Below are 57,671 nucleotides of genomic sequence, written 5' to 3'. Positions count from 1 at the left end.
AAAGTTGTAGATTTCATAATGTGATTCCTTGTAAGTTTAAATTAAATTTTAGTGTTAGTTAGTGCTTTATCTACCTGGGAGATTTTCCACGTAGTGCACCTGAAACTAATGAAATCACTAAAAGTACTATAAAGATAAAAAATATAATTTTTGCTATACCAGCTGCGGCACCTGCGATGCCACCAAAACCTAACACTGCAGCGATTAAAGCAATAACTAGAAATGTAATTGTCCAGCGTAACATTGTTTTCTCCTTGGTTTATAAATTTTGCTCACAATAACTAATGCCAGTTACATGCCAATATTTATTTTTGTTTAATATCATGCGGTTATGGTTTTTGTGTGTGTTTGATTTTTAATTGGTTAGTAACTTTTACGCTTTGTTATGTAACTTATTCACACTACTGAAAACTACTGATAAATATTTACTGGATATATTTTATTTGGTAAGACCAATTTGCAATTGTGAGGTTTCTTTATGATTTTTATAATTTTTAATGTCTATTTTTACTAGGTTAAATAGTTAATTAACAACTTATATATAATTTTTAGCTATAGTTGTTATTCACTCTATGTATTGTAGGTCCTGTTTTTGTTGGCCTACAGCATGTAAATTAATTGGGTGGCATGTTGTTTTAAGATTAATTGGTTTTACCAATTTACAAGGTGTAGACAAAGTTATTGGTTTTGTTATCATCCAGTGAATAAATATTTAATTAAATTGATTTTTTATTTCAATGTAGGTTTCAAGGGGAAATAAATGGATATAGGTGCTCTACTCACAACAGCTGGTAGTTTAATGCTCACCGGTATGGTTGGGGTGTTTGTATTTCTGTCGATATTAATTGGTGCAGTAACGCTTATGTCAAGTTTGGTAACGCGCTTTAGCGAACCAGAGGTAGCAATACCAGCTAAATCGCCGTCTTTTAAATCTCAAGGTGTGCCTAATGAGCACATCGCTGCTATTAGTGCTGCCATTGCTCAGTACAAATCAAATAATAAATAAGGGGCATATTCATGGCTAAATTAAAATTAACAGAATTGGTATTACGCGACGCGCACCAATCATTACTCGCAACCCGAATGCGCCTTGACGATATGCTGCCAATTGCTAGTAAATTAGATAACGCAGGTTATTGGTCTATTGAATCGTGGGGTGGTGCTACATTTGATTCGTGTATTCGTTATTTAGGCGAAGACCCATGGGAACGTATTCGTGCACTTAAAAAAGCAATGCCTAATACTAAGCAGCAAATGTTATTACGTGGTCAAAACTTATTAGGTTACCGCCATTACGCAGATGACGTGGTTGAAAAATTTGTAGAGCGCGCACATAAAAATGGTGTTGATGTTTTTCGTATTTTCGATGCAATGAACGATGTACGTAACCTTGAAACAGCGATTAAAGCGGCTATAAAAGTAGGCGCACATGCTCAAGGTACTATTTCTTATACTGTAAGTCCTGTACACACGCTTGATATGTGGCTAACGCTAGCTAAGCAATTAGAAGATTTAGGTTGTCACTCAATTTGTATTAAAGATATGGCGGGTTTATTAAAACCATACGACGCTGAAAAACTAATTAAAGCACTTAAAGAAACCGTATCGGTTCCTATTGCTATGCAGTGCCACGCTACAACTGGTTTAAGTACAGCAACTTATCAAAAGGCGATCGATGCGGGCATTGATATGCTTGATACCGCTATTTCATCTATGAGCATGACTTACGGACATTCAGCAACCGAAACCATTGTGGCAATTGTTGAAGGAACCGAACGTGACACTGAACTTGACTTAAATCATCTAGAAGAAATAGCGGCTTACTTTAGAGACGTACGTAAAAAATATGCGGCATTTGAAGGTAGTTTAAAAGGGGTTGACGGACGTATTTTGCTCGCTCAAGTACCTGGTGGCATGCTTACAAATATGGAAAACCAGCTTAAAGAGCAAGGCGCAGCAGATAAGCTTAATGAGGTTTTACTTGAGATACCGCGCGTACGAGAAGATCTAGGCTTTTTACCATTAGTAACACCCACGTCGCAAATTGTAGGCACTCAAGCGGTACTCAACGTGCTAACAGGTGAGCGCTACAAAACAATTACTAAAGAAACTGCGGGCGTATTAAAAGGTGAGTATGGCTTAACACCCGCGCCAATGAATAAAGATCTACAAGAGCGTGTACTTAATGGTGCAGAGGTTATTACTTGTCGTCCTGCTGATAATATTGCGCCTGAGCTTGCAACGATTGAAGCTGAGTTGTTAAAAGAAGCGCAAGAGCAAGGTTTAACACTGGCTGATGAGCAAATTGATGACGTACTAACTTATGCATTATTCCCACAAGTTGGTTTAAAATTTATTAAAAATCGTAACAACCCAGATGCATTTGAACCAGTGCCTTGTGTTGAAGATAAAAGCAATAAAGCACCCTCTAAATCTGCTTCAAATAATCACAGCGTAAAGGCCGAGCAATACAGCGTAAAAGTAGACGGTAAAGTTTACGACGTAGTAGTAGCGCAAGGCGGTGAACTTAAAGAAGTAACCTTAAAAGATTCCGAGCATATGCCCCAGTCTGCGTCGGTTGCCTCGGGCGAGACACTTAACGCACCTTTAGCGGGTAATATTTTTAAGGTTAAAGTAAAAGCGGGGCAAGTGGTAAATGAAGGTGATGTAGTTATCATTATGGAAGCCATGAAAATGGAAACGGAAGTGCGTGCCATGCACACGGGTACTGTTGCTGAAGTACTTGTTTCTGAGGGTGACTCAGTTACAACGGGCGACGCTATGATTGCATTAGCATAAGGAGTAAATAGAGGATGGACGGTATTTTAAACCTCTGGCATGCAACGGGCATCGCTAACTTTACAATCCCATCGCTAATAATGATTGCGGTAGGTTGTTTACTCTTATTTTTAGCGATAGTTAAAGGCTTTGAACCATTGCTGTTATTACCTATTGGCTTTGGCGCTATATTAACAAACATACCCGTGGCTGGTTTATCAGACCCTGGTGGACTTTTGTACTACGTATATTATGTAGGTATTGATACGGGGATTTTTCCGCTGTTGATATTTATGGGGGTTGGAGCGCTAACTGATTTTAGTGCACTTATTGCAAACCCTCGTATGCTGTTATTAGGTGCGGCTGCACAGTTTGGTATTTTTGCGACTTTGTTTGGCGCGATATTACTAAACTATGTGCCAGGCTTTGAGTTTACCCTACAGGATGCGTCCGCTATTGCTATTATTGGTGGTGCCGATGGCCCTACTGCAATATTTTTAGCATCAAAACTAGCTCCTGATTTACTCGGCGCAATTGCGGTCGCAGCATACTCATACATGGCATTGGTGCCAATTATTCAGCCGCCAATTATGCGTGCATTAACAACACCAGAAGAGCGCAAAATTAAAATGCCAGAGCTGCGTAAAGTATCTAAAAAAGAAAAGATTATTTTTCCGCTTATGGTGCTTAGTTTAACTGCCATGTTTTTACCAGCAGCAATACCGCTAGTGGGGATGTTTTGCTTAGGTAACTTAATGCGTGAGTCAGGGGTTGTTGATAGATTGAGCAACAGTGCGCAAAACGAAATCATCAATGTAACCACTATATTTTTAGGGTTGGCGGTCGGTTCAAAACTAGCTGCGGATAAGTTTTTAACGGTTGAGACGATTGGTATTTTAGTGCTTGGCGCACTGGCTTTTGCAATTGGTACGGCATCAGGCGTATTTATGGCAAAAGGACTTAACCGCATATCTAAAACACCTATCAACCCATTAATTGGTGCCGCAGGTGTATCTGCAGTGCCAATGGCCGCGCGCGTGGTTAATAAAGTTGGCCTTGAAAGTAATCCACATAACTTTTTGCTTATGCATGCAATGGGGCCCAACGTAGCGGGTGTACTTGGTAGTGCAGTTGCTGCGGGTATTTTATTAGCACTTGTTGGTTGATAATTAACCTGGTAGCTTATAAATGATTTAGCGCAGTTTACTGCGCTTTTTTTTGTTATTAATTTCTCATCGCTTAATGGTTTCTTGTTTAGCGCTTTTTGTTTACAGTGGATACTCTTCGCAATTTTAAGGATAGTCAAAATGCTCCACACTCCTCTAGCAAAATATTTACCGAACGTTAGTAAGCTTGTATTTGGATGTATGGGCTTGGGCGGCGGTTGGAATAAAGACGCAATTACTGACACGCACGTTAAACAAACTCATGAATGTATAGATAGCGCTATTGAAGGCGGTATTAACTTTTTTGATCATGCAGATATTTATACTTTTGGTAAAGCTGAACAAGTATTTGGTAAGGTGTTAAGTGAACGATCAAACCTTAGAGAACACATATATCTGCAATCTAAGTGTGGCATTCGTTTTGAAGATAACTTAGGGCCAAAACGCTACGACTTTTCGGCTAACTGGATTGAGCAATCGGTTGAAGCGTCCTTAAAGCGACTAAACACAGAGTATTTAGATGTACTTATGCTGCATCGCCCAGATCCACTCATGGAAGTTGATGAAATTGCCCGTGTATTTAGTTGTTTAAAAGAAAGTGGCAAGGTGCGACACTTTGCAGTATCGAATATGCAGCAGCACCAAATGAATTTTTTGCAGCATGCGCTTGATATGCCCATAGTGGCTAATCAAATTGAAGCGAGCCTACAAAAGCATCAGTTTGTTGATGAGGGCGTTTACACCGGTAACATCGATGGTAAAAATCTCAATTTTACACCTGGGTGTATTGAATATTGCCGCAGCTTTGATATTCAAATACAAAGCTGGGGAAGTCTGTGCCAAGGTCTATACACAGGAAGCAATTTATCAAACGCATCTCAGGCTGATATAAATACGAGTCTTTTAGTTAATAAGCTGGCTGCACTTTATGGTACTTCTGCTGAGGCAATTGTACTTGCGTGGGTACTTCGTCATCCAGCATCTATTCAGCCCATTATTGGGACAACTAATGCTAAGCGAATTCAAGCTTCTTGTGATGCTGTAAACGTAGAATTAACCCGAGAGCATTGGTACGCGCTTTATGTCAGTGCTAAAGGCCATGAATTACCGTAAATAAGGTTTAACTATGAACATATTTGTTATTTTAATTTGTTTATTTGTCGCCTTAGCGGTGCTGATCCCATTACTTGAAAAATACCAAAGTAAAATGGGACTCGAAGGCGCAACTAAGTACAGTAAATATATATGGCCGTTAGTGATGGTATCTTTGGTTATTCAGCTCATTTATGTATTAATGTATTAATGGTTTATAGCGTATACAAAAAAGCCTTTGCCGGTTAATCCTGCAAAGGCTTTTTTAATACTTATAAATAAACTTTATCTAAGTGCTAATTGTAGCTCGCGATTGCGCTCAAGTTGGGCAATAAAGCTATCTGCAATAGGTTTAAATTTAGCAAGTTCTGAGCGCGGTAATGGCTCAGATTTAGGTAGCTTTACCGTTTTAGGGTTACGATGAACACCGTTGACTAAAAACTCATAATGCAAATGCGCGCCAGTAACACGACCAGTAGATCCTACAGTACCAATTTTTTGGCCCTGTTTAACTTTTTGCCCTGTTTTAACTAGTTTTTTATTTAGGTGTAAGTACTTAGTTACGTATTGTGTACCGTGGCTAATAAATACGTAGTTGCCATTGTATTTACTGTAACCCGCTTTAATTACTTTACCGTTACCAGATGCAACGACTGGTGTACCGGTGCGTGCTGCAAAGTCGATACCTCGGTGAGCTCTAACTTTTCCTGTCACTGGGTGTAAGCGGCGAGGGTTAAAGCTCGAACTAATATATTTAAAGCTGACAGGTGCACGTAAAAATGCTTTTTTCATACTACGCCCTTCAGGCGTATAAAAACTTCCATCGGTGTGACGAATAGCAGAAAAACGTTGCCCTTGATTAATAAATTCAGCTGCAATAATTTTACCAGTGCCAATAAATTCACCATCTACGTAATGAGACTCGTAAATTAAACCAAACTGATCGTTTTTGCGAATGTCGTTTGCAAAATCAACATCCCAGCCAAATATATCAGCAAAGTTCATTATTTGGCGTTCACTTAAACCTGCTGCAATGGCGGAGGTCCAAAAGTTGTTAGCTATTTCGCCACCAGCCGTTTTTGTTAGAGTTTCAATTTCTTTACTATCGATGGCTGTATCGTAGTTACCTTCATCATTTAGAGTAATAAATAATGTGTCGGTTTTAGAAATAACATAGCGTAATTGAGCGAGCTCGCCATCTGCTGACGTTGCAAAACTTAATACTTCTCCTGGGTGGATTTTAGTAAGCTTTTGCGTTTCGGCATTAGTATTAACAAGCTTGTAGAGCGTTTGAGCTGAAAAGCCTGCGCGTTTAAATATGATTGCTAAGTTGTCGCCATTTTTAACTTGGTGATCGACTAGATTATACTCAGGTAGTTTTTCTGCGGCGTGCTCTGAATTTAACTCTGTTAGTTTTTCTTTGCTATCAACTTTAACGAGTAATTCATAACGCTTACCAATTTCTAGTGCGTTTGCACTGTTGTCTTTGGAAGCGGTTGCTTTTTCGGATGGAAGAAAGGTCAAGCCGATGATCGCAGAAACTAGGCCTAAGATAAGCAATTTGTGTTTTTTGGGGAGCGTGTTAACCACGTGAACCATAAAGTGCCTTTTCCTGCTGTCAAGATAATAAATACGTAATATTGCAGGATATACCTAATAATCTACGAATACCAGTATTTTGTAGATTTAAACTGGCGCCAAATTGCGCTAAAATCGGGCTTTTAAAACCTTTTTTAACTGCGTAACAAATTAAGACGGCTTTGTTTTTATTTAGTTGCATGAATCGATCAAAAAGTTGTTTAAATTGATTAAAAATTTGTTATGTTAGCTACATATATAGATTCGGTTTAAAGCTTATTAAACCGAGATTGCGCAAGTAACTAGTCGCCCCCTTCGTCGGCAGAATTTTGGAGTAATACAAAGTGGATTTACAAACCGCTCTAGCAGAGATAAAACGCGGTGCAGAAGAAATATTAATTGAAGACGAATTAGTTGAAAAACTTAAGTCGGGCAAAAAGTTAAAAATTAAGGCTGGTTTTGATCCAACGGCACCTGATTTACACCTAGGCCACACTGTACTAATTAATAAAATGAAGACTTTTCAAGACTTAGGCCATGAGGTTATTTTCTTAATTGGTGATTTTACCGGCATGATTGGTGATCCAACAGGTAAAAACGTAACGCGTAAACCACTTACTCGTGAAGACGTACTTGCTAATGCTGAGACGTATAAAGAACAAGTGTTTAAAATTCTTGATCCTGCAAAAACAACGGTTGCATTTAATTCTACTTGGATGGAAAAGCTAGGTGCTGCAGGTATGATTAAATTAGCTGCAAACCAAACCGTTGCGCGTATGCTAGAGCGTGATGATTTTAAAAAGCGTTATGGTAGTGGTCAGCCGATTGCAATACATGAATTTTTATACCCTTTAGTGCAAGGTTGGGATTCTGTTGCGCTTGAATCAGACGTAGAACTGGGTGGTACCGATCAGCGTTTTAACTTATTAATGGGCCGCGAGCTTCAAAAAGTTGAAGGTCAAAAACCACAAACAGTACTTATGATGCCATTGCTGGAAGGCACTGATGGCGTTCAAAAAATGTCTAAATCGCTTGGCAATTACATTGGCATTACTGATGCGCCAAATGATATGTTTGGTAAAATAATGTCAATTAGTGACGTGCTAATGTGGCGTTACTACGATTTGTTAAGTGCGCTTTCTATAGACGAAATTGCAGCTCAAAAAGAACGTGTTGAGCAGGGAACTAACCCACGCGATATCAAAATTGAACTGGCAAAAGAGTTAATAACTCGCTTTCATAGTGCGGCTGATGCGCAAGCAGCCCATGACGATTTTATTCAGCGTTTTCAGAAAAAAGCGCTACCAGATGAAATTCTTGATATGACTGTAACAACTGAAGATGACACTATTTTGATTGCTAATTTACTTAAAGAAGCAAACTTAGTAGCAAGCACTTCAGAAGCAATGCGGATGATTAAGCAAGGTGCGGTTAAACTCAATGGTGAAGAGAAAATCACTGATACTAAACTTGAAATAGCAAAGGGTACAACGGCTATTTATCAAGTAGGTAAGCGTAAGTTTGCAAACATTACGGTTGCTTAAGCACAGTTTAAAAACAAAAGAACCAGCTTAGGCTGGTTTTTTTGTATTTTTATTTTTAGTCTATACAAGCAATTATACTAAACTGCGTAAATCTTTGATCAATTTAACGAATTAAATTGCACTATAACGTAGTTAAAAAATTTTCATTTAGAACAACTAGATACAAAAATTTTTGCCTAGTTCTAGCGTGATTTTCTTAACGTTAAATAGACCCCATATATAAGCAGATTGGTATTAAATTACTTTTAATACTTCCACAGCCACAATTACTAACAACCAAAATGCACGAATTTGGTTTAACCTATTAATTATAGTCGGCACATCATCTGCAACAGGAAGTCTGTCAGTACCAATACGCATTTTATTAAATCGTTTGCCAAAATATATCGCAGGTCCCCCTAATTGTATTCCCAGCGAGGCAGAAAAAGCACTTAGCAGCCAACCGGTATTTGTTTGATAAAAGTGCCTGCCGTAATGCTTTATATAATGTACCGCGAGTTTACTTTCATTAATGATAATCACCGTGAATGCAAGTAAACGTATAGGAATAAACTCTATAGCAAAGAGAATCAATTTAAGTGGTGCTAAAAAAGGACTGTTGGGAGTTATTTCAGAACGCCATGCATATTGAATCAAAGTTAATAATCGATAGGCGAGCACAGCTATTGGGCCAAGTACTAAAAATATAAATATAACAACAAAGTAATAACGAGCGCTGCGTAATATTAAGCCCTCTATGAGTGCTTTAATAATTCCAGGGGCAGAGAGTTGGCTCACATCACGGGCCAGTAGCGGCTTTAAAAGTTCGCGAGCAGCAGATTTTTGGTTTTGTTTAGTTAACTTTGCAATGCGAATCGCTTTTTTGTCTACGCTTTTGCTTTCTAGGCAGAGGTATAAAATAAGCCCTGCGAGTAGTTCAGGGTAAAAAGCAAACTCTAATATTAGTACAACAATAATGAGTACAATACTTAAAATAAGCGTGCTAGCTAGCATTGCGGCCAAGTATTGATAGTTATCAGGTTCTTTAGGTTTATAAGTACGCTTTCCAATTGCGCGAAAAATAGCGACTAAGGCTGTACTCGGATGATACCAACTAACTAAAGGAATAAAGCGCTCAGCAAGGAGCGCTATAATAAAGGCAATAAAGTCCAAATGGTTTTGAACAATATTGCTAAGCATTTAAAGCTTAACAGCAGTTAGTTCTTCTAGAAGTGCAACAACCATTTTAGATGAATTGATTGATGCGGTTTCTAGGTATTCTTCAAACGACTGCGGAGATTCTTTGCCAGCAATATCTGACATCGAACGGATAACCACAAACGGGGTGCTCAGTGCAAAACACGTCTGCGCTATTGAAGCGCCTTCCATTTCAACAGCAAGCATTGTAGGAAAGTCATTACGTGCTTTATCAATACGTACAGGATCACACATAAATGTATCACCAGTACAAATTAGACCTACTAAGGTTTTAACATCACTAATTTGTGTAATTGTTTGCTGCGCAGCTTCAACCAATTTAGGGTGAGCTGTAAAACCTGCTGGCATTTGTGGTACTTGGCCAATCTCATAACCAAAAGCAGTTACGTCTACATCGTGATGACGCACTTCTGATGAAATTACTACATCGCCAACGCTAAGTGATGGATCAAAACCACCTGCAGAACCCGTATTGATAACACAATCAGGTTTAAAGTTATCGATAAGTAAGGTAGTTGCAATAGTTGAGGCTACCTTTCCAATACCAGATTGAACGAGTGTGACTGTATTACCAGCCAATTCGCCAGTATAAAAAGTGAAACCTGCTTTAGTCAAAATTTGTGGATTTTGCATGGCTTCACGCAAAATTTTAACTTCTGGCTCCATTGCGCCAATAATACCAACGTTCATAGTTTTAAATTCCTGAGTTTGAATAAATTTATTATACGTGAAGTTAGTTATAAAAAACAAAAAAGCGAGCAGTTTTAAACAGCTCGCTTTTTTATGTATTAATGCCCGATTTAAATTTCAGCTAATGCAGTAGAATGAGCTTTAGCTTGCGATGGTGATAGCACCGCTGGTTTGCTGACGCGGTTACGAACAGGACGCTGCGTTTGTGAAGAGCCAAGCTTACCAAGCTTAAACATAATGGCATCGCGCACTTCTGAAGGGCGATACCCTGATTTTACTTTCATACGAATATGTGGGATGCCGGCTGCTTCTAATGCCCCATTAACAAACCAATCTCGCTGTGCTTTATGACCGTCTTTATTCGCGTTGTTTACGAGATCAACGGCAGCCACTATGGTCATTTTTTCTTTATCTATTAATACAAAATCAAGCTGTTTGTTTTTTGCCTTAGCAATTGCTGCTCGTTTAGATTTAACAGATAAACCTTCTTTGCAGTCAATTACATCGATTAGCTTAACGCGGCTAACTATTTTGTATTGGTCGCCAACAGCACGTTCAAGTAAATTTAAAAACGCACTTTCTACTTGCGTAAATACACTTTGCTTACGCGTAAAAGGATAAGGGTTTCCGCCATCATCATTAAACTTTGACACAAAGATTGATGCGCCTACCACTAATACTAAAATTGATAATAAAGCGAACTCCATACGGTAACTCCACAACAACAAATTGACACTAATTTTATATAGCAATTTATGTGCCTAAATAGTGCCAGTTAAGAATTTACCGCCGTATCTTATTTATATGTAATTGAATTTACGCTTTGTATCCGTTTTCAATTCCTTTCACTGCTATCGCGACGGCATCGTGAGCATGTAATGATTCGTAATGATTGATTTGCAACCAATAATCGGCATAGTTGCTTGCTTCAAGACTCGCTTTTATTTTGCGAGCTGCGTCTTCACAAAACATCAGGTTTTGGCCATTTAGACGAGCAAATTCCTGTTCGTCTTCTCGCTTTACAGCAGCCTGAACAGGTGTTTTTAGCTCATTTTCAAGAGTATTAATTAAGTTTATAACATCAAACTCGTTAATATCACGGTTGAGTTTAACCTTTACATTAGCAATTGAACGCTGAGAATGAGGTGTTGCAACAATACCTTGCGTAGTGCCAAGCCATTCGTGAACATCTTTTTGACTTAATGTATCTTGATTGAATTTTTCGTTAAATGCATTTTGTATAAGCTGACGCGCGAGAGCTGCCGAGCATGGGCAAGTTGATGAGTAGGTAACATCGACGGTTAACTCATAGCTAATTATATTGTGCTCAATAGTACTGGTTAATGTTAATGGATAGCTCTTCCAGCCGACTTTACCACTCAATAGTGATTTTCGGCGCAGTGGTAATTCAAATTTAAATTCTATTTGCGCTTTGTCACTGAGATTTTCATGGCTACTAATAAAGGTATTGAGTGTGTTAGCTAACGTCTGCGGATTAACTTGTTGCTCGGTTGAAAGTACATCGAGTGCTAAATATAAGCGCGACATATGAATGCCTTTAGCATCTTCTTTATGCAAGTTTACAAATGCGCGGGCTTTCGCATTAACGGTAACAGGAGCAAGGTCGCGCGATTCAAAAATAAATGGCAGCTCAATTTCAGCCATGCCAACCCAGTCTAACTTACCGGTTTGTAAGGCGGGAGCCGTGTCGGCTATGTCGGGCATGTTAGTTTGCATGGTATGTTACTCGTTATTAGCAATGATAAAGCGACGTATTTTACATGAAATAACCACTGGCTGAAACGAAGACTTTTAACTGTCGCTATCTTCAAAGGTGAATTTTTTCTATTTTTGTCGCACAACATGAAAATAGCGAATAGAAAAATGCTAAAATCGGCGAAAATAATATGTTTAGTATTTTGTTCTGCTCTATTTATATTTAAGCACACAGCTAAGAGATAAACTTAACTATGACCGATTACTCTTTGAGCCCTTGGGTTCGAATTCTTTCTAGCCTGATAACTCGATTTGGTGAGTTTAAAGCGGCCGTTGCTTGCTATACGCTATTTCTGACAGCGTCGCTTATTTTATCAAGCATGTTTTATTATGTGGCTATAGGGGAAATTCACCTTGTTGATATTTTAGCCGTCATCTTTTTTACCGCAGTGGTTTCTCCGTTAGTCATCAGTGTATTATTAAATTCAATTCGTCAATTAGATGCTTCGTATGCTTATCTTGATAGTGCTACTAAGCAGGAAAAACTATTAAACCAAACACTCAAAGATAACATTAGTCGATTAAATGTTGAGATCGACGAACGTAAAATGGCGTTTCATGCTAAACACCGTGCAATTGAAGAGCTTCGTAAAGAGATAGCAGAGCGTAAAAAAACGCAGCAAGAGCTTGCGCAGCAAGGTATGTTATTACGCTCAATTGTTGATTCGTCCCCTGATTTATTTTATTACCGTGATAATAATGGCGTATTTGCGGGTTGTAATAAAATGTTTGAAGAGGTGATGGGTAAAACGAGTGCTGAGCTTATTGGTAAAACGGCAGAGCAAACGTTTCCAAGTGAGTTTTTGTCTGAAGTACTAGAAACAGATAAGCAGGTAGAGCAAACCCATCAAGCGATAACAATTGATGTTGGCTACGATGTTGAAGGTGAAAAACGTTGGTTTGAGTTGCGTAAACTTCCTTTCATTAATGACGAAGGTGATTATATTGGCTTACTTGGCTTTGGCCGTGATATTACGAGCCGTAAAGAGGCCGCTCAAGCACTCGAAACCGCCTATAAAGATAAAGGGAAATTTATTGCCACCCTCAGCCACGAATTGCGGACACCGCTAAATGGTATTGTAGGGTTAACGCGTATGCTGCTTGATACAGATCTAGATAAACAACAGCGTAGCTGGAGTAATACTATTTTTTCGAGCGCTGAAACGCTAGGTAATATTTTTAACGATATTATAGATCTAGACAAAATAGACAGAGAGCAGCTTGATATAGCAACTAATCCTATTAATGTCTCTGACTTTATAAACGATGTTGTTAATTTTGCGGGACTTATTGCTGAGCAAAAAGATCTTGAATTTAATATTGAGCGCAGCGGTATGCTTGATATCTATGCATTGCTCGATCCTACTCGTTTGCGTCAAGTCGTTTGGAATCTAATAAATAATGCAGTTAAGTTTACTCAAAGCGGTGAAGTTAAACTTGAATGTGTGCGTGAGAATCGTATTGAAGGCCCTTGGCTAATAATGAAAATATCAGATACAGGCCAAGGTATTCCACCAGAGCAGCTACCGCGTATATTTGATATGTATTATAAAGCACCTGATTTAAAAGGGACTAATGCCATTGGCTCTGGAATAGGCTTGTCGGTTACCAAAGCGCTGGTTAGTGCAATGAGAGGTGTGATCACCGTTGAAAGTAGCGAAGGTGAGGGCAGCTGCTTTACAGTCCAAATTCCACTCAATCTATGTATAGCACCAACAGAGCAAAGTTATGTTGGCCGTGGACTCTATATTTTATTGGTAGAAGATGTGCCGCTTAATGCTGAAATTGCAACTAACTTATTAGAGCAGCGAGGTCATGAAGTACTGTGGGCCGAAACGGGCGAAGACGCTTTGTCTTTTGTCGAAACTGAAGATGATTTAGATTTAGTCTTACTCGACATGCAATTGCCTGATATAAATGGCGATGAAGTAGCGAGGCAGATAAGAGCAGATAGCCATTTTGATAAATTACCAATAGTGGCACTGACGGCTAATGTAAGAAGTGCAGAAGAAGAGCTTAAAGGTATATCTATACAAGGTGCGCTCGCAAAACCTATTAATACTGTAAAGCTTGATAAAATGCTGGCTGATTTATTTGATATAAAGCAAATTGAGAGTAGTACACCACAATTAAAAGTAAGTGATGAGGCTCTTATTGGTATTAATGCGCATTTACTCGATGCTGAAACAATTGAAGACTTTGTTAACTCTATGGGCTTAGTTGTATTTAGGCGCAGTAGTCAGTTATTTGAAAAACTTAATCCACAGTATCAGCAAGAGCTACTGACTTCATTAAATGCAGGTGATAGAGAAGAATACAAATCTGTAGCGCACAAGCTCAAAGGAGCGGCAGGTTCGGTTGGCTTAAATGATGTGCAATTACATGCAAAAGTCATGGAGCATGGTGCTACAGAGGAAACTGATGATGTATTAAAAGAGTGGTTGAATGTATTAGCAGATAAAATAAATGAAGGGCAACAAGCCCTTCATTTATTTTTACAACAATTAGAATAACAGTGAATTATTTTAATTAGCTGTCGATTTTACCTATAAAGCGATAACCTTCACCGTGGATGGTGCTAATTAGCTCCGACGTTGAGTTGTCGCTTTCAAAATGCTTACGAATACGACGGATAGTAACGTCAACAGTTCGGTCATTTGCGCGAAGTTCACGACCAGTCATATGTTTGATTAATTGCTCACGGCTAAAAATACGACCTGGAGAATCAAGCATCAAGCGCAATGCTCTATATTCACCTTTAGGTAAACGTTTAGCATCACCACTTGGAGAAGTAAGGCAACGGCTATTCTCATCAAGTTCCCAGCCATTAAACGTAATAACACCATTTGTTTCTAGTGTTGATTCTTCACCGCCTAGAGCTGTTCGAGTAATTAAATTACGAGCTCGAATAGTCAATTCACGTGGGTTGAATGGTTTGGTGATGTAATCATCTGCACCAATTTCAAGACCTAAAATGCGGTCAACGTCGTTATCACGGCCAGTTAAGAAAATAAGGCCTACTTTACGCTTTTGGCGTAATTCACGGGCTAATATAAGGCCGTTTTTACCTGGAAGATTGATGTCCATAACTACAAGATTGACGTCATCATTATTTGTAAGCTTGTCATGCATATCATCGCCATCAATGGCTTCAATAACTTTGTAACCTTCAGCTTCAAATAAACTAACGAGGTTTAGTCGAGTTACGTCTTCATCCTCTACGATTAGAATGACTGGCGTTTGCATTATTTATTAACCTTTTTGGATTGTTTTACGTACAAAAAAACCGATCTTATTTTATAAAAATCAATTGCTAGAGATTATAGAATCTTATCTAATTGTTAACAAGTAAAAACAATTTGGATAAAAATAAAACAGTAGAGGGATCCAAAGTCTACCTAAAAAGGGCTATGCAAAAACTACTGTTTAATCGATATATTAGCGGATGCAGCTGTTTGAATTATAAGCGTCGAAGCGATTTTCTCTAAAAGTTGATACATCCATCAACGATATAAAGATATTTAAAATTATCAGACTAATTCAAAGCGAAATTATATCATTTTCTAACCTTTCATCAATGTATGTGATATCACAAATACGATAAAGTTCATAAAGTATTTTGTATTAATTATTTAATGAAATTAAATAGTTTTTCACTATACACCACATGCCTCTTAAATGAGGCCATAAAGTCGTAATTCAAGTACAAACCTTAAGTTTATGCACTTTTAGTAATATTTATTTTAGGGTATTGTAATTATAAATCGGGTTCCCTGTTTTTCTTCTAAATCAAATAGAATTCTACCGCCTAACGCTTGAGTTACTAAATTGTAAACTAAGTGCATGCCAAGCCCACTCGCGCCTTGCCCTCTTTTTGATGTTACAAAGGGATCAAAAATTCGATGTTGAATTGTTTTATCAACACCTTGGCCATTATCGCTGTAGGTTATAATTATATGCTCTTGTGCTTGTTCAATATCAATAACTATTTTATTATTTTCAATGCCTACAAACCCATGAATAATTGAATTGAGTAGTAGCTGCTGAAATATTTGCTGTAAGGGCTCTGGTTTGCTTTGGACGATTAAGTCAGTGGGGCAGTTAATTGTAATTGTAGGTTTTTTTACAATCAGCTCGGAATGTATTGATATTAATATATCGCTAATAAGTTTATGAATATTAATATGTATTTTAGCACCGTCATCTTGAATAACCGCTACTTTTTTGAAGTTGGAAATTAAATCGGCGACGCGATTTAAACTACGATAAATTAAATCTAAATTTTCGATGCCTTCATCTATAAAGCGCTTCAATTGATTGGAGGTTAGTTTTTTCTCATCAAAACTAATTCGAACATCAGCGAGTTTATCACGTAATAAAGTTGAACTTGTGATCCCAAGCCCTATAGGCGTGTTAACTTCGTGAGCTACCCCTGCAACCATTTGTCCGAGGGAAGCCATTTTTTCATTTTCAACAATTTGCGTCTGATACTGATGCATTCGCTCTAATGTTGCGAGCAATTCTTGATTGGCTTCTCTGAGTGCAATTGTTCGTTGATTTACTTTTCCCTCAAGGCTCTGATTAAGTTGTTTTATTTCTTCTTTATCTTTTTCATGTCGCTTTAGCTGTCGTTGAGTTCTGGTTAGCATAATATTTAAGCTATTAGAAAGTGCAGTAATTTCTTTCACGTTTGTTGCAGGTGCACGGGCATCGTAGTTATGATTTTTAGATACATCCTGCAAAAGCATACTCAGCTGCTCAATAGGTTTAGCAATTCGTTTTTGTACCTTAATAGCGATGAAATAAACAACAACGAGTATTAATAAGGTCAATAATATATCAATAAAGATTTTTTGTTTTATATAGTCATCTAAACTTTCAAGGCTGCCGCGCATATAAACATAGCCAACGAGTTCTTTATTATTATAAATAGGGCGTATAAGTTCAATGTGATCATTTACTATATTGGGCGTTTTTAATTCATTTATACTGTCTATTTTAAGCGGTACAGGTGGTGTTTTTTTTGCATTAAAGCTGATAAAAAATGCAGGTTGCTGTGATTTTTTTTCAATAGAATAAATATGAATGTTTTTTATTAGTGGAATTTTATCAAACGACTTCAATCGTTTTTCTTCTGTTTGTCGATCATCATTGATGACTGAGTTACTAGCATCAAAAGCCACAATTTCAGAGAGGATAACAAGTTTACTAATAATTAATTGTTTCTGTTCTTTTACGCTTAAATAAGTGGAAATAGAGATAGATAACGATAAACAAATAGCGGTTATCAGCATGATTAAATTTATTAATGCTTTGCGGATACTGCTTTGATGTACTTTTTTAGGCATTATGTCATCGTCGACTGAGTTAATTGTACTGATTGAAATTTAAGTTTAGCAAAGGCGAAGGGAAATGGAGGAAAAAATTAAACATTATATCTATTCGTAAGTAGGGTTGAGCACAAAATCACCCAACCCATATAAATATCTAGCTACTGTATACTGCAAATTTGTTGCTTTTGAACACGGTTTGATAATTATCAAATTGCGTTTCAAGAATCGGAGTATATTTTAAAAAGCTGTTTGCCACTATATTCAATTTACCCGTCTTAGTTAGATGTTGCTTGGCGTTTGATAAAAAAGCTTCAGCGACTGTGTAATCAGTAGATATGCCTGTATGAAATGGCGGGTTGCTAATGATTAGGTCAAATTTACCCGTAATGCTGTTAAGGCCATCGCTTAATAAAGCTTCGCCTTTAATGCTATTAAGCTTTAGAGTTTGCTCAGTTGCATAGGTAGCCAACGCACTTACATCACTACATATAAAATCTAGAGCTGGATTTTTTAAGCCTAAAAATGTAGCTATTAAGCCCGCACCACAACCAAAGTCGAGCACTTTACCTTGCTTAATGGTTGGCGCGTTTTCAAGTAGTACCTTTGTACCAATATCTAAACCGCCGTGATTAAATACACCCGGTACGCTAATTGCTGTAAATTCTGTATCCGCGACAGTGACTAAAAACTGTTTATGGTATTGAGTTATATCAAAACGAAGGTGTTGTTTAATTTCAGAAAAAGAATAAAGAACACAATGTTTTGCAGAATCAATTTTATTACTATAAACAGTTTTACCTGCCAATTGTTTTTCAATTGACTTAACGCCGCTTTTGTTTTCGCCTACAACTAACAGTTTGGCGTCAGTTGTAATAACTGCGCGAATGTTATCGAGCGTCATTAATAGTTCAGGTTTTGATTTGGGGTAGTAAAGAATTACTAAGTCGTAGCTGTGGCCTGAAATTGTATGATCAATGAAAATATCAACATCTTTCGTATTTTTAGCAAATTCGCCATTGGCATGATTATAGCTAAATGCAGTTATTTTACTTTGCGGATTAAGTTTTTTAAGTTCAGTTAAAAAGCCATCCTGAGCAAAGTTGACCACCAAGATAGATTTACCCGTTAGTTCCTCGCTATTTCGAAGTAACAGTAAACTAGGGTTGGTTAATACGCTCATAAATGGCTTTGCCTTACATATGTTTAGTTTTATTAGAGTTAAAAAGAGTCTTTAAAGTTATTAATTACTTAGTGCGCTCAAACATTAAATCCCATACGCCATGTCCTAAGCGATGACCACGTTGTTCAAACTTAGTTAACGGGCGCAAATCTGGGCGTGGAACGTAATCGTTCGTCTCTGACTGATTTTTAAAGCCAGGAGCCACTTTCATAACCTCAAGCATATGTTCAGCGTAGTTTTCCCAATCTGTGGCCATATGAAAAACGCCGCCCACTTTTAGTTGAGTTCTTAATTTTTCAACAAACTCAGCTTGCACAATACGACGTTTATGATGGCGCTTTTTATGCCAAGGATCTGGGAAAAACAATTGCAGTGTTGTCAGGCTTTCATCGGCAATACAATCTGCAAGTACTTCAATTGCATCATGTTCAAAAATACGTAAATTTGTAATACCCGCTTCATCAGCGTCCATTAAGCATGCGCCAACGCCAGGGCGATGTACTTCAATACCTATAAAATTTAGATGCGGCGCATTTTTTGCCATCTCTACAAGCGATTTGCCCATACCAAAACCAATTTCAAGCACTACATCATTATTATTACCAAAAACTTCGCTTAAATTAAGCATGCCGTTTTTATGCTCTAAGCCCATAGTTGGCCAGCATTTTTCAATTGCTGCGGCTTGACCTTTGGTTAATCGACCTTCGCGTTTTACAAAACTGCGAATAGTGCGGATGTATTTACCTTCTTGCTTAGCTTGCTCAAGATTACTGTTGCTTGATTCACTCATATTATTGGCCTGACAAAAACAATGTGTATAAAAATGGTTGCGTATTATCCCTGACCAAGCCGCCAATCACAAGTATTAGCTTATTTTACACCCCCTATAGCTTGATCTTTTTAATAACTGCAATAGACTGAGCCGCCATTGAGCACGAGTGAAAGTTATAATATGTTAGATCTAAATAAAGAACAGTCTCATTGGTTTTCAAACCAAGTGGTTGATTGGTATCACCTTCATGGTCGTAAAACGCTTCCGTGGCAGTTAGGCAAGACACCCTATAAAGTATGGGTGTCTGAGGTAATGCTTCAGCAGACCCAAGTTGTTACTGTTATTCCTTACTTTGAAAGATTTATGGAGAGCTTTCCAAATATTATTGCTTTGGCAAATGCTGATGAAGATCACGTATTGCATCATTGGACGGGCTTAGGTTATTACGCCCGCGCTCGTAACCTTCATAAAACAGCTAAAATAGTACGCGATAAGTACAACGGAGAGTTTCCTCAAACACTTGAAGAGGTTATTGCATTACCAGGGATAGGGCGCTCCACAGCGGGAGCTGTACTGTCGTTGTCGCTTGGCCAGCATCATCCAATTTTAGATGGCAATGTTAAACGAGTATTGGCGCGTTATTTTATGATTGAAGGCTGGTATGGTGTAAAAAAAGTAGAGAATCAGCTTTGGCATTTATCAGAGCAATTAACACCTAAAAACAATGTGACAGAGTTTAATCAAGCGATGATGGATTTAGGGTCAAGCTTATGCTCTCGAAGTCGTTTTGATTGCCAAGCGTGTCCATTGAATAGCCACTGCGGCGCTTTTAATGCTGGCAAAGTAAAAGAGTTTCCTCATTCAAAACCTAAAAAAGTAAGCCCTAAAAAAAGCTGTCACCAGTTAATTATAAAATGTGATGATAAAGTTTTAATGGAGAAAAGGCCTAGTTCGGGTATTTGGGGTGGTCTTTTTGGCTTTTTTGAATTTAACGAGCGTCAAGATTTGGAGGCATTTTTAGTTCAACAGGGATTTAAAGTGGAGTTAGAGTCGCTTGATCCATTTGTGCATGTGTTCTCACATTTTGAATTGACGATAAACCCACATGTGCTCAATATTGATAGTATTTTAGATGTCGTAAACGACAGGCAATTAGTCTGGTATCCATTAGATCAATCTGTTGAGGTAGGTTTGGCTGCCCCAACTAAAAAGTTGGTTAAACAAATCGCACCAATAGGTTAAACTGTTAGCATTTAGCGCTAAAGAGAATTAATTATGGCACGTACAGTATTTTGTCAAAAGTTACAAAAAGAAGCTGAAGGCCTTGGGTTTCAGTTATATCCAGGTGAAATTGGCGAAAAGATTTTTAATAACATTTCTAAAGAAGCTTTTGCACAATGGCAGCATAAACAAACAATGTTGATCAATGAAAAGCATCTTAATATGATGGATCCAGAGCATCGCACTTTTTTAGAAGAGCAAATGGTTGGCTTTTTATTTGAAGGCAAAGATGTAGAAATTGAAGGCTATCGACCGCCAGAAAAATAATGTATTTAAATTTTTTTAAAAAAGGGCTATTTAGCCCTTTTTTATAGCTTATAAAAATTAATCGATTAATTCATCTTCTTGCTCGGCAGTTTTAATTTGTTCTTTTAAAAACTGAGCTGCTTTGGAGTATTCAATCTCTAGCTGATCCCTTAAACCAATGAGCTCATCAACGGTTAGCTCATCCGCTTTACATTTATCTTCAAACGTAGTTGTTAGATCCGCGACCATTTCTGCCCCAATGGTTTTTGAGATTGATTTTAGCTGATGGCAACTTCCAATTATTTCATTTAAATCATTCATCATAACGCCTGAGTTGATTGACTTGATCAAACTTTGACTTTGATCTAAATACATTTTGAAAAAGCGTATTTGCTTAGCTTTATCACCATTTATGTATTTTTCGACGGCTTCCATGTCTATTGGCAATGCTATATTTTGATGAATAATCTCATTTTTACTTTGGTTTTGCTTGTCGCTCCAACGGCTTAGTGTGTCTTCCAGCGCATTTAGTTCTATTGGTTTAGTGATGAAATCGTTGATGCCAACGGCTAAACAGCGTTCTTTTTCGCCTTTTAAAGCATTCGCTGTAACGGCAATAATATAAGGTTGTGCGTCTATTGCTTCTAATAATTCAGCCTCGCCTCTAATTTTTTCGACCATATCGTAACCAGACATTTTAGGCATATGTAAATCTGTTAAAATAAGTGAGTAGTTACTTTTACGCCACATATTAAGGCCTTCTTCACCATCATTAGCAACCTCAACGCCGTATCCCAATATGTGCAATTGATCAGTTAAAACTTGCTGGTTAAGTAAGTTATCTTCAACAAGCAGTATTAACTTATTCGCTTGACGTGCTTGTTCAACGTTTAGCTGGCTCTTAAGTGTTTTAGTTTTTTTGATTTTTTTCGGTTTATGTAGACCCGCTGCCACAAGCACAGAGAGCATAAAGTTTGACTTACATAATGGTGATGCATTGATGTAAAAAATATTGTTGTGGTTAATCGCTGCTTCGTCTAGTTTACTTAGCACGACGACTTGCTGGTTATTGTCCTCTAGAGAGTAAAGTAGGCGTCTTAATAAAGCATTAATACTATCCATATTATCAATACCATCAACGACCCAAATTACATCTCTAACATCGAGCTGGGTTTCAATGTCTTGCTCGTTATGTGCATAGGTTATTTTAGCGCCCATAAATGACAAATAGCGATACATAATCTTTTCACGTTCTAAATGGTTACTTACTACAACAATGTGTTTTCCATCTAAAGCATTTTTATGAGCATATTGAATTTTACCTTTAATACTAAATGGCAATTCAACCGTAAATTCGCTTCCAATACCAATATGGCTAGTTACATGTATTGTGCCAAGCATTAACTCAGTTAAGCTTTTGCAAATTGAAAGGCCTAGGCCTGTGCCACCATACTCTCTGGTAATTGAGTTTTCAGCTTGGATGAAAGGATTAAATATTTCCCGTAACTGAGACTGGGTCATGCCTTTACCGTTATCGGTTACACAAAAACGTAGAGTAAAGTGATCGGCAGTATTATGGGCAACTTCAACAGATATTTTTACATGGCCCTGTGTTTTGTCGTCAGTACTGGTAAATTTAATCGCGTTGCTACATAAATTATAAAGTACTTGGCGCACTCTAACTGTATCGCCCATCAAATTAATTGGAATATCAGGTGCTATAGATAACTCTAAATCAAGCTCACGCTTTTTAGCGACTGAAGACAGTACACGAGAGACTTCTTCAATAGTATCGGTTACTGAAAAGGGAATGGGATCGATGTTTAATCGGCCCGCTTCAATTTTTGAAAAGTCTAAAATATCGTCTAAAATACTCAATAATGAAAAAGCGGATTCGCGAATAATGGTGCTCAAACGATGTTGCGCACCATCAAGTTCTGTTTGTCTTAATAAGTCAATTGTTCCAATAACACCATTCATAGGCGTTCTTATTTCGTGACTCATGGTTGCTAAGAAGGTTGTTTTAGTCTCACTGGCACGTTCAGCTTTTAATGAAGCTTGTTCTAGTGCAATTGTACGGTTATGAACTTCTGTATCTAAACCATTTTGAAGTTTTTTTAGTTCTACCTGTGCATCATCGTTACTAGTAATAGCAGTTTGCGTTTTTTGCAAAAGCAAATTAATATTTTTTGCGATCTCACCAAGCCCAATATCTAATTGCTCATTTACACTACGATTGTAATTACCAGTGTCGGTTATAGTGTGTAATTCATTGCTCAGCAAAGTAATACTTTTACTTACACGGTTGTTAACATGTCGATTAAAGAGCAGTGCTAATAGAAAAAGCGCTATAACACTGGCAAAAGCTATAACATAAGTAATTATTTGAGAATCTAATGTGCTTAATGCAGAGCCCGATACGTCTTGCTTAATGATCAATTCACCAATTGGTTGCCCGTTAAGCATTAATACATGGTGTAAAATATTGTCTTCAATTAAATGTTTATTGAGCTGAATAGGAAGCGGTGCTGGTTTTTCGCTACTGTAAACCAGTTCCGTTTGCGACGAAGCACTAAAGCGATACAGAGTATATTGAAAGTTATTATCAAGTAACGACGTTAAATCTAATAGTTGCTTTACTTTTCCCTGGCCAGACATGGTTAGTGCATCTACCATAGGTAAATCTAGCCTTGTTGCAAGTTTATTAATATCAATAGAAGATACGACTTCTTCAGTATGGTTTTTATTAGACGGATAAAAAGAATAAGCAACAATAGCGAGTGTTGTGACCACAATATTGATGATTAAAAAAAGAGGCAATAAGCCTTTGACCGGAGAGGAAAATTTGTTCTGCATTACTTGTTCCCATTGGTATGTTTAATACGATAAGCCCTTATCGTGTTTATCTTGGTAATCGTAACAGTTACAAAAAATAATTCACTACGTGTTTAGTCTGGTTTAAATGTATTTATAGTTTGTTTTAATGCTTAGCAGTAGTAAAAATAAGCGTTATTGATAAAAAACAGACTGAGTTGGCTGAAAACCGTTCAAACAGTTATTAAAGTAGAAAAAAAAGTTGACTTGTAAGGGCAAAACTCGTTTAATACGCCGCACGCCCAGATAGCCCTGTCAGTAGAGCTAAGTGGGAATTGAATTAAAAGTCCTTTAAGATTTTTAATTAGCACTGTTTAAGTGCCTCGATAGCTCAGTTGGTAGAGCAGAGGATTGAAAATCCTCGTGTCCCTGGTTCGATTCCGGGTCGAGGCACCATTTATTTAAGTAGTGGTGTTTAATCAACAGTTTAAACATTATTACGCGTGCCTTAGCACACAGTTTTTTGTGCCGACTTAGCTCAGCTGGTAGAGCAACTGACTTGTAATCAGTAGGTCAACCGTTCGACTCGGTTAGTCGGCACCATTTATAAAATTAATTGTAAAATTACAATTAATTAGCACAGTTTATGTGCCTCGATAGCTCAGTTGGTAGAGCAGAGGATTGAAAATCCTCGTGTCCCTGGTTCGATTCCGGGTCGAGGCACCATTATTAAAGTTATCAATCTTTAAAATTGATAAAGTGCCTTAGCACACAGTTTTGTGTGCCGACTTAGCTCAGCTGGTAGAGCAACTGACTTGTAATCAGTAGGTCAACCGTTCGACTCGGTTAGTCGGCACCATTTTTAAAAGTTAGTTGTAAGACATCACAATTAATTAGCACAGTTTATGTGCCTCGATAGCTCAGTTGGTAGAGCAGAGGATTGAAAATCCTCGTGTCCCTGGTTCGATTCCGGGTCGAGGCACCATTTATTAAAAAAACTGCTTATGCAGGATTTTTTATTTTAGTGCTTCATAAGTTATCAATCTTTAAAATTGAAAGTGCCTTAGCACACAGTTTTGTGTGCCGACTTAGCTCAGCTGGTAGAGCAACTGACTTGTAATCAGTAGGTCAACCGTTCGACTCGGTTAGTCGGCACCATTTATTTAAAAGCCTCGCGTAATGCGGGGCTTTTTTGTTTTTGATTTCAACGTTAGAAGTCCTCGCGTTTTCAGGACGGGACATATATCTAGCTCTCTTTTAAACCCTTCATCGATTGATGTTTTATTTCTAGTTAAAAACTGCTGATCATTTACTCATTTTTACCGTACAACTTACCTACGTGTTCATTCATCGCTAGCTATGTAATGTTATGTAAAGTAGGTTGAGCAAAATTTGCCAAAGTGCTTGAATTACGTTCATAAATAGCAGTAATTCAGGTTTAATTATGATTTGGCAATGCAAGCCAACCCTATTGGCAATGAGTGTGATGCTGCTCTGTGGCTGTGCGAGTAATTTAAACTCAGCGCAGCGCGTGCAAGCGCCAACTAATGTGCCACAGCAATGGCAACAAAAAGCATCAAGCTCGGTATTAAAAGTACAAGAGCAATGGCTTACACAATTACAAAACCCTACGCTTGATAAATTTGTACAAAAAGCACTTCAAAATAATCAGCAGCTTTTGCAAACGAGTTACGATGTAGAAATTAAAAAGCAGCAACTTATCGTATCGGGTGCTGCACTTTGGCCCAGCCTTGATTTATCAACTCGTACGAATCGCAGTAAAAATAATCGTCCTGTAAGTTACAATAATGCAAGCTCAGTAGGTTTAAATTTAACCTACGAGGTGGATTTATGGGGGAAGCTTTCTGATTCAAAACGCCAAGCTAACCTAACTTATTTAGCCCAACAAGCGCGTTTCGAGCAAGCTAAACAACAACTAGTTGCGGATGTAGTAACAAGTTGGTTTGATGTAGTTACAGCTCAGCAATTACTTGATTTATTTAAGCGCCGAGAAGCCAATGCACAACAAAATCTCGATATTATTGAATCCGGTTATCGCCAAGGTATAAATGAAGCACTTGATGTGTATTTAGCTCGCAATGAGCTTAATAACGAACGCTCTCGAATCGCGACTCAGACGGCTAGTTTATCGGCTTCAGCAAGGGTACTTGAACGCTTATTAGGTGAATATCCAAAAGGGGTGATTACAACTAGCAGTGACTTGCCGGTTATTAATACCGATATTTCACTGGGCTTACCCTCTGAACTTATAACGCGAAAACCTACACTGAGAGCAAGTTGGTATGAACTTTTAGCAACTGACGCCTCCTTGGCGTATGCACACAAGCAGCGCTTTCCTAGCTTAAACTTAACAGCTAGCTTAAGTGATAGTACCAATAGGGTAAGTGACTTGTTTTCTCCATCTAGCCTTGCATGGTCGCTACTTGGTAGTATTTCAGCACCAATTTTTGAAGGTGGACGCTTAAAAGCCAACGAAGAAATAGCGCGTTTTAATACTCAAAAGCAAGAGCAACTTTATTTGCAAACACTTTACGATGCGTTTGGCGATGTAGAGAACGCAATTTCACAGCAGCAATCTCTTAGTGCACAGTATACAAGCACACTAAAAGCACAAGAAAATGCACTTGCGGCAGAGCAATTATCATTTGAGCAGTATCAAAGTGGCTTAGTAACTTACACCACAGTGCTGGATGCACAGGGACGCTCTTTTGATGCGCAAAGCTCTTTAATCGACATTAAAAACCAATTAATAACTAATAGAATTAACTTACACATTGCCCTTGGTGGTGATTTTGCAAAGCCCTCAAGTGAACTAAAGAGCAATAACGATGAAAACTAAAACAGCAAAAATTATTATTCCTGCCGCAGTTATTATTGCTGCCGTTTCTATTGTATTTTTTATTAAGGGTAATCCGCCAGAGGCAAGGCGTTTTGGTTCACCTCCTAAGGCATCAATAAGTGTCGCGGCACTTGAGCTTAAACCGCAAAGTTATCAAATTATGATAGACAGTTACGGTACGGTAAAGCCACGAACACAAAGTTTATTGGTTGCTCAGGCATCAGGGCAAATAATCGATGTAAGTGATGACTTTAGAGAAGGCGGATTTTTTGAAAAAGGAGACGTACTTTTAAAGTTAGACGATAGAGATCATCAAGCTGAAGTTAAATCGGCACAAGCTAATTTATTAACCGCAGAGCAGGGTTTGTTAGAAGAAAAAGCACGCGGTCAACAAGCGATTACCGATTGGAAGCGTCTAGGTGGGGAAAAACAGGCAAGCAGCTTGGTGTTACGTGAGCCTCAACTAGCCGCAGCAGAAGCTGAAGTGTTGTCAGCGCAAGCAACACTTGAAAAAGCAATGCTTGATTTAGAACGAACTAAAGTAACAGCACCATACGCTGGACGTATATTAAGTCGCAATGTTGATTTAGGACAGGTCGTTAGTAACAACACGCAACTTGCCACTATTTACGCGATAGATAGTGTAGAAATTCGTTTACCGATTAAAAATAAAGATCTCTCGTTTGTAAATTTACCAGAGCAATATCGCGATGGTGCTAAAAACCAAGCTGGCTCAATTGTGCAATTCACATCAGACTTAGTTGGCGAGCAAACTTGGCAGGGGCAGTTAGCGCGTACCGAAGGTGCAATTGATGAAAATGCGCAGCAGCTTTACGTCGTTGCTAAAATTAATGACCCATATAAAGCAACAGCTAGTAACCAGTATCCAATAAAAATAGGGCAATATATAAAGGCACAAATTACAGGTAAAACAGTGCCTAACGCACTTATTATTCCTAACAGCACAATTTACCAAGGCACATACGTTTACATTGTTGAAGAGGGCGTGCTTAAGCGCAAAGACATTACACTTGCTTGGCAAAATGCCACACAAGCGATGATAAAAACTGGCTTACAAGCGAGTGATAAGCTTGTTATTACACCACTTGGACAGGTGAGTTCAGGAACTCGAGTGAATATTTTAGGTCAGCAAAGCGCAGAGCAACCTAAAAACGAAGCTAATCGACAAGGTAAAGGAAAGCGCCTATCACCGCAGCAGCTTGAACAAAAAGCAAAAGAGTTAGGTATTAGTGTCGAAGATCTAAAACAACGTCGTGCAGCAAAACAAGGAGATAAGCCATGATCGCTTGGTTTACCAAAAACCATGTTGCTGCCAACTTATTGCTAGTGACACTGTTGCTATCAGGACTTTTTAGTTTATCGAGCAAAATTCCGCTTGAGGTCTTCCCTTCATTCGAAACCGATATGATAAGCGTACGCGTTAGTTTACGTGGAGCAACACCTGAGGATGTAGAGCAAGGTGTAACTATTCGAATAGAAGAAGCAGTACAAGATTTAGAAGGCATTAAGCAAATATTTAGCCGCTCCTCGGAAGGCTCTGGCTCGGTAACATTAGAGGTTGAGAGTGGTTATGATCCTCGTGAGCTTTTAGCCGATATAAAAAGCCGTGTAGATGCAATTAATACTTTTCCAGGAGATGCTGAAAAGCCAATAGTTGCGCTTGCTGAGCGAAAACGTGAAGTAATTGCAGTGACGGTATCAAGTGACTATGGTGAAAAAGAAACCCGTGAATATGCTGAGCAGGTACGGGATCAAATACTGCGTTTACCTAATGTAACACAGGTTGAATTAAGCGGTGTACGAGACTACGAGTTGGCTATTGAAGTAAGCCAAGACATTCTTCGTCAATACGATTTAAGCCTTGCACAAATATCTAGTGCAGTTGCTAACTCAAGCGCTGATATTTCTGCCGGTAACTTAAAAACAGAGGGTGGCGACGTACTTATAAGCTCTAAAGGGCAAGCCTACCGTAAAGATGAATTTGCTAATATTGTTGTTAAAAACCAAGCCGATGGCACCATTATTCGCTTAGGCGATATAGCAATAATTAATGATGATTTTGAAGAAACACCAGTACGAACGCGTTTTAACGGTAAGCAAGCTGCGTTTATAGACGTGTATAGAATTGGCCCACAAAGCGCGATAACGGTTGCTGACGATGTTAAAAATTACATAAAAGAGCAGCAAAGTTCACTCCCTCAAGGGTTTGAGCTAAGTTATTGGGATGATGATTCAGAGCTCGTTAAAAGCCGTATTTCTACTCTGACTACCAATGCCTTACAAGGCGGTATTTTAGTACTTGCGTTACTGACTCTATTTTTACGCCCTGCGATTGCATTTTGGGTTTTTATTGGTATTCCAGTTTCCTTTATGGGCGCGTTTATAGCCATGCCTATTTTTGGCGTTACCCTTAACATTATGAGCTTATTTGGCTTTATTCTAGTGCTCGGAATTGTGGTCGATGACGCTATAGTTACTGGTGAAAACGTTTATACCTATTTAAAAACGGCTGAGTCGGGCGAGCAAGCGGCAATTTTAGGCACTCAAGAAGTCGCAACGCCAGTAACCTTTGGTGTATTAACTACAGTCGCTGCATTTTTACCTTTGGCCTTTATTGAAGGAGCCCGTGGTGCTTTGTTTGCACAAATACCTGTTGTGGTCATTCCGGTACTCTTATTCTCGCTAATTGAATCTAAGTTTGTATTACCAGCGCATTTAAAATACATAAAACTGCGCCATCAAAAAGGTGAGCCGTCAAAGTTTGATGTTATTCAACAGCGTTTTGCAGATGGATTTGAAAACGCGATTTTAAAATACTACCAACCTATATTAAACACAGCCCTGCGTCATAAGCTGGCAACAGTAAGTTTGTTTATCGGTGTGTTTTTTATCATTTTAACCATGATCACCAGTGGATGGACTAAGTTTGTATTTTTTCCGCGTATACCAAGTGAAACCGTGCGCGTTAATTTAACACTACCCACAGGTACACCGTTTGAAGTAACTAATAAATATGTAATAGATATGTCGCAAAAAGCGCAGCAATTACAACAAAAATACCGGGATCCAAATACAGGTGAAAGTGTTATTTTAAATATACTTGCAACAACGGGGGGGCGTGGTGGTGTATCAAATTCTGGTTCTGTACGTTTTGAAATAACCCCTGCTGAAAAGCGTGATTCAGACATTGGCTCGCGGGAACTTGCAAGCGAATGGCGCGATTTAATAGGTGTAATACCAGGTGCTGAAAGCTTAACGTTTAGAGCCGAAATTGGTCGCAGCTCAGATCCAATCGATGTACAGCTTAGTGGTACCTCATTGACCATTTTACAAGATGTGGCTGATCATATTAAAACCCGTTTAGCAACATACCCTACGGTATTTGATATTGCCGATAGCATGTCTGATGGTAAAGAAGAGCTGCAAATTGAGCTTACTCAGCAAGGTCTGGCACTGGGCTTAAATAGAGTCAATGTAGCTGGGCAAGTACGTAACTCGTTTTTTGGCTCGCAAGTACAACGTATTCAACGCGGACGTGATGATGTACGTGTAATGGTGCGCCTACCTATAGATGAACGCCGCTCGGTAGCTGATTTACAAAACATACTAATAAATACACCTAATGGGGGCTCTGTACCACTATCTCATGTGGCAACACTGACTGCAGGGCAAAGCCCGTCGACTATTAATCGAATCGATCGTTACCGTACTTTAAATGTGACTGCGGATATTGAAAAAAGTAACACGAATATGACTATACTTCAGGCTGATTTAGCACAATATCTTGATGAGCTGATGCAGCAATATCCAGGGGTAGACTACAAGCTAGAAGGAGAAGCTAAAGAGCAAAGAGAATCATTTGGCTCACTGGCTTGGGCATTAGTATTTGTATTTTTTATTATTTATGCGCTATTAGCTATTCCGTTTAAATCGTACTTACAGCCAATTATTGTTATGAGTGTAATTCCATTTGGTATGATTGGCGCTGTGGTTGGGCATTGGATCATGGGCATGGATTTAACCATTATGAGCTTATTGGGTATGCTTGCGTTAATTGGCGTCGTCGTGAATGACTCCCTAGTACTCGTTGACTTTATCAATAAAAAACGCAGTGAAGGCGGTGAGTTATTGGAGGCTGTAAAATTAGCCGGAGCATCTCGTTTTCGTCCTGTAATGCTAACGAGCTTAACAACTTTTATCGGCCTAATGCCGTTATTGTTTGAAAAGGCGACACAAGCGCAGTTTTTAATCCCTATGGCGGTGAGCTTAGGTTTCGGGATTATTTTTGCAACCTTTATTACTTTATTGTTAGTCCCCGTAAACTACATGCTGATGGAACGTTTTCAAGGTTGGTTTAAATAATACAAAATGACTATTAAAGCTGTGGGAAGCTAATTGCCTGCAGCTTTTTTTTAGCTGTGCAAAACTAAGTGCTTTATTTAAAGAGTAAGATATAAACGTGGGTATTAGAATAAAGTGTGGACTTACGCGTTAAACGGACTTCGATAATGGTGTTCCCCAAGATACGGTACTTGGTTTCAGTCCTGAAACCAGAAGGTTTCAGGGCGGGAATCTGCGGTTTACCGTAGGCTTCTCGGTACATGCCGAGCTTGCACAATAGTATACGAACAGAAACCCTGGTATAAAATTTATCGGCTCAGGGACTTAACCAAGCTCCAGTATCCCAGGGAACAATTTAAGTATATAAGACATAACCCAATCCTTAAACCCTAAACGTAAAAAATTAAACTGTTCGTTTAGTTTTTCCGCATCTTTAACTCATCATTTACTTTATCGCATGCTTTTTGAGCTTGATCATACAATTTATTGGAGTTGCTTTTTATCGAGTGGTAGCATTGCTTTAACTTGCAAAGCGAAGACGCGATTATGAACGATTTACCAGATTACGAAAAAGCCCAGCTGCTTTTAGAAAAAAATGAAATATTTGTATCACCCGCTGAAGCCCACGGCGTTATTAGTGGTTTACTAGCGTGCGGTTTAACCATTGACGACAAAGAATACTTAGGCCTTTTGAGCGATGTATTTAACGATGGTGAATCGTTTAGTAACGATTTAAAGCAGTTTTTTGGCACTATTTATAAGCAAGTAGTCGCGAGCTTTAATGATGACGAATTTCAGTTTGATTTATTTTTACCAAGTGACGACGAAACACTCATCGATCAGGCTAATGGCCTCGTATCATGGGTAGCTGGTTTTATGCTTGGTTTTGGTTTAAAGCAAAAAGACTACGGTAAGCTATCGAGCGATGTTAAAGAAGTGATTACTGACTTTAGCGAAATTACCCGTCTAGATACCACTTTCGAAGAAACCGAAGAAGACAGCCAAGCACTGCACGAAGTGATTGAATATGTACGTGTATCAGCGCTACTTTGCTTTGCAGAGCTTGGTAAAGAACAAAACACGCAAAGCACTAAAAAAACACTTCATTAACGTTTAAAAAAGTAAAACGGGTTGATTAATAATGGTTGAAGTACAAAAGTCAGAATTTAAAGCACGCCGCGAGCATCTACTTGCGCAAATGGATAAAAACAGTGTTGCGATTATTCCCGCTGCCAGTGAAGTGACGCGCAGCCGTGATACCGAATATGCATTTAGGCAAGACAGCGACTTTTTTTACTTAACCGGCTTTAATGAACCCGATGCTGTACTTGTACTGTGTAACAACAGCGATACACCCAGTACGCTATTTTGCCTTAATAAAGATAAGCTTGCTGAAATCTGGCATGGGCGTCGTATCGGCTTCGATAAAGCCAAAAGTGAATATTTATTCGACGAAACTTACGCATTAAGTGAGCTAAGTGAACAATTATTGAATTTGGTGAACGGCCAACAGATTTTATTTTACGCACAAGGCACGTATCCGACTTTTGACGGTAAAGTATTTTCGTTGTTAAACAGGCTGCGCAGTGCACCTAAAAAAGGCTACAAAGCACCAGATACAATTAAAGATGTACGTAGCCTTATTCACGAAATGCGTTTGTTTAAATCGCCAAGCGAAATAGAAATTATGCGCGAAGGCTGCGAAATTAGTGCGCGAGGACATATGCGTGCCATGCGTTATTCGCATGTGGGGGCGACTGAATTTCAGCTAGAAGCAGAGCTTCATCATCATTATGCAATGAACGGCGCACCGCACCCAGCTTACGGTACGATTGTTGGTAGTGGTGACAATGCTAATATTTTGCATTACACACAAAATAGCGATGTGCTAAAAAATGGCGACCTAGTACTTATCGACTCAGGTTGTGAGTTACAAGGTTATGCAGCAGATATAACCCGTACGTTTCCAATAAATGGTAAATTTAGTGAAGAGCAAGCGGCGCTTTATAATGTTGTACTTAAAGCACAAGACGTTGCTTTTGGTGAAGTAAAACCGGGCGGTTATTTGTCACATGCTAATAAACTAGCAATGGAAGTAATGACGCAAGGTTTGCTCGATTTAGGTATTTTAACTGGCGACTTTGACGAGCTAATGGCAAAAGGAGCGTGTAAAGAATATTACATGCACGGGCTAGGGCATTGGCTGGGGCTTGATGTCCATGATGTTGGCGATTATAAGCAAGATAATGTTGAGCGTGCATTTGAGCCGGGTATGGTACTTACTATAGAGCCTGGGCTTTATATAAGTGAAGATTCAAACGCCCCGCAAAAATACAAAGGCATTGGTATCCGCATTGAAGATAACTTACTAGTTACCGAAAACGGCCATGAAAATCTGACCCTAAGCGTGCCTAAAACAATTAGCGATATAGAAGCACTCATGCAAAGTGCTAAAAACGTATAAAGCTCGGAGAATATTGTGGCTAAGCAGTTTGATGTAGTTGTTATTGGCGGTGGTTTAGCAGGCGCGAGCTGCGCGTTAAGTGTGGCTAAAACTAACCCCGCTTTAAGTATTGCTGTTGTGGAAGCTAATCAAGTAACTGGCGAATATCATCCAAGCTTTGACGACAGAAGCATTGCACTTGCTCAGCAATCGGTAGAGTACCTACAAAGCCTCAATTTATTTGAGCAAAACGCGCCTTACACTGCAGCAATAAAAAAAGTGAGCGTGTCTGATCGGGGGCACTTTGGCAAAGCGCACATTAATTGCGGTGAGTTTGCTAAGGCTTCACTTGGTTACGTGGTAGAAGTTAACCCATTTGGCCGAGCGCTTCACCTGCGTTTAACGCAGTCAAACATTGCGCTTTACTGCCCCGATAGCGTAACTGCCATTGAGCAAACATTGAATAGCAATACACTCACCCTACAAAGCGGCGAGCAATTAAGTGCAACGTTATTAGTTATTGCTGATGGCGCACAATCACCAACACGTAACTTACTCGGGCTTGGTTTTAATACTCAGCCTTATGAGCAAGGCGCAATTATTGCCAACCTAGAAGTAGCAGATGGGCATAATAATCATGCTTTTGAGCGTTTTACGCAAAATGGCCCGATGGCGTTATTGCCCATGAGTAATAATCGTTATTCGTTAGTCTGGTGTATGTGCCAAGAAAAGATTGAACAGCACATGGCACTTAGTGAACAAGGTTTTTTAAGTGCCTTGCAAAGTGCGTTTGGTTATCGCGGCGGGCAATTTACAAAAATAGGCATGCGCGCAAGTTATCCGCTCGTTTATGGGCAAGTAGAATCCTTAATTGCTCACCGCACTGTGGTAATAGGTAATGCTGCACATGCAATTCATCCTATTGCAGGGCAGGGTTTTAATTTAGGCCTTCGCGACGTACAAGTACTTAGTGACTTAATAGCAAATAGCCAGCACGACTTAGGCAGCTATGCGTTTACCCGTGAATACTCACAAAAACGTCGCGATGATATTAAAACCGTAATGACCTTAACCGATGCACTGGTTAGGCTTTTTTCAAACTCATCGCGAGTGTTTGCATTTGGGCGCAGCATTGGGTTGTTTTCGATGGATTTATTTCCCGCATTAAAAGCGCCATTAGCTAAACAGTTAATGGGGCAAGTTAAACAAGGTAGGCGTTTATGAAACAAGCACAGGTTTGTATTGTAGGTGGTGGCTGCGTAGGGCTAACATTGGCACTTGGATTGACAAAAGCTAATATTAGCGTGGTTGTGCTAGATGGTGCGCCAACTCAAGGACTACCTTGTGACGAATATGGTTTGCGTGTAAGTGCGCTAAGCATTGCGAGTCAAACCTTGCTTGAACAATTAAACGTATGGCCCGAAATTATCGCACAGCGAGCGTGCGCTTATACGCATATGGACGTACGTGATGCCGACAGCTTTGGCAAAATAGCATTTAATAACGAACAACTTGAGCTTGAACATTTAGGTCATATTGTTGAAAACGACATTATCCGCTACGCGCTTATAAAAGAGTTAGAGCAACAAAGTAGTGCCACACTAATGTTTGATACACAGTATCAGCAAATACATCAAAGCGAATCTGATGTATTTATAACGCTTAAAAGCGGGGAGCCAATTATTGCAAAACTGCTGGTGGCCGCTGATGGTGCAAACTCAGCTATTCGTAAACAATTTAATATGGCGCTGAGCTTTAAAGATTACGACCATCATGCACTTGTGGCGACTGTAAAAACTAAAGAGCCACATGCAAATACCGCACGCCAAGTATTTTTACCAACCGGGCCACTGGCATTTTTACCGTTAAGCGATGCCAACACGCATTCCATAGTGTGGTCTACCAGCCCAAATCATTGCGATGAACTGCTTGCAATGGACGATAACAGCTTTAATAAAGCCGTAATGGCTGCAATAGATGGTCAATGCGGGCTGTGTGAAGTGCAAAGTAAGCGCGCTGCTTTCCCACTTAAAATGCGCTACGCCCAGCAATGGGTTTCAGGCAAAGTGGTACTCATTGGCGATGCTGCGCACACTATTCATCCATTAGCAGGGCTTGGTATGAACCTAGGCCTAAAAGATGCCGCTTATTTAATTGAGCTTTTAACAAGTAATAATAAAGAATTTGCTAGTACGCGCACACTTCGCGATTACGAGCGTACCCGTAAGCTCGATGCACAAAAGCATATAGCTATGATGCAAGGGCTAAAAGAGCTGTTTGAAGGTGCAAACCCGTTTAAAAAGCTTATTCGTGGAGTAGGGCTATCGTTAGTTGATAATCTTGGGCCAATCAAGCACCTGTTCGCTAAAGAAGCAATAGGGAAGTAAAGTAGGTTGAGTTGAGTAAAATAAAATCTCACGAAAAAAGCTGTTAGTTATTCGCTTTCAATAAAACCCGAGATTTAATTTAAACATCGGGTTTTTGTTTTAAAGTGATTTTTAATACATTAAAAGCTATCGCTTTTCACGCAAGCAAGCTCGGCGTCTACAAGAAATATTACACTCTGTGCTTAACTTTTACTGTATGCGTACAGCTTGCTGGCGCGACGAGCGAAGCTCGTGCTTTGGTATGGGTTAATGCATTGAAAGTTATCGCTTTTCACGTAAGTAAGCTCGGCGCCTACAAGAAATATTACACTCAGTGCTTAACTTTTACTGTAGGCGTCCAGCTTGCTGGCGCGACGAGCGAAGCTCGTAATAATTACCTTTATAAACTTATCTATTAAAGCGTTAAAAACCTACTTGCTTAATTATCCGACTAAGCGTAAAATGCGCGCTCATTTCGGCTTTTAAACTATTAATTCCTTGCCTTAAACCGACCGGCCGAAACGGTAGAAGGCTCTATTAACCGTAAGGAATATCCATGCGTCATTACGAAATCGTATTCATGGTTCACCCAGATCAGAGTGAGCAAGTTGCTGGTATGATCGAACGTTATACTGGTTCTATCACTGAAGCAAATGGTGTTATTCACCGTCTTGAAGATTGGGGCCGTCGTCAATTGGCTTACCCAATTAACAAGCTTCATAAAGCTCATTATGTTCTTATGAACGTTGAAGCACCTACTGAAGTAATCAGCGAGCTAGAAACTACTTTCCGCTACAACGATGCAGTGCTTCGTAACTTAGTTATCCGCACTAAAACTGCTGTAACTGAAGCGTCTCCTCTTGCAAGAGAAGAGAAGAAAGAAGCACCAGCTGCTTAATTGTTTTGAGTCCTAGCATGGCGTTTAACTGGCGGTAAATATAAATGGTTAGCCCTTTTATGAATCAGCTGGTTATATCTGGGGTAGTTTGTAAAACTCCCAAGTTTAGCCAAAGCCCTGCTGGCATCCCGCATTGTATTTTTGTTGTAGAACATAAATCAATGCAAACCGAAGCAGACCTTAACCGTAATAGTTACGTGAGGCTTCAGGTAGTTGCCAGTGGAAAGCAAATGCAACAACAGACTCAACATTTGCACGTTGGGCAGGCATTGCAAGTGAGTGGTTTTTTAAATCGCCACGAAGGTCGTAACGGCCTTAGCCAATTGGTTTTGCATGCTCAGCATATAGAAAGAATTATTTGAGGAATTAATCTCATGGCACGTTATTTCAGACGTCGTAAGTTCTGCCGCTTTAAAGCGGAAGGCGTACAACAAATCGATTACAAAGATCTAGCTACTCTTAGAAACTATGTTACAGAAAGTGGCAAAATCGTACCTAGCCGTATTACAGGTACTAGCGCTAAATTTCAGCGCCAGCTAGCAACTGCTATTAAGCGTGCTCGCTACTTAGCCCTTCTTCCATACACTGACTTACATAAGTAAGCAGCGGATTAACAGTTTTTAAAAGGTGTAGAAACATGCAAGTTATTCTACTAGATAAGATCGCTAACCTAGGTAGCCTAGGTGAACAGGTTGTAGTTAAATCTGGTTTCGCACGTAACTTCCTTTTCCCTCAAGGTAAGGCAGTTCCTGCGACTAAAGCTAACATTGAAACGTTTGACGCTCGTCGCGCAGAACTTGAAGCGAAAATCGCTGACCAGTTAGTTGCTGCACAAGCACGCGCTGAAAAACTAGAAGCATTAGCAGAAGTTACATTAGTATCTAAAGCTGGTGACGAAGGTAAGTTATTCGGTTCAATCGGTACTCGTGACATCGCTGACGCTATCTCAGCTGTTGGTGTTGAAGTTGCTAAGTCAGAAGTTCGTTTGCCTCTAGGTACTATCCGTGAGACTGGTGAATTTGACGTATCAATTTCAGTTCACTCAGACGTAACGGCTACTATCAAAGTAATCGTAATCGCTGAAGCTTAATTTTCAATTAAGTGACAAAAGCCGTGCTATTAGCGCGGCTTTTTTGTATCCGTAATTTAGCAAACTTTAGTTATTAGTTAAGGAGACAGTTAAATAAAATCTTTTATAAACCTCATTTTGCTGTAATTATTTTTTCATTTCATTTAAACCTTTTCTAACTGTCATTACGTCTAACTTATCAATACACTTAAATAGCAACTCAACAATAATAATTAAAAGGCTAGATCAAGGATGCTACACGTTAAACCCGAACAAGCGCCATTGTGCGAAGCTGCATTAATTGAGCGAGTTAAGTCGGGCGATCAGAGCGCATACAAAGCGTTATATGAGCTGCATATAAAACGTGTTTACGGTTTATGTTTGCGTTTATTGGCCGATGAAGCACATGCTGAAGATGCAGCCCAAGAAGTTTTTGTGCATGTATGGTACAAAATAGCGCAGTTTGACGGGCGATCGCAGTTTTCTACTTGGCTTTACAGTGTTGCCAGTAACGTGGCGATTAGTTATGTACGCAAGCAAAAAAACTGGTTACAAAAAGTAGTAAGTATTGAGCACAGCGGTATGGATGAACAGTCGGCTAACGACTGCAAAGGCTTAAATGGTCTCGATAAGTTAATAGTAAGGCTTCCTGAGCGCGCACGCATGGTATTTGTGTTGTTTGCAATTGAAGGTTATAGGCACGAAGAAATAGCCGAACAATTAGGCATGGCCGTTGGTTCAAGTAAATCGCAATATCATCGAGCTAGGCAGTTATTACAAGAGTGGTATGAAAATGAATAAACCAAATTTTGACGACTATTTAAACAAGTCATTAAACACCCTTGATAAGAATGTCGCGCCTCGCAAAAACTTGTGGACGGGGATTGAGCGAGCGATTGTTGATAACAAGTCTATACAAAAAAATACTAGAGTTTGGCCAAAGCTAACTGCAATAGCTGCATGTTCGATTGCCGGGTTAATAGCACTAAACATGTTTGTTATAAACTCAGAGCCACAGCCAGTCATGGTGATGAGTGATTACTTTACACAGCAAAAGCAAAGCTTACTTGTGCAATATAAAAACCAAGAGGCACTAACCACCAATTGGCAGGCGCAATTGCAAGAACTAGAAGAGGCAGAGCAGGCAATAAAGGGAGCGCTTAAAAATGAACCACAAAATCGAGCGCTACTAACAATGTTAGCGCAAATATATCAACAACAACTTAGTTTAATTAACAAAGTGCATGCACCACATTGGCAGCATATTTAGGAGAACAACATGAAAGCGATTTTATTAGGATTGAGCTTATTACCACTTGTAGCATTTGCCGGTGAAAAAATAGATAAGCAAATGGAGGTGCCAAATAAAGGTCTTATTTTTATTGAAAACCAACGTGGTGATATAAGTATAACTGGTTGGGATAAAAACGAATTTAAAGTATCAGGCGTGCTTGATGATAAAGCACAGGGGTATGAGCTTAAAACGAGTGGCAACAAAACTCAGTTTATTGTAAAAATGCCGCATACAACAAGTTGGGATAACAATGACGGTGGTTCAAAACTGACTATTTTTATGCCGAAAAGCAGCGCGCTTGAGTTTGCAGGTGTGAATGTATCTGTCACTGCAAAAGAGCTACACAACGGCACTGAGGTCGATGTAGTTAATGGCGAAATAACAGCAAGCGATTTAGCCGGTAACATTAAACTCACTAGTGTTAATGGTGATGTAAACGCACAAAACCTCAGTGGTAATATTCAATTTGAAACTGTAAATGGCGAAATTAATGATAAACAGTCAAGCGGGGAATTACGTTTTAGCGCTGTAAATGGCGATATTAAATCAAACTCAATTGCAACTGATGTACGTCTTGAAAACGTAAATGGTGATATAAAATTTACTCTATCGAGTATTAAAAATTTACGTATTAATACCGTAAATGGTGAAGCTGAAGTGCGCATTAAAGAGCTTTTAAAAGGGGGCGATGTTCGTTTTGAATCGGTAAGTGGCGACGCGGAATTTTTCTTTCCTGCTGATGTATCGGCTAAGTTTGAAATTGAAGCTCATGCCAATGGCAAAATAATAAATGAGCTCAGCGGTGATAAAGTTCAAAAAGCTAAATATGGGCCTGCTAGCGATTTAGAATTTAGCATTAATGGTGGTAATGCTAACGTTGAAATGGATACGATTAGCGGACGAATCGAACTTAGAAAGAAATAACACTTATTCCCTTCTAGATTACAAAAAGCAGGAAAAGATTTCCTGCTTTTCTATTTGCACAGCCCCTGCAAGTCGATAGAATAGAGCCATTCAATTTTAGTACCGTGAAGTTATGGCCAAACCAGATAAGCAAGTCGACACTCTTAAAGTTCCTCCCCATTCAATAGAAGCTGAACAATCTGTTTTAGGTGGCTTAATGCTTGATAATCAAGCTTTTGATCGCGTAGCTGAGCTTGTTGTATCACAGGATTTTTATACCCGCACGCATAAGTTAATTTTTGAGGCGATGACGGCGCTTGCTGAGATTGGCGATCCAATCGATTTAATCACTATTTCTGAAAGTTTAGAAAAAAATAATAAATTGGCAGGCATTGGTGGTTTTGCTTACTTAGCCGAAATTGCTAAAAACACGCCAAGTGCTGCGAATATTGACGCCTACGCGAGCATTGTACGCGAACGAGCTGTTGTACGTGAAATGATTGGCGTGGCGAACGAGATCGCAGAGGCGGGTTTTAATACAGAAGGGCGTACTAGTCACGATTTACTTGATTTTGCTGAAAGCAAAGTATTCAAAATAGCTGAACAACGTACAAAAAGTACGGAAGGCCCACAAAGTATTCATAACATCCTTGAAAAAACCGTTGATAAAATAGAAGAGCTTTATCAATCTCCACAGGATGGTGTTACGGGAGTCAGTACTGGGTATGCCGATCTTGATAAAATGACGACGGGCTTACAGCCATCCGATTTAATTATTGTTGCAGCGCGTCCTTCAATGGGTAAAACCACTTTTGCGATGAACCTTGCGGAACATGCCGCGATGACTCAAGACAAACCAGTACTAATTTACTCGCTAGAGATGCCGTCAGAACAAATTATGATGAGGATGTTAGCGTCTCTTGGCCGTATTAACCAAACTAAAGTGCGTACAGGTCAATTAGATGATGACGATTGGGCGCGACTTTCATCAACCATGGGTTTGTTGATGGAAAAAGGCAAAATGTATGTTGATGATGCGTCGGGCTTAACACCTACCGATGTACGTTCACGTGCAAGGCGTATCGCCCGCGACCACGGCGGCATTAGTATGATCATGGTCGATTACTTGCAGCTAATGCGTGTACCAAGCCTTGCTGATAACCGAACGCTTGAAATTGCAGAAATTTCGCGTTCACTTAAAGCATTAGCAAAAGAGCTAAAATGTCCGGTTGTCGCGCTTTCGCAGCTTAACCGAACGCTTGAGCAACGTGCCGATAAACGCCCAATTAACTCAGATTTACGTGAGTCAGGGTCAATAGAGCAAGATGCCGATTTAATTATGTTTATTTACCGTGACGAAGTTTATAACGAAGATAGTACCGACAAAGGTATTGCTGAAATTATCATAGGTAAACAACGTAATGGGCCAATTGGTAAAGTGCGTTTAACATTCCAAGGTCAATTTTCTCGCTTTGATAACTATGCGGGACCAGCGGTAGATGACGATTACTAATGCGCTTAGCCACTGCTGAAATTAATTTAGCTGCACTTGCGCATAATTTAGCGCAAGTTAAGTGTTTTGCACCTAACAGCAAAGTGATGGCGGTGCTAAAAGCAAACGCTTACGGGCATGGTTTAGTAACGATTGCGCAGCATTTAAATAATGCTGACGCATTTGCTGTGGCGCGGATAGATGAAGCGTTAGCTCTGCGAGCTGGGGGCTTAACAAAGCCAATAGTTTTACTAGAAGGCTTTTTTAACAAAGCCGATTTACCTATTTTGCTCGCCAACAACTTTCAAACTATTATTCACGATGAATACCAATTAGCCGCGCTTGAAAAAGCAAAGCTTGATGCACCAATAACATGCTGGTTAAAAGTAAATACAGGTATGCATCGATTAGGTATTGCGCCAGAGCAATTTGATGAATTTTATAGCCGTCTTCAAAAAACACCTAATGCTAAAAATACGGTTAATTTAATGACTCACTTTTCGTGTGCTGATGATGTTGATAATGCGAAAACGGTTCAACAAATCACCTCGTTTGATAATTTAGTGAATGGCATTGACCAAGCGCATTGTTTATCAAACTCTGCCGGTATTATTGCATGGCCAAGCGGCCATGGTGATTGGGTACGTCCTGGGCTTATGCTGTATGGCGTATCGCCAATGGCAAATAGTATTGGTGCACAACATAAATTAAAACCAGTTATGCGCTTAACTACGCGTGTAATTGCCGTGCGCAATGTACCAGCCAATGAAGCAGTAGGGTATGGTGGGCGTTGGAAAAGCGATAAACCAACTAAGTTAGCCGTTGTTGCTATGGGCTATGGTGATGGTTATCCACGGCATGCTAAAGAGGGCACGCCAGTTATAATAGGTAAGCAACGTTATGGTATTGTGGGAAGTGTAGCTATGGACATGATTAGCGTAGATATAGGTGCTAATGAGCACAATATTAAAGTAGGCGACAGAGTCACTATGTGGGGCCCAGAGCTACCGGTAGAAGAAATAGCAATGTGCGCTGATACTATCCCTTACGAGCTATTATGTAATATTACACCGCGCGTAAGCTATGAGTATCAGCGTTAATACAGCTAACTAAGTTAGTTGTATTACGATATTTACTCTTTTATAAAGTAAATATCGCTAAAGCCCATGCGGGCAAATTCCTGGTCGCGAAAGTTACGCACAGAAGCAGACCCTTTTGAGGTCATTTCTATTTGCTGTACCATGCTCAAGTAACTAGTCAGATCAATACCTTCGGCAGCAGCAATTGCTTCATACATGTCATGGTATTTATCTTTAGCGAAATTAATTTCGCGCGGTTCGTTTTTAAATTTATAGGTTATTCTACGTGCCATATTAAGCTCATTTCAATTGAGTGTTACAGCGATTTTACACTGTATTTAATAACGGCTCTAGCATTGAATGACGTATTGTAATCGGTAATAATACCAATTTTATTAAAAACATGATCATTCTAGCGAATTAAATAACTCACTAACGACGTTAAAAATTATTTATATAGAACAACTATGTATCATAATTTTAGCCTTGTTATTGTGCTATTTTCTTATCGCTATAATAGACCACTAATTTAATGCAATTGGTAATTAAAATAAAGAGTCAAAAATGAAATTATCAGTAGAGATCAGCAAATACCCACTCCATCAAGATTACATTCCGTTTATTAAAGGCTTTATTGACCGATTAAACGAATATGATGATTTAAAAGTGATCACAAATACACTCTCGACTCAAATTTTTGGTGATTACGATTTAGTAATGCAAGTACTTAGCACCGAAATTAAGCGCTCGTATGAAGAGTTTGGTAAAGCTATTTTTGTATGCAAGTTTCTTTCTGGCGATTTATCGCCTGAATAATTTATAACAAATGGCACAATTAAACGGTAACTGCACACTATGGATTTTTTAACACAAACCTTGAGTGGTTTTACAGCAATGTCGCACTGGGAATATATTGCGGTAGGGCTATCGATAGCCTATTTACTACTGGCAATAAAAGAAAGCCTGTGGTGCTGGCCAGCTGCATTTTTTAGCACACTTATTTATACTATTATGTACTGGAATGGCGCGCTATTAATGGAGTCGCTACTTAATTTTTACTATATGTATATGGCTGTATTTGGCTGGATTGTGTGGCGAAGAGGCAAAGCCGAAAATCTAAATATTACATCATGGTCGATAAATCGCCATGCTGTTCTAATTAGCTCAACAACCGTGGCCGCAATTGTAATTGGCTACATAATGCAAAACTATACTCATGCCGACTTTGCCTATCTTGATAGTTTTACAACGTGTTTTGCAGTAGTTACTACTTACTTAGTGGCTAAAAAAGTGCTAGAAAACTGGCTGTACTGGATTGTAATTGATGCCGCTTCTATGTATTTGTATTATGAAAAAGGCTATTACCCAACACTTGCGCTCTTTATATTCTATACCATTATGGCTGCATGGGGCTTTAAGACTTGGTATGAAGAGTATGAGCAGAGCCAAGCAAAGCCTTTAGCACAGCTTTAATCAATGATTGAGCATCATCAGTTAGTAAAAATGTGTAGTGCGTTTATAGAGCCTGCAAGCGTTATTTCAAGTGAGCGATTGCTGAATGGCTTTAGCAATGATAATTTTTTAATACGTACCAAGCAACAAGGGCATTTATTAAAGTGTTATAAAAGCCATTGGCCAGCCATAGGGCTTGAAGCACAGCGTTTTTTAAGTGAGTTTAATATATGCCCTGCACCTCTTTGGCTCGATAAGGCAAACCAGTGTGCTGCGTTTGATTACATAGAAGGTGATACAGCTCAATCACGTACGAGTGTTGCGCATAGTTTAATTAATAAACTAGCTCAAGTTCATGCCTATTGCGTTAAAACCCCGCTAATGAATATAGCCCAAGAGTTACTTTTTTATCAACGCAGTACGATTTACAAACAATATCAATCGCAAATAGAAAAGACGCTTAAGGTAATTTCTGACATGCCGTTTAATGAAGGGTTTTGTCATAATGATTTAGTTAAAGAGAATATCATTGTTAGTGCTTCTGGCATGTATTTAATTGATTTTGAATACGCAAAAACTAACGATGTATATTTCGATCTGGCATCACTTGCCATTAGTTTTAATTTAAGTGAGCAGAATGAACGTGTGTTATTAGCTGATTACGAAAATTGCACCGTGAGGAAAAATAAATTCACTCAATCAATCGATAAACTTAATTGCTATAAGTTATTGTATTTAGTGTTGTGCATAGGATGGTATGAGCAGCGCGCTATAAAAAACAAGTCGGTTGAGTTACGCGCGCAGCTAAATAAAATAACAACACTTATGGTGTTTTAAAGACCGCCAAAACGTGCTGCTAATTCTTTATACTTCGCAACTTCGTTTGCGTCAAATTGCGGTTCACCGTCTTCATCTTGTGATTTAGCAATTAATAAACTTTCTCGAGTAAGGCGTTTTACTCGCTCTACTTTTACACCTAAAAACTCTGCAACTTGCTCAGTTGACATTAAACTCATAATTACTTCCTCGTCTTAATTTTAGAACCTAGTTGTATATCATAGTGAATTTGTTACTAAGTCGTTACTGTTTTTTTATAATATTATAATAAAATAGCGCGTTTTTGCCTCTTTATTAAGTATTTTATTTATAATAGTTTGATTTGTGAGCATTAAAGTTAAATGCACTAGTATTTAGCGGAAGATATCTTTATCATTATGCATGCTAAAGCACTGATATCGCGAGTTGGTGTGGCGGCAACAAATGTGCTCTCGTGGTGAAATGGATATCACGTGGCCCTCCGGAGGCTGAGTTGTAGGTTCGATCCCTACCGAGAGCGCCATTTGCTTTGTATCCCTTGCCAATTATATTTCCAAGATCTTATTTAAAATACTCGTCATATTAATAATCCTTTTTAGTCATATGTTATTGAGAATAACTCAAAGAGTAGACTTTTAGGGTTAAATAATGATACTTAAGGTGCATATTCCTTAAATTTAGAAACCCCCACTTTTATGCTGATCACCTTACCCATATCAGAGATTACTCCCGGCATGTATGTTGATAGTGTTGCAAAGCAACATGAAGGGATTGATAGCATAAAAATTAAGACAAGTGGATTAGTGCGAAGTCGCTCTATTATTGATCGCTTGGTGGCTGAAGGGGTCTTAGAACTCATTATCGACTTTGAGAAAGGCGATGCAGCAATACCCGTTAAATACAGGCCGAAAGTAGAGCCTAAAGTTGTTGAAAGTAAAAAGGCGAAAGAGGTAGAGGAGGCTGATAATTTACAGTCGGGCGTAACCGTAAAACAAGAGTTTGCTAAGGCAAGTGTTAATTACGATCAACATAATAGAAAGCTACAAGCTTTGTATGGGGATTTAACCTCTGGTTTAACACTTAACTTGAATATGCTCGATGAAATAGTAACAGAAATAGTTGCCTCAGTTTTTCGTAATCCAAATGCTATGACTATTCTTACACGTATTAAAGATAAGCATAGCTACAACTGGCGACACATGATCAACTGCGCTATTTTTACGGCTGTATTTGCAAAGTATTTAGGGTATGAAGAGTCGTTAGTGCAAGAATTTGCAATGGGGGCATTATTGCACGATTTGGGTCATGCTAAATTACCTCAAGGTATATTTTCAAAACCAACTCCAGTTACAAAAAATGAGCTTACAGTAATTAAAAAGCATGTTTCACAAAGCCTAGGTTTAGTTAAGGGAGTTAAAGGAATAACACCACTGATGCTTGATATGATAATAAATCACCATGAGCGTTTAGATGGGTCTGGTTATCCTCGTGCTATTAAAGCTGAAAACCTAAGTCGTCCTGCGCGTATTATGGCGATTGTCGATGTGTATGATGCGATGACTGCCGATCGACATCATCAAGACGGGGATGAACCAATTAATGCTCTGCGCTATCTGCTGGCTAACAAGCAGATGTTTGATGCCGAATTAGTGCAGCACTTTATTAAGTGCCTAGGTGTGCATCCAGTGGGTACTATTGTAAAGCTTACAAATGAACGATTGGCGTTGGTGTTAGAGGGTAATAAATCGAACCCAATTAAGCCGAAGGTGAAACTGTTTTACAATGCAAAGCATAATCATCATGTTACTCCTAAAGATATTGATTTAAGTGATAACACTCAAGATCTTAAAATTTTAGCCAGTGTTAAACCATTAGACTATAAAATTAATTTATCTCGTTTGTTAAAAGAGCACTTGCTTGAGTAGCCTTTTTACATTGCTTATATTGATATTGTTTACTTGAAATAAACGCGCCTAAGAAACAGCTTCCCATAAGTATCAACCACAATAAAGTTCCCCATTCTACATGTAACGCTAAGCAGCACAGTGCAAGAGAAATTAATGCGCTAAACATGGCACCTACCCAATAATGATTTACCGGATTATCACATTGACCTGCCCGCGTGCAGGCACAGTAATTTGCTTTATAAAAACAAAAAACACTTACACCACAAAAAGCAAGGCCACCTATAATGAGTGAAATGATCACGATTTTATTTCCTTTGCGATTTTTAAAGAAGTGTAAATTGCAATAGATTTCAAGTCAATCTAAATGATAATTAGTTACATTTAGAGCTTATACTCTAATAGCACATTTCTCATCCGATGAGTTTTAATAAGTTGTTATAATGTCGTTAAAAATCATGTTTTTTGGTGTTTTGTGACGTGTTACTAGGGTTTTTTACAAAAAATTAAGGTAGTGTACTCGGGTTTTAAATCTTAATAACAACACACATAGCTACCCAAACAGTTCGTTTGGTTAAGGACACAACAATGAAATTTACTAAAACTCTAATTGCAGTATCGCTGGCATTTGTTTCTGCAGATACATTTGCTGCCGCATTCCAACTTGCAGAACAAAATGCATCAGGTCTAGGCCGTGCATACGCAGGTGAAGCCTCTATTGCAGATGATGCGTCTGTAGTTGCTCGTAACCCAGCGCTAATGACATTATTCAAAAACAAGCAATTCAGTGTTGCAGCGATTAGCGTTATCCCTGATGTAAGCCTTGAAGGAACTGGTACAAACAATGGTTTACAAGCCAGTGTATTAGATGAAGATAGCATTGTGCCAAGTGCGATTGTTCCTGCTGGTTACTTTACGATGCCAGTTAACGATAAAGTATCTGTTGGTTTTGGTGTTTTTTCTAACTTTGGTTTAGCGACTGAATTTGATAACGATTATGCTGCAGGCCAAATTGCAGGTGAAACTGAAATTTTAACTGTTAACATGAATGCCAGCGTTGCTTACAAAGTAAGTGAACAGTTTAGTTTTGGCGTTGGCTTAAACGCCGTTTACGCTGAAGCAAAAATTATTCGTAAGTTTGGTGCTTCTCCATTACCGATCCCTGCTTCAGCTGATGCTGTCAATCTTGAAGGTGATGATGTGGGTTACGGTTTAAATATTGGCTTAATGTATCAATTAGATGAAAATAGCCGTTTTGGTTTTAACTACCGTACAGAAACAGATATTACTTTTGAAGGTGATTACTCTAATGAGCTTCCTTCAGCATTTATCCCTGGTGGCTTAGATGGAAAGTTAGTACTACCTGGCTCTGTTGAAATTGCACTACCAGCAATCGCTGAGTTTTCTGGTTCACACCAACTTGATGACAAATTAGGTCTTCACTACAGTGTATTATGGACAGGCTGGAGTAGCTTTGATTCATTAGAAGCACAAGTAACATCACCAACAGGTAATAAGTTTAGTGCATTTGAAAAAACAGAAGATTTTTCTGATTCAATGCGTTATTCAATTGGCTCAGACTACCAGTTGAATGAAAACATATTACTACGTGCAGGTGTTGCATTTGATGAGTCTCCTGTATCACAAACACACTTATCAATCTCGATTCCAGATACAGATCGTTTTTGGTTCTCGTTTGGTGGTAATTATACAATCGATCAAAATTCAAATGTCGATTTAGGTGTGAGCGTACTTCGTGGTAAAACACAAAACTTTACTGAAGAAGACAAACTGGGTTCTGAGTGGTCTTTTGAATCAAAAGGTCATGCAGTGCTAATTGGTGCTCAGTACAACTACAAATTTTAATGTAGAAGTGTCTTGTGGTTAATCACAGGACACAAAAAAGCCGCTCATTTTAATAAGTGAGCGGCTTTTTTAATGCCTGTTTAACAAATGCTAAACAGGCATAATAACTAAAATTATAAATTTTCTATTTTAGTTTTTTGCGCAAGTAGCTTAGTTTTAGCATCGCTAAACTCAGCCAGTTTTGCATTTTCTTTAGCAAGTACGGCTTCAGGTGCGTTGTTTACAAACTTTTCGTTAGCGAGTTTGTTTTGCACTTGTGCTAGGCCTTTTTCGGCTTTTTCGAGTTGCTTATTAATACGCGAAAGCTCGGCTTCTACATCAATTAAGCCCGCCATTGGGATCATAATTTCAAGGTTGCCAACATAAGAAGTAGCACATGCTGGTGCATCATCTTTATTTTCAAGCATTGTAAACTCTTCAATTTTTGCAAGTGACGCTAAAAATGATTTGTTTTCTTCAATGCGGCGCATGTCGTCGCTTGATGCATTAGCAAGTAATACGCCCAGTGGTTTACTTGGACTAATATCCATTTCACCACGAATATTACGAATAGCTAAAATGAATTGTTTAACCCATTCTAAGTCTTCCATCGCTTTAGCATCAACGCTTGCTTCATTATATACAGGGAACGGCTGAACCATAATACTGGTGCCCGCTGTTTCAAGGCCTGCAAGTGGTGCAACGCGTTGCCAAATAGTTTCAGTGATGTATGGCATCATCGGATGCATTAAACGCAGTAAGCTTTCAAGTACGGTAATAAGTGTATTACGTGTACCACGTTGCTGTGCCTCAGAACCTTTGAATAATACAGGCTTAGTTAGCTCTAAGTACCAATCACAAAATTGGTTCCATGTGAATTCGTAAAGTGTGTTAGCGGCTAAGTCAAAGCGGTAGTTATCTAGGTGTTCTGTGTAGGTTTTAACGGTTGCTTCATACTGACCTAAAATCCAACGGTCAGCTAATGAAAGCTCCGTTTGCGCACCGTTTGCAAAACCACAATCTAACTCTTCTGTGTTCATTAATACGTAACGGCTCGCGTTCCATAATTTGTTACAGAAGTTACGGTAACCTTCAAGGCGGTTCATATCCCAATTAATATCACGACCGGTAGATGCCATTGCAGCAAGGGTAAAGCGAAGGGCGTCGGTACCGTGTGCTTCAATACCGCCTGCAAATACTTTACGCGTATCTTTTTCGATTTTAGCGGCAAGTTTTGGCTGCATCATATTACCAGTACGTTTTTGTACTAGGTCTTCAAGCTCAATGCCGTCAATCATATCTAGTGGGTCAAGTACGTTACCTTTTGACTTAGACATTTTATCGCCATTGTCGTCACGTATTAAGCCAGTTACATACACGGTTTTAAACGGAACTTGTGGTTTGCCATTTTCGTCTTTTACAAAGTGCAGCGTCATCATAATCATGCGCGCAACCCAGAAGAAAATAATATCAAAACCAGTTACCAACACGTCAGACGGGTGGAAAGTTTTTAAATCATCGGTGTTTTCTGGCCAACCTTGTGTAGAGAACGTCCAAAGCGCTGATGAGAACCACGTATCAAGTACGTCTTCGTCTTGGCTTAACGTTACGCTGTCTGCAATGTTGTTTTCACGGCGTACTTCAGCTTCGTCGCGACCAACAAATACGTTGCCTTCATTGTCGTACCAAGCTGGGATGCGGTGACCCCACCAAAGCTGGCGTGATATACACCAATCTTGTACGTCGTTCATCCACGAGAAGTACATGTTTTCGTATTGCTTAGGTACAAATTGAATATCGCCATTTTTAACTGCGTCTTTTGCAGGTTCAGCAAGTGGTGCAACACGTACGTACCATTGATCAGTAAGTAATGGCTCAATTACCACACCAGAGCGGTCGCCGTAAGGAACCGTTAAACCATGATCTTCAATTTTTTCAAGTAGGCCAAGTTCTTCAAATTCAGCCACAATTGCTTTTCGCGCAGCAAAACGATCAAGCCCATGTAAGCGCTCAGGAATCGGTGCATCAAACTCAAGCTCTTTACCGTCAAAGGTGTATGTTTCACCTTGGGTAAGAATAGCCGCGTCTTTATCGAAAATGTTGATCATCGGCATTTGATGACGCTTGCCTACTTCGTTATCGTTAAAGTCGTGCGCTGGCGTTATTTTTACACAGCCCGTGCCTTTGTCTTTATCGGCATGTTCATCAGCAACTATTTTAATACGACGATTAACGATGGGTAATAAAATGTCTTTACCGATTAAATCAGTATAGCGCTCGTCATCTGGGTTTACTGCAACACCCGAGTCACCCAGCATAGTTTCTGGGCGAGTTGTTGCTACTACAATGTAGTCTTTACCGTCTTGTGTTGTTACGCCGTCGGCCAGTGGGTAACGTAAGTTCCACATGTGGCCTTGTTTATCTTTGTTTTCAACTTCAAGATCAGAAATAGCAGTGTGTAATTTAGGATCCCAGTTTACTAGGCGTTTGCCTCGATAAATTAGATTTTCTTTATGGAGGCGTACAAACACTTCTTTAACGGCTTCAGATAAACCATCATCCATTGTAAAACGTTCACGATCCCAATCAACCGATGCGCCAAGGCGACGAAGTTGTTTAGTGATAGTGCCGCCTGATTCTTTTTTCCATTCCCAGATTTTATTAATAAAATCTTCACGGCCCAAATCGTGGCGTGTTTTACCTTCTTCAGCATGCAGTTTACGCTCAACCAACATTTGCGTTGCAATACCTGCGTGGTCAGTACCTACTTGCCATAATGTGTTGTTACCTTGCATACGTTTAAAACGCGTTAGGGTATCCATTATTGTATCTTGGAAGGCGTGGCCCATGTGTAAGCTACCAGTGACATTTGGCGGCGGGATCATAATTGAATATGGGGTGCCTTGGCCAGATGGCTTAAAGTAGCCTTTTTGTTCCCAGTCTTGGTATAGAGACTGTTCAATATCTTGCGGATTGTAGGTTTTATCCATTACACAGAACCTTAAATAAGTACTTAAATTAGTTGGTTAGCTATTTAACTAAAGGTGTTTTAGTTATTAATATCTTGCGTGGTGATATTGGCACCGAGTTGGCGCAGCTTTTTAAAGCGCTCGCGAGCAGCTTGCTTAGCAGCGGGTTCTACGGGTACAAAATCAAAAACTTGGTTAAATCGACGGATAAAATCCGGTAAGTTATTAGCCAAATTAATTAAAACTTTACGATTACCAACAGGAGGTGTGATGCCAATTTCTACCGGCGCGCCGCCTTTAGGGCCTTCGCCTTGCAGGTTGTGAGGCACAAAACTGTCGGGATCGAATGCCCAAATTATTTCATCAATGGCACAGGCGGTCTCGTTGTTATCTACACAAATAAATACACGTTGACCATTTCGATACTGTTCGGCTGCAATTTGTGCTGCCAAAGCAAAATGATCACCTGGCTTTGCCAACGATTCATCTTGCTGTTTTAGAACGAAAAATTTAGCGTTCATGTTCATTGTATCGGGGTTTCCCATCACATTAAATGCGCACTAAGTTGATACACATAAATTAAGAGGCAGATTTTGCCATATAACGCGTTTTGCTTCAATTAATACACAAATAAATAAGGCGCCAAACGGCGCCTTATAAACAGCTTTAAAGTTAAATGTTCACTTTAATCTTGAGCGGCTTCGCTCACACCTGCTCTATTTAATAAATACTGAGTAAGCATAGGGACAGGGCGGCCGGTAGCACCTTTTTTAGCACCACTTTTCCATGCTGTACCGGCTACATCTAAATGCGCCCAGTTGTACTTTTTAGTAAACTTAGATAAAAAACATGCCGCAGTAATAGTGCCTGCAGAGCGTCCACCTAAGTTAGTAAAGTCAGCAAATGGGCTGTCTAGTTGATCTTGATAATCATCCCACAGCGGTAACTGCCACGCACGGTCGCCACTTTGCTCAGAGGCTTTTAATAAGTCGTGTGCCAGAGGGTTATGATTTGACAGCAAACCCGTTGCATGTGCGCCAAGGGCTACAATACATGCACCTGTAAGCGTTGCTACATCAATTACAGTATCTGGGTCAAAGCGTTCAACGTACGTTAACGCATCACATAACACTAAACGGCCTTCGGCATCGGTGTTTAACACTTCAACCGTTTGCCCTGACATAGTTGTTAAAATATCACCAGGACGATAAGCATTTGGGCCAGGCATGTTTTCACAACCCGCTAAAATACCTATCACATTAATAGGTAATTGCATTTGTGCTAATGCGCGCATTGCACCAATAACACCTGCAGCGCCACCCATGTCATATTTCATTTCGTCCATGCCTTCGCCAGGTTTTAATGAAATACCGCCTGAGTCGAACGTTAAACCCTTACCAACAAGAACAATAGGCGCTTGATCGTCGGCTGCGCCTTTATAGTTAATAATTGACATAACTGATTCGTTAACGCTGCCACGACCAACAGCTAGGTATGAGTTCATACCTAGTTCTGCCATTTGCTCTTCACCTATAAGATCAACAGTAATGTTGTCAAAATTGCTTGCCAGCTCTTGTGCTTGCTCGCCTAAATACGCAGGATTACAAATGTTTGGTGGCATGTTAGCTACGTCTTTACATAACTTGCTACCTGCAGCAATAGCTAAGCCATGCTCAATCGCACTTTCACCAATAGTAAGTTCGCGACGCGTTGGCACGTTAAACACCATTTTACGAAGTGGACGGCGAGGATCTACTTTTTTGCTTTTTAACTGGTTAAACGTATATAAACAATCTTGTGTAGTTTCTACCGCTTGGCGTACTTTCCAGTATGTATCGCGACCTTTAACATGCTGCTCTGTTAAAAAGCATACCGCTTCCATCGAGCCGGTATCATTTAAAGTATTTATTGTTTTAGAAATAATTTGTTTATATTGTTTGTCGTCAAGTTCGCGCTCTTTACCACAGCCTACAAGCAGTATGCGCTCGCTTAATACGTTAGGTACATGATGCAATAATAAAACTTGACCTGGTTTACCTTCTAAATCGCCTCGACGAAGTAAATTTGAGATATAACCATCACTGATTTTATCGAGTTGTTCACCAATGGGGGATAACCTACGTGGCTCGTAAACGCCAACCACAATACATGCGCTACGTTGTTTTTCTGGGCTACCACTTTTTACGCTAAATTCCATTGTTACTCCTGGTTTTGAGTCAATTAAGCTATTAAATAGGGGCTAAAAAAGATTTTTAGTCTAATAACTATAATATTAGCCGATTTTGCTAGACTCTTACTGTGTAATTGAACTTTATATGTTTAAGGGCTACTAATGCAACATTATATCGTGCACTTAGGTAGGATAATTATTTTTGATGGCTTATAATAATAGCCTATTTGTCAGTATCAACTGCGTAAAATAGCTATTTTACGATTCAACACTCACTATTGTAGTGAAATTTCATGTTTAACAGGGGCGAGCATTGCTAATTTTCCGTTATTTGACCGCTGAGGTTTTAAAATCGCAGGTCGCCGTATTTTTAACTTTAATGACAATATTTTTGTCGCAAAAGTTAGTTGTTATTTTAGGTGATGCCTCTGAAGGCAGTATCCCCGCAAAATTAGTCTTGTCGATGATTGCTCTGAAATTACCGCAATTAGCATCTTTAATACTTCCGCTGAGTATATTTTTAGGCATTATTTTGGCTTACAGCCGCATTTATGCAGATAGCGAAATGACAGTACTTAAAGCCTGCGGCGTAAGTGAGTGGTACGTTGTACGCGTAACACTTATATCAAGTGCTGGGTTGGCATTTTTAGCCGCAGCACTCACTATGTATATAGCACCATGGGCAAGTGAACAAGAATATCAATTAAAAGAACAAGCTAAAGCCGATGCTGGTTTATCTGCGCTCAGAGCAGGGCGATTTCAAGAAACCGGCAACGAAAAAGCGGTGGTGTTTATTCACAACATTGAAAATGGCGGTAAAGAATTAAACAAAGTATTTGTAGCGCAATTACCTAATAACGAAAAAGACGACTTAGCGCGCCTAGTATATGCAGAGCAAGGTGTTGTAGTAGAGGCATTAAGTGGCGAGCAACAACTGGTACTTACTGATGGTAAACGATATGAAACTGATGGCTCAACGCCAGCGCTTAACTTAACTGAATTTGACGGGTACAGTGTGCAAATTCGCGAGCAAGAAATAGAGCATCAACGCCGTAAGCTAGAAGCAGTACCTACCAATCAATTACTCAAAATCAATACACCCGAATCGATTGCGCAGTGGCAATGGCGACTAGCTATTCCTCTTTCTATTCCATTGCTCACTTTGCTAGCTGTACCATTGAGTGTGGTGAACCCTCGTCAAGGTAAGTTTGCCAAATTGGTGCCTGCTATTGGTTTGTATTTAGGTTATTTTATTTTACTTAATGCGGCTAAATTTGCTGTTGAAGATGGCAAAATCCCTCCCTCAATTGGCTTATGGTGGATCCACTTAAGTGCCCTATTCATTGGCGGATTGTTAATTATTAAAGGGCGGTCACTTGGTGCTTGGCTCAAAGCTGTTGTAATTAAACGGGAGCTAGGTTCATGATGAAAACGCTTGATTGGTACTTAGGGCGCAGTATTTTACAAACAACAGGCTTTGCTTTATTAGTCTTGGCTGGTATTAGCACCCTTATCAAATTCATCGAACAGCTAAAGTCGGTAGGGCGTGGAAGTTATGATTTAATGACCGCAATGCTTTACACCTTGTATACTATTCCTGGTGATTTAGTTGTTTTTTTCCCGATGGCAGCACTCATAGGTGGCTTAACAGGACTAGGGGCTCTTGCTTCTAACAGTGAGCTGGTAGTTATGCAGGCTGCAGGCATGTCGCGCTTACAAATTATTGTATCTGTTATGAAAACCGCCGTTTTTATGGCTATTTGTATGATGGCGCTTGGTGAGTGGGGCGCTCCCGAAGCACAGTTACATGCAAAAGAAATGCGTAATCAAGCAATTCATGGTGGTGATGTATTTAATGCGCAAAAAGGTGTATGGGCTAAAGATGGTAATAACTTTATTAATATAGAAGATGTTGACCAAAATGGAATGCTGCACGGTGTGCATATGTATCACTTTAATAAGTCGTTAGACCTAACTCAGATAACAAAAGCTAAAAATGCGGTCAGCAGAAATGAAGGTTGGTTACTACGTGATATAAACAAAGTGATAATAACGGATGAACAGATCACGACGGAACAAGTTGCTGAAGAGTTTTACGCTTCACAATTAACCGCCGAAAAATTAGGAGTTGTATCGGTAAAACCTGAATCGTTATCGTTTTCTGGTTTATGGTCGTATTTAGGTTATTTAAAACAGAATGAGCAAGATACAAGTACTTATGAACTAGCGCTTTGGCGTAAGCTTATGCAGCCAATATCTATAGCTGTAATGTTACTTGTAGCACTGTCGTTTATATTCGGTCCACTGCGCACGGTTACCATGGGGGCTCGCATCATTATGGGAGTTGTAACTGGTATTGTATTTCATTTAACAAATGAAATATTTGGCCCTGTGGTAATGGTTTATCAAATTCCTGCCTTTGTGGGGGCCGTATTGCCAAGTATCATATTTATAGGTTTTGCAACTTACTTAATGAATAAACGAGTCTAATGTTTGATATATAGCAGAGCATTTCGCCTAAACAAAAAAAGCGTGACCAAATCAAATTGTCACGCTTTTTAATATTTGTTTAACCCCACTGTTGAGATTAATCAAGCTCTCGATAAACACGTTTGTTCTCTTCTTTTGTTAATGCAATAACTTCAGTTTTAGATACATAATCTTGTAATGCTTTTTTATTTTTTAAATCAACTAACACGACTAAATTACCCAAACCAAGCAAGGAGCTTACGCAGCGTACAATTGCTTGAGGCCAGCTAATAAGATTACCTTCGAGCGTTTGTACTTTTAAACGCCATGCGCGCATTCCAATAGTTTGGCCGCTTTTAGTCCAAAAATATGCAAAAAAGAAAACGTTAATACCTACAAATAGCGCACTTCTAATTCCGTATAGCAGTGGCGAGTCTTGGATAAAAGCAGCAGGATCATCCGTCTGAGCAATAAAGTCTAATGCAATTAAGCCCTGAATTACCGCAAAGTAAAGTATAGCCGTAAGCATAGATAAGGAAATTACAACTAAAGCGTCGTAAATCAAAGACGCAAAACGCCGCCAAAAACTTGCACGAGAAAACTCACCTGACATAAATACACTCTCACTATTAATATGCGCGCTAGTTTAGCAAATAAGCTCATAAATACTAGGATCTATAGACGTTGCAGCAACACCTATGCGTATGCTTATCTTTAAATGTTAATGATTGCTCAAATGTTAAGCGGTTGATTGTCGTAATGCGATAAAACGCTTGCTGCCAACCTTATTGTTTGTATAATGCTTAGCATAGAGACGAAGGCAAATAAATAATCCTTAGCTCTAAAGTGGTTTTTCTTTATCTTCTACTACTTAGAAGTTCAAAGAAAAATTATGCCAGCGTGATGAAATTGGTAGACATGGGGGATTCAAAATCCCCTTCCGAAAGGAGTGGCGGTTCGAGTCCGCCCGCTGGTACCACTTTTTATAACCCCGACCAAATTGGTCGGGGTTTTTTTATGTCTGAAATTTGGGTTTTATTTTTAACTCACTATAAACGGATTTTTTATCGGTATTTTCATTTTTATTATTGCCCCCGATCGTATCATCTAAATATTAGCAGCCTTTGCTTTTAAATGGACTCAAATAGAATAATAGTATTTAACCTGATCTCTGGTTAAGAGATTCACTAACGCATTGAATTATGGTGATATTTAAATTCATTTTCTCTAGCCAGAGATTTTCAGTGAAAACAAGGCGAATTTACGCGTCAATAGCGGGCCTATTGCAAGTAAATTCAACGCAGTTAGCGCTGAAAATAGCTGCTCGAGATAGATTTATTATCCAGAGTTCAGGTTATATTAGTAATACGAGAGTGCTATTTTTCATAAAACAAAGTGAGGACACTTAAAATTAGACAAAGCCGCTTTACATTATTTGTAGGTATTATAGTAGTGGAATTGGTTTATGGGCTATAAGTACGCCTTATATATAGTAGATGCATCATGTTTAGCCTGATATTTGAGCTGAAATTTCCTTTTAGCTCCTTATTTGTATAGCTTTTATACTAAATTCATTTAATTGTTAAAAAGCTGAAATAAAACATTGACCCCCGCTCGGATCTCCCTATAATGCGACCCCACTGAGACGGGAAACGGCAACGCATAGCGAGGCAGCAACGACTCAGAGAGTTACATAAAACTTCAGTTTTGAATCTTCCAAAAGAAAGTTTAAAAATAAGTGTTGACTCGAAAAATAAAGGGTGTATTATTCGCATCCCTTGAGACGCTAAAGCGACTCAAAACGTTCTTTAACAATATAAAGCAATCATCTGT

General features: G+C 39.2%; 51 protein-coding genes, 8 tRNA genes and 1 other RNA gene (1 of these 60 running past the window's edge). 40 read left to right on the top strand and 20 right to left on the bottom strand.

What is annotated here, in order from left to right; all coding sequences use genetic code 11:
• Positions 1–17, bottom strand: the beginning of a protein-coding gene (locus tag PALI_RS02440; RefSeq protein WP_138584160.1) for a hypothetical protein. 175 nt of this gene lie to the left of the window's left edge; only the first 17 of its 192 coding nucleotides appear in the window; its start codon is at positions 15–17; the stop codon falls past the left edge of the window.
• A gap of 53 nt (positions 18–70) precedes the next feature.
• Positions 71–244, bottom strand: coding sequence for a DUF1328 family protein (locus tag PALI_RS02435; protein ID WP_006794345.1), 174 nt, complete (start codon positions 242–244; stop codon positions 71–73).
• Positions 245–760: 516 nt separating this feature from the next.
• Here PALI_RS02435 and PALI_RS02430 point away from each other — a divergent pair.
• The 5 genes from PALI_RS02430 to PALI_RS02410 all read left to right on the top strand — a co-directional run bounded on the left by PALI_RS02430 (position 761) and on the right by PALI_RS02410 (position 5,247).
• Entirely contained in the window at positions 761–1,006 is a 246-nt protein-coding gene (locus PALI_RS02430; protein WP_193154789.1) for an OadG family protein, read from the top strand.
• Positions 1,007–1,017: 11 nt separating this feature from the next.
• Positions 1,018–2,799, top strand: coding sequence for a sodium-extruding oxaloacetate decarboxylase subunit alpha (gene oadA / locus PALI_RS02425; RefSeq protein ID WP_193154787.1), 1,782 nt, complete (start codon positions 1,018–1,020; stop codon positions 2,797–2,799).
• 14 nt (positions 2,800–2,813) lie between these two features.
• Entirely contained in the window at positions 2,814–3,944 is a 1,131-nt protein-coding gene (locus PALI_RS02420; protein ID WP_138584162.1) for a sodium ion-translocating decarboxylase subunit beta, read from the top strand.
• Between the two features lie 141 nt (positions 3,945–4,085).
• A complete protein-coding gene (locus PALI_RS02415; protein ID WP_193154785.1) occupies positions 4,086–5,057 on the top strand; it encodes an aldo/keto reductase in 972 nt (323 codons plus the stop codon).
• A gap of 13 nt (positions 5,058–5,070) precedes the next feature.
• Positions 5,071–5,247 (top strand): hypothetical protein, encoded by a 177-nt coding sequence (locus PALI_RS02410; RefSeq protein WP_193154783.1) that lies wholly within the window; start codon positions 5,071–5,073, stop codon positions 5,245–5,247.
• Between the two features lie 74 nt (positions 5,248–5,321).
• Here PALI_RS02410 and PALI_RS02405 read toward each other — a convergent pair whose 3' ends face one another.
• Complete coding sequence (locus tag PALI_RS02405; protein ID WP_193154781.1) at positions 5,322–6,635, bottom strand: peptidoglycan DD-metalloendopeptidase family protein; 1,314 nt, start codon at positions 6,633–6,635, stop codon at positions 5,322–5,324.
• A 323-nt stretch (positions 6,636–6,958) separates the two neighbouring features.
• Here PALI_RS02405 and tyrS point away from each other — a divergent pair, with 323 nt between their 5' ends.
• Positions 6,959–8,158 carry a tyrosine--tRNA ligase gene (gene tyrS, locus PALI_RS02400; protein ID WP_077537029.1) on the top strand — a complete coding sequence of 400 codons (1,200 nt, stop codon included), beginning with the start codon at positions 6,959–6,961 and terminating at the stop codon, positions 8,156–8,158.
• A gap of 234 nt (positions 8,159–8,392) precedes the next feature.
• Here tyrS and PALI_RS02395 read toward each other — a convergent pair whose 3' ends face one another.
• The 4 genes from PALI_RS02395 to folE2 all read right to left on the bottom strand — a co-directional run bounded on the left by PALI_RS02395 (position 8,393) and on the right by folE2 (position 11,782).
• The gene (locus PALI_RS02395; protein ID WP_193154779.1) at positions 8,393–9,337 is read right to left on the bottom strand and encodes a cobalamin biosynthesis protein CobD/CbiB; all 945 of its coding nucleotides are present in this window, start codon (positions 9,335–9,337) and stop codon (positions 8,393–8,395) included.
• Complete coding sequence (mtnN, locus tag PALI_RS02390) at positions 9,338–10,045, bottom strand: 5'-methylthioadenosine/S-adenosylhomocysteine nucleosidase (protein ID WP_193154777.1); 708 nt, start codon at positions 10,043–10,045, stop codon at positions 9,338–9,340.
• A 110-nt stretch (positions 10,046–10,155) separates the two neighbouring features.
• Complete coding sequence (locus PALI_RS02385; RefSeq protein ID WP_193154775.1) at positions 10,156–10,752, bottom strand: DUF2726 domain-containing protein; 597 nt, start codon at positions 10,750–10,752, stop codon at positions 10,156–10,158.
• Between the two features lie 109 nt (positions 10,753–10,861).
• Positions 10,862–11,782, bottom strand: a complete 921-nt coding sequence (folE2, locus tag PALI_RS02380) for a GTP cyclohydrolase FolE2 (RefSeq protein WP_193154773.1) — start codon at positions 11,780–11,782, stop codon at positions 10,862–10,864.
• A 233-nt stretch (positions 11,783–12,015) separates the two neighbouring features.
• Here folE2 and arcB point away from each other — a divergent pair, with 233 nt between their 5' ends.
• Complete coding sequence (gene arcB / locus PALI_RS02375; protein ID WP_193154771.1) at positions 12,016–14,334, top strand: aerobic respiration two-component sensor histidine kinase ArcB; 2,319 nt, start codon at positions 12,016–12,018, stop codon at positions 14,332–14,334.
• A 16-nt stretch (positions 14,335–14,350) separates the two neighbouring features.
• On the opposite strand, the gene arcA is transcribed toward arcB, so the two are convergent.
• From arcA to trmB, 4 genes are all read right to left on the bottom strand, one after another.
• Positions 14,351–15,067, bottom strand: coding sequence for a two-component system response regulator ArcA (gene arcA / locus PALI_RS02370; RefSeq protein WP_077537035.1), 717 nt, complete (start codon positions 15,065–15,067; stop codon positions 14,351–14,353).
• Between the two features lie 497 nt (positions 15,068–15,564).
• A complete protein-coding gene (locus tag PALI_RS02365; RefSeq protein WP_138584170.1) occupies positions 15,565–17,169 on the bottom strand; it encodes a sensor histidine kinase in 1,605 nt (534 codons plus the stop codon).
• 139 nt (positions 17,170–17,308) lie between these two features.
• Positions 17,309–18,334 (bottom strand): methyltransferase, encoded by a 1,026-nt coding sequence (locus tag PALI_RS02360; protein WP_193154769.1) that lies wholly within the window; start codon positions 18,332–18,334, stop codon positions 17,309–17,311.
• A gap of 64 nt (positions 18,335–18,398) precedes the next feature.
• Positions 18,399–19,124 carry a tRNA (guanosine(46)-N7)-methyltransferase TrmB gene (trmB, locus tag PALI_RS02355; RefSeq protein ID WP_138584172.1) on the bottom strand — a complete coding sequence of 242 codons (726 nt, stop codon included), beginning with the start codon at positions 19,122–19,124 and terminating at the stop codon, positions 18,399–18,401.
• A gap of 162 nt (positions 19,125–19,286) precedes the next feature.
• Between trmB and mutY the strand changes: the two genes are divergently transcribed.
• Positions 19,287–20,348 carry an A/G-specific adenine glycosylase gene (mutY, locus tag PALI_RS02350; RefSeq protein ID WP_193154766.1) on the top strand — a complete coding sequence of 354 codons (1,062 nt, stop codon included), beginning with the start codon at positions 19,287–19,289 and terminating at the stop codon, positions 20,346–20,348.
• Between the two features lie 33 nt (positions 20,349–20,381).
• Complete coding sequence (locus PALI_RS02345; protein ID WP_077537040.1) at positions 20,382–20,654, top strand: oxidative damage protection protein; 273 nt, start codon at positions 20,382–20,384, stop codon at positions 20,652–20,654.
• 57 nt (positions 20,655–20,711) lie between these two features.
• Here PALI_RS02345 and PALI_RS02340 read toward each other — a convergent pair whose 3' ends face one another.
• Positions 20,712–23,489, bottom strand: a complete 2,778-nt coding sequence (locus PALI_RS02340; protein WP_193154763.1) for a hybrid sensor histidine kinase/response regulator — start codon at positions 23,487–23,489, stop codon at positions 20,712–20,714.
• Between the two features lie 338 nt (positions 23,490–23,827).
• Here PALI_RS02340 and PALI_RS02335 point away from each other — a divergent pair.
• From PALI_RS02335 to PALI_RS02295, 9 genes are all read left to right on the top strand, one after another.
• Positions 23,828–23,903 (top strand) — tRNA-Phe (locus tag PALI_RS02335).
• A gap of 71 nt (positions 23,904–23,974) precedes the next feature.
• Positions 23,975–24,050, top strand: a tRNA-Thr gene (locus PALI_RS02330).
• Between the two features lie 47 nt (positions 24,051–24,097).
• Positions 24,098–24,173: transfer RNA gene (locus tag PALI_RS02325), tRNA-Phe, on the top strand.
• 57 nt (positions 24,174–24,230) lie between these two features.
• Positions 24,231–24,306: transfer RNA gene (locus tag PALI_RS02320), tRNA-Thr, on the top strand.
• Positions 24,307–24,356: 50 nt separating this feature from the next.
• Positions 24,357–24,432 (top strand) — tRNA-Phe (locus PALI_RS02315).
• Positions 24,433–24,529: 97 nt separating this feature from the next.
• Positions 24,530–24,605 (top strand) — tRNA-Thr (locus PALI_RS02310).
• Between the two features lie 286 nt (positions 24,606–24,891).
• A complete protein-coding gene (locus PALI_RS02305) occupies positions 24,892–26,307 on the top strand; it encodes a TolC family protein (RefSeq protein WP_193154761.1) in 1,416 nt (471 codons plus the stop codon).
• Positions 26,297–27,610 (top strand): efflux RND transporter periplasmic adaptor subunit, encoded by a 1,314-nt coding sequence (locus PALI_RS02300; RefSeq protein WP_138585469.1) that lies wholly within the window; start codon positions 26,297–26,299, stop codon positions 27,608–27,610. The genes PALI_RS02305 and PALI_RS02300 overlap by 11 nt, the downstream gene beginning before the upstream one ends.
• Positions 27,607–30,690: an efflux RND transporter permease subunit gene (locus PALI_RS02295; protein WP_193154759.1), complete on the top strand. Its 3,084-nt coding sequence runs from the start codon at positions 27,607–27,609 to the stop codon at positions 30,688–30,690. The genes PALI_RS02300 and PALI_RS02295 overlap by 4 nt, the downstream gene beginning before the upstream one ends.
• 149 nt (positions 30,691–30,839) lie before the next feature.
• Here PALI_RS02295 and ssrS read toward each other — a convergent pair.
• A non-coding RNA gene (gene ssrS, locus PALI_RS02290) (6S RNA) lies at positions 30,840–31,022 on the bottom strand.
• Positions 31,023–31,215: 193 nt separating this feature from the next.
• Between ssrS and PALI_RS02285 the strand changes: the two genes are divergently transcribed.
• From PALI_RS02285 to alr, 13 genes are all read left to right on the top strand, one after another.
• Complete coding sequence (locus PALI_RS02285; protein ID WP_007378383.1) at positions 31,216–31,779, top strand: UPF0149 family protein; 564 nt, start codon at positions 31,216–31,218, stop codon at positions 31,777–31,779.
• A 31-nt stretch (positions 31,780–31,810) separates the two neighbouring features.
• A complete protein-coding gene (gene pepP, locus PALI_RS02280) occupies positions 31,811–33,133 on the top strand; it encodes a Xaa-Pro aminopeptidase (RefSeq protein ID WP_193154757.1) in 1,323 nt (440 codons plus the stop codon).
• A 15-nt stretch (positions 33,134–33,148) separates the two neighbouring features.
• Positions 33,149–34,336, top strand: a complete 1,188-nt coding sequence (ubiH, locus tag PALI_RS02275) for a 2-octaprenyl-6-methoxyphenyl hydroxylase (RefSeq protein ID WP_193154755.1) — start codon at positions 33,149–33,151, stop codon at positions 34,334–34,336.
• Positions 34,333–35,499, top strand: a complete 1,167-nt coding sequence (locus PALI_RS02270) for an FAD-dependent monooxygenase (RefSeq protein ID WP_193154753.1) — start codon at positions 34,333–34,335, stop codon at positions 35,497–35,499. The genes ubiH and PALI_RS02270 overlap by 4 nt, the downstream gene beginning before the upstream one ends.
• A gap of 535 nt (positions 35,500–36,034) precedes the next feature.
• Positions 36,035–36,376 carry a 30S ribosomal protein S6 gene (gene rpsF, locus PALI_RS02265; RefSeq protein WP_077537049.1) on the top strand — a complete coding sequence of 114 codons (342 nt, stop codon included), beginning with the start codon at positions 36,035–36,037 and terminating at the stop codon, positions 36,374–36,376.
• A 44-nt stretch (positions 36,377–36,420) separates the two neighbouring features.
• Positions 36,421–36,738 (top strand): primosomal replication protein N, encoded by a 318-nt coding sequence (gene priB, locus PALI_RS02260; protein ID WP_033015549.1) that lies wholly within the window; start codon positions 36,421–36,423, stop codon positions 36,736–36,738.
• A 12-nt stretch (positions 36,739–36,750) separates the two neighbouring features.
• Positions 36,751–36,978 (top strand): 30S ribosomal protein S18, encoded by a 228-nt coding sequence (gene rpsR / locus PALI_RS02255; RefSeq protein WP_006793721.1) that lies wholly within the window; start codon positions 36,751–36,753, stop codon positions 36,976–36,978.
• A gap of 35 nt (positions 36,979–37,013) precedes the next feature.
• On the top strand, positions 37,014–37,466 hold the full coding sequence (gene rplI, locus PALI_RS02250) for a 50S ribosomal protein L9 (protein WP_193154751.1): 453 nt from the start codon (positions 37,014–37,016) through the stop codon (positions 37,464–37,466).
• A gap of 231 nt (positions 37,467–37,697) precedes the next feature.
• Entirely contained in the window at positions 37,698–38,246 is a 549-nt protein-coding gene (locus PALI_RS02245) for an RNA polymerase sigma factor (protein WP_193154749.1), read from the top strand.
• Positions 38,233–38,715, top strand: a complete 483-nt coding sequence (locus PALI_RS02240) for a hypothetical protein (RefSeq protein WP_193154747.1) — start codon at positions 38,233–38,235, stop codon at positions 38,713–38,715. The genes PALI_RS02245 and PALI_RS02240 overlap by 14 nt, the downstream gene beginning before the upstream one ends.
• 9 nt (positions 38,716–38,724) lie before the next feature.
• Entirely contained in the window at positions 38,725–39,663 is a 939-nt protein-coding gene (locus PALI_RS02235; RefSeq protein WP_138585461.1) for a DUF4097 family beta strand repeat-containing protein, read from the top strand.
• Positions 39,664–39,775: 112 nt separating this feature from the next.
• Positions 39,776–41,155, top strand: coding sequence for a replicative DNA helicase (gene dnaB / locus PALI_RS02230; protein ID WP_077537054.1), 1,380 nt, complete (start codon positions 39,776–39,778; stop codon positions 41,153–41,155).
• Positions 41,155–42,234, top strand: a complete 1,080-nt coding sequence (alr, locus tag PALI_RS02225) for an alanine racemase (RefSeq protein WP_138585460.1) — start codon at positions 41,155–41,157, stop codon at positions 42,232–42,234. The genes dnaB and alr overlap by 1 nt, the downstream gene beginning before the upstream one ends.
• Positions 42,235–42,266: 32 nt before the next feature.
• Here the strand turns inward: alr and PALI_RS02220 are convergent, their stop codons facing one another.
• Positions 42,267–42,506, bottom strand: a complete 240-nt coding sequence (locus PALI_RS02220) for a DUF2960 domain-containing protein (protein ID WP_077537056.1) — start codon at positions 42,504–42,506, stop codon at positions 42,267–42,269.
• 271 nt (positions 42,507–42,777) lie between these two features.
• Between PALI_RS02220 and PALI_RS02215 the strand changes: the two genes are divergently transcribed.
• From PALI_RS02215 to PALI_RS02205, 3 genes are read left to right on the top strand one after another with little or no spacing between them, the layout of a single operon-like run.
• On the top strand, positions 42,778–43,029 hold the full coding sequence (locus tag PALI_RS02215; RefSeq protein ID WP_077537057.1) for a hypothetical protein: 252 nt from the start codon (positions 42,778–42,780) through the stop codon (positions 43,027–43,029).
• Positions 43,030–43,068: 39 nt separating this feature from the next.
• Complete coding sequence (pnuC, locus tag PALI_RS02210; RefSeq protein WP_138585458.1) at positions 43,069–43,686, top strand: nicotinamide riboside transporter PnuC; 618 nt, start codon at positions 43,069–43,071, stop codon at positions 43,684–43,686.
• Between the two features lie 3 nt (positions 43,687–43,689).
• Positions 43,690–44,502, top strand: a complete 813-nt coding sequence (locus PALI_RS02205; protein WP_193154745.1) for a phosphotransferase — start codon at positions 43,690–43,692, stop codon at positions 44,500–44,502.
• Here PALI_RS02205 and PALI_RS02200 read toward each other — a convergent pair.
• Positions 44,499–44,681 (bottom strand): helix-turn-helix domain-containing protein, encoded by a 183-nt coding sequence (locus PALI_RS02200; RefSeq protein WP_077537060.1) that lies wholly within the window; start codon positions 44,679–44,681, stop codon positions 44,499–44,501. The genes PALI_RS02205 and PALI_RS02200 overlap by 4 nt on opposite strands.
• A 248-nt stretch (positions 44,682–44,929) precedes the next feature.
• Between PALI_RS02200 and PALI_RS02195 the strand changes: the two genes are divergently transcribed.
• Together PALI_RS02195 and PALI_RS02190 are read left to right on the top strand one after the other, a co-directional pair.
• Positions 44,930–45,004, top strand: a tRNA-Arg gene (locus PALI_RS02195).
• A gap of 172 nt (positions 45,005–45,176) precedes the next feature.
• The gene (locus tag PALI_RS02190) at positions 45,177–46,406 is read left to right on the top strand and encodes an HD-GYP domain-containing protein (RefSeq protein ID WP_193154743.1); all 1,230 of its coding nucleotides are present in this window, start codon (positions 45,177–45,179) and stop codon (positions 46,404–46,406) included.
• On the opposite strand, the gene PALI_RS02185 is transcribed toward PALI_RS02190, so the two are convergent.
• Complete coding sequence (locus tag PALI_RS02185) at positions 46,366–46,689, bottom strand: hypothetical protein (RefSeq protein ID WP_193154741.1); 324 nt, start codon at positions 46,687–46,689, stop codon at positions 46,366–46,368. The genes PALI_RS02190 and PALI_RS02185 overlap by 41 nt on opposite strands.
• Before the next feature lie 284 nt (positions 46,690–46,973).
• Here PALI_RS02185 and PALI_RS02180 point away from each other — a divergent pair, with 284 nt between their 5' ends.
• Positions 46,974–48,251: an outer membrane protein transport protein gene (locus PALI_RS02180; protein ID WP_193154739.1), complete on the top strand. Its 1,278-nt coding sequence runs from the start codon at positions 46,974–46,976 to the stop codon at positions 48,249–48,251.
• A 113-nt stretch (positions 48,252–48,364) separates the two neighbouring features.
• Here PALI_RS02180 and PALI_RS02175 read toward each other — a convergent pair whose 3' ends face one another.
• The 3 genes from PALI_RS02175 to pepA all read right to left on the bottom strand — a co-directional run bounded on the left by PALI_RS02175 (position 48,365) and on the right by pepA (position 53,396).
• A complete protein-coding gene (locus PALI_RS02175; RefSeq protein ID WP_193154737.1) occupies positions 48,365–51,220 on the bottom strand; it encodes a valine--tRNA ligase in 2,856 nt (951 codons plus the stop codon).
• A gap of 59 nt (positions 51,221–51,279) precedes the next feature.
• On the bottom strand, positions 51,280–51,726 hold the full coding sequence (locus tag PALI_RS02170; protein WP_193154736.1) for a DNA polymerase III subunit chi: 447 nt from the start codon (positions 51,724–51,726) through the stop codon (positions 51,280–51,282).
• A gap of 158 nt (positions 51,727–51,884) precedes the next feature.
• Entirely contained in the window at positions 51,885–53,396 is a 1,512-nt protein-coding gene (gene pepA, locus PALI_RS02165; protein WP_138585453.1) for a leucyl aminopeptidase, read from the bottom strand.
• A gap of 286 nt (positions 53,397–53,682) precedes the next feature.
• Here pepA and lptF point away from each other — a divergent pair, with 286 nt between their 5' ends.
• Positions 53,683–54,795 (top strand): LPS export ABC transporter permease LptF, encoded by a 1,113-nt coding sequence (gene lptF / locus PALI_RS02160; RefSeq protein WP_193154733.1) that lies wholly within the window; start codon positions 53,683–53,685, stop codon positions 54,793–54,795.
• Entirely contained in the window at positions 54,792–55,859 is a 1,068-nt protein-coding gene (gene lptG, locus PALI_RS02155; RefSeq protein ID WP_193154732.1) for an LPS export ABC transporter permease LptG, read from the top strand. The genes lptF and lptG overlap by 4 nt, the downstream gene beginning before the upstream one ends.
• A gap of 97 nt (positions 55,860–55,956) precedes the next feature.
• Here the strand turns inward: lptG and PALI_RS02150 are convergent, their stop codons facing one another.
• Positions 55,957–56,451: an RDD family protein gene (locus PALI_RS02150; protein WP_138585451.1), complete on the bottom strand. Its 495-nt coding sequence runs from the start codon at positions 56,449–56,451 to the stop codon at positions 55,957–55,959.
• Positions 56,452–56,732: 281 nt separating this feature from the next.
• Here PALI_RS02150 and PALI_RS02145 point away from each other — a divergent pair.
• A tRNA-Leu gene (locus tag PALI_RS02145) sits at positions 56,733–56,817 on the top strand.
• The last annotated feature ends 854 nt before the right edge of the window (positions 56,818–57,671 follow it).

It is taken from the genome of Pseudoalteromonas aliena SW19 (assembly GCF_014905615.1).
Lineage (GTDB): Bacteria > Pseudomonadota > Gammaproteobacteria > Enterobacterales > Alteromonadaceae > Pseudoalteromonas > Pseudoalteromonas aliena.
Note: the sequence above shows the minus strand (reverse complement) of the source record. Positions and strands in the feature narration are given on the sequence as shown.

Excerpts from the sequence above, each read along its gene's own strand:
- PALI_RS02395 (WP_193154779.1), bottom strand. The coding sequence starts at position 9,337 with ATGCTTAGCAATATTGTTCAAAACCATTTGGACTTTATTGCCTTTATT.
- PALI_RS02340 (WP_193154763.1), bottom strand. The coding sequence starts at position 23,489 with ATGCAGAACAAATTTTCCTCTCCGGTCAAAGGCTTATTGCCTCTTTTT.
- PALI_RS02170 (WP_193154736.1), bottom strand. The coding sequence starts at position 51,726 with ATGAACATGAACGCTAAATTTTTCGTTCTAAAACAGCAAGATGAATCG.
- alr (WP_138585460.1), top strand. The coding sequence starts at position 41,155 with ATGCGCTTAGCCACTGCTGAAATTAATTTAGCTGCACTTGCGCATAAT.
- PALI_RS02305 (WP_193154761.1), top strand. The coding sequence starts at position 24,892 with ATGATTTGGCAATGCAAGCCAACCCTATTGGCAATGAGTGTGATGCTG.
- mutY (WP_193154766.1), top strand. The coding sequence starts at position 19,287 with ATGTTAGATCTAAATAAAGAACAGTCTCATTGGTTTTCAAACCAAGTG.
- priB (WP_033015549.1), top strand. The coding sequence starts at position 36,421 with ATGGTTAGCCCTTTTATGAATCAGCTGGTTATATCTGGGGTAGTTTGT.
- PALI_RS02345 (WP_077537040.1), top strand. The coding sequence starts at position 20,382 with ATGGCACGTACAGTATTTTGTCAAAAGTTACAAAAAGAAGCTGAAGGC.
- mtnN (WP_193154777.1), bottom strand. The coding sequence starts at position 10,045 with ATGAACGTTGGTATTATTGGCGCAATGGAGCCAGAAGTTAAAATTTTG.
- arcA (WP_077537035.1), bottom strand. The coding sequence starts at position 15,067 with ATGCAAACGCCAGTCATTCTAATCGTAGAGGATGAAGACGTAACTCGA.
- PALI_RS02180 (WP_193154739.1), top strand. The coding sequence starts at position 46,974 with ATGAAATTTACTAAAACTCTAATTGCAGTATCGCTGGCATTTGTTTCT.
- PALI_RS02295 (WP_193154759.1), top strand. The coding sequence starts at position 27,607 with ATGATCGCTTGGTTTACCAAAAACCATGTTGCTGCCAACTTATTGCTA.
- PALI_RS02360 (WP_193154769.1), bottom strand. The coding sequence starts at position 18,334 with ATGAGCGTATTAACCAACCCTAGTTTACTGTTACTTCGAAATAGCGAG.
- dnaB (WP_077537054.1), top strand. The coding sequence starts at position 39,776 with ATGGCCAAACCAGATAAGCAAGTCGACACTCTTAAAGTTCCTCCCCAT.
- pepA (WP_138585453.1), bottom strand. The coding sequence starts at position 53,396 with ATGGAATTTAGCGTAAAAAGTGGTAGCCCAGAAAAACAACGTAGCGCA.
- PALI_RS02220 (WP_077537056.1), bottom strand. The coding sequence starts at position 42,506 with ATGGCACGTAGAATAACCTATAAATTTAAAAACGAACCGCGCGAAATT.
- pepP (WP_193154757.1), top strand. The coding sequence starts at position 31,811 with ATGGTTGAAGTACAAAAGTCAGAATTTAAAGCACGCCGCGAGCATCTA.
- PALI_RS02405 (WP_193154781.1), bottom strand. The coding sequence starts at position 6,635 with ATGGTTCACGTGGTTAACACGCTCCCCAAAAAACACAAATTGCTTATC.
- PALI_RS02300 (WP_138585469.1), top strand. The coding sequence starts at position 26,297 with ATGAAAACTAAAACAGCAAAAATTATTATTCCTGCCGCAGTTATTATT.
- PALI_RS02235 (WP_138585461.1), top strand. The coding sequence starts at position 38,725 with ATGAAAGCGATTTTATTAGGATTGAGCTTATTACCACTTGTAGCATTT.
- PALI_RS02365 (WP_138584170.1), bottom strand. The coding sequence starts at position 17,169 with ATGCCTAAAAAAGTACATCAAAGCAGTATCCGCAAAGCATTAATAAAT.
- PALI_RS02150 (WP_138585451.1), bottom strand. The coding sequence starts at position 56,451 with ATGTCAGGTGAGTTTTCTCGTGCAAGTTTTTGGCGGCGTTTTGCGTCT.
- PALI_RS02240 (WP_193154747.1), top strand. The coding sequence starts at position 38,233 with ATGAAAATGAATAAACCAAATTTTGACGACTATTTAAACAAGTCATTA.
- PALI_RS02205 (WP_193154745.1), top strand. The coding sequence starts at position 43,690 with ATGATTGAGCATCATCAGTTAGTAAAAATGTGTAGTGCGTTTATAGAG.
- folE2 (WP_193154773.1), bottom strand. The coding sequence starts at position 11,782 with ATGCAAACTAACATGCCCGACATAGCCGACACGGCTCCCGCCTTACAA.
- PALI_RS02410 (WP_193154783.1), top strand. The coding sequence starts at position 5,071 with ATGAACATATTTGTTATTTTAATTTGTTTATTTGTCGCCTTAGCGGTG.
- trmB (WP_138584172.1), bottom strand. The coding sequence starts at position 19,124 with ATGAGTGAATCAAGCAACAGTAATCTTGAGCAAGCTAAGCAAGAAGGT.
- PALI_RS02190 (WP_193154743.1), top strand. The coding sequence starts at position 45,177 with ATGCTGATCACCTTACCCATATCAGAGATTACTCCCGGCATGTATGTT.
- PALI_RS02175 (WP_193154737.1), bottom strand. The coding sequence starts at position 51,220 with ATGGATAAAACCTACAATCCGCAAGATATTGAACAGTCTCTATACCAA.
- PALI_RS02385 (WP_193154775.1), bottom strand. The coding sequence starts at position 10,752 with ATGGAGTTCGCTTTATTATCAATTTTAGTATTAGTGGTAGGCGCATCA.
- PALI_RS02270 (WP_193154753.1), top strand. The coding sequence starts at position 34,333 with ATGAAACAAGCACAGGTTTGTATTGTAGGTGGTGGCTGCGTAGGGCTA.
- lptG (WP_193154732.1), top strand. The coding sequence starts at position 54,792 with ATGATGAAAACGCTTGATTGGTACTTAGGGCGCAGTATTTTACAAACA.
- arcB (WP_193154771.1), top strand. The coding sequence starts at position 12,016 with ATGACCGATTACTCTTTGAGCCCTTGGGTTCGAATTCTTTCTAGCCTG.
- PALI_RS02285 (WP_007378383.1), top strand. The coding sequence starts at position 31,216 with ATGAACGATTTACCAGATTACGAAAAAGCCCAGCTGCTTTTAGAAAAA.
- PALI_RS02200 (WP_077537060.1), bottom strand. The coding sequence starts at position 44,681 with ATGAGTTTAATGTCAACTGAGCAAGTTGCAGAGTTTTTAGGTGTAAAA.
- rpsR (WP_006793721.1), top strand. The coding sequence starts at position 36,751 with ATGGCACGTTATTTCAGACGTCGTAAGTTCTGCCGCTTTAAAGCGGAA.
- PALI_RS02245 (WP_193154749.1), top strand. The coding sequence starts at position 37,698 with ATGCTACACGTTAAACCCGAACAAGCGCCATTGTGCGAAGCTGCATTA.
- oadA (WP_193154787.1), top strand. The coding sequence starts at position 1,018 with ATGGCTAAATTAAAATTAACAGAATTGGTATTACGCGACGCGCACCAA.
- PALI_RS02430 (WP_193154789.1), top strand. The coding sequence starts at position 761 with ATGGATATAGGTGCTCTACTCACAACAGCTGGTAGTTTAATGCTCACC.
- PALI_RS02415 (WP_193154785.1), top strand. The coding sequence starts at position 4,086 with ATGCTCCACACTCCTCTAGCAAAATATTTACCGAACGTTAGTAAGCTT.
- rpsF (WP_077537049.1), top strand. The coding sequence starts at position 36,035 with ATGCGTCATTACGAAATCGTATTCATGGTTCACCCAGATCAGAGTGAG.
- PALI_RS02215 (WP_077537057.1), top strand. The coding sequence starts at position 42,778 with ATGAAATTATCAGTAGAGATCAGCAAATACCCACTCCATCAAGATTAC.
- rplI (WP_193154751.1), top strand. The coding sequence starts at position 37,014 with ATGCAAGTTATTCTACTAGATAAGATCGCTAACCTAGGTAGCCTAGGT.
- PALI_RS02420 (WP_138584162.1), top strand. The coding sequence starts at position 2,814 with ATGGACGGTATTTTAAACCTCTGGCATGCAACGGGCATCGCTAACTTT.
- pnuC (WP_138585458.1), top strand. The coding sequence starts at position 43,069 with ATGGATTTTTTAACACAAACCTTGAGTGGTTTTACAGCAATGTCGCAC.
- PALI_RS02435 (WP_006794345.1), bottom strand. The coding sequence starts at position 244 with ATGTTACGCTGGACAATTACATTTCTAGTTATTGCTTTAATCGCTGCA.